The organism is Halomonas sp. WWR20, from assembly GCF_054602495.1.
Window position 1 is genome coordinate 54,148 of sequence record NZ_JBTRHR010000003.1, and the last position, 57,671, is coordinate 111,818.

The window sequence follows — 57,671 nt, forward strand, 5'->3', positions numbered from 1 at the left end:
ATGAAAACCAGCGTGTCGCCGAACAGGCCTTCCAGAAAACGCGCCAGATTGGGCATCAGCACCATCAGCAGGATCAACCCCACCAGCAGCGTCATGGGGAAGCCTACCGAGAAGATCGACAGCTGCGGCGAGGCGCGGTTGAGTATGCCCAGCGAGAGGTTGATGGTCAGCAGCGAAGCGACCAGCGGGATAGCCAGTAGCAGGCCGGAAGAAAATATCGTACCGCCCCAGCGGGCCAGGGTTTCAGCGAATGAGGCGTCCAGTGGCGTATTGCCGATCGGCAGTGTCTCGAAGGTTGCCGCCAGAATCTCGATAGCCATCAGGTGGCCATTGAAGGCCAGATACATCAACAATGTCAGCATCTGCAACAGGCGCGACAGCACCATGGTATTGCCGACATCCGGGGCGAAAAACGTGGCAAAGGCCAGGCCCATCTGTAAGCCGATGTACTCGCCGGCCGCCTGTACCGTGGCAATCATTATGCGCAGTACGAGGCCCATGGCGGTGCCGATCAATAATTGTTGAACCAGGATGCCGAAACTCTCGATCGAAAACAGCGGAACCTCGGGCAAGGCCGGCAGGCTCGGGGCGATAACCAGCGCCAGTACGGCGGCCAGGCCGATTTGAACCTGGCGTGGAACGCTATTGCCTCCCCATAGCGGCGAGGCGGCAATAAACGCCATGATCCGGACGAAGGGCCACAAAAATAGCAGTAACCATCCCTGCAATTGATCAAAAGTGATATCGATCACGATGCGTCAGTTGACCAGGTAGGGAATGTTGTGAAATAGCTCGCGAGTGAAGTCGACGATGAGCTGTATCATCCAGGGGCCGGCCAGGATCAGCCCGGCGAACACACCCAGAATCTTGGGAATGAAGGACAGCGTCATTTCGTTGATCTGAGTGGCCGCCTGGAACAGGCTGACCAGCAAGCCGATCAGCAGAGCCGTCAACAGTAGCGGCCCCGCCAGCAGGAGGGTGACCTTCATGCCTTGGTAGGCCATGCTCATCACGGTTTCGGGCGTCATCGTCAATCTCCGGCCTCGAAGGCCATGTTGTCGCAGGTGTCGGCGAAGAATCTCGAGGGTGGTATCGAAGCGTTGTTTGAACGGGTGCGGGGCGGCGATTGCCCACGCTACATATAGAAGCTTTCCGCCAGCGAGCCGATCAGCAGCTGCCAGCCATCCACCAGCACGAAGAGCATGAGCTTGAAGGGCAGCGAAATCGTCGAAGGAGGAACCATCATCATCCCCAGCGCCATGAGTACGCTGGCTACAACGAGGTCGATGATCAGAAACGGAATGAAAATGGTGAAGCCGATCTGGAATGCCGTTTTCAGTTCGCTGGTGACGAAGGAGGGCAACAGCACTCGCATCGGTACATCTTCGGGACCTTGCATTTCGCCCACGTTGGCGAGCCGGGCAAACAGGGCTAGATCCGTCTCGCGGGTCTGGGCGAACATGAATTCGCGAAAAGGCTGCTGACCGATTTCAAACGCCTGGTCGAGGCTGATCTGGTCGGTGCTGAAAGGCTGCCAGGCCTGCTCATAGACTTGGTTGAGTACCGGTGACATGACGAAGAAGGTCAGAAACAGCGCAAGGCCGAGCAGTACCTGATTGGGTGGCGCAGACTGGGTGCCCATGGCGGTGCGCAGCAGGCCCAGCACGATGATGATGCGGGTAAAGCTGGTCATCATCAGCAACACGGCCGGCAAGAAGGCCAGCGAACTGAGCAGAAGCAGCGTCTGCAGGCTCAGCGACCATTGTTGGCCGCCGCCAGCGGTAGGCTGGCTGATCACGCCGGTGATTTCCTGCGCGCCGGCCGAGGTCGGCAGTAGCGCGCCCAGAATGAGCAGGCACAGCGTGCTGATGGGTAGCCACAATCGAGGCATCACTCGCGTCCCTCCGCTGAGGGCGGATGCTCATCGCTTGACGGTTTTTTTCGGCCGCTCGCCAGCGTCAGGCCGGCATTGCTCTTGAGTGCCTGGGCGAAGCGCTGCGCGAAGCTCGAATTGGCTGCGGAAGGCGATGTCGCTTCGCGTTCGGCAGACGGGGGAGTCTCGAGACGATGCAGCGTATTGACCTGACCGCCGCCGACACCCAGCACGAGCCAGCTGCCTTCCACCTCGACGATGACCACACGCTCGCGCTGGCCGACCGCGGTGCTTGCCACGACGCGCAGATGACGATTGCCGTGCATGCGTCCCGGACCGATGCGCTTGAGCAACCAGGCGCACAACAGGATCACGCCGATGATCAGCAGCAGCGACAGGGCGGTCTTGCCGAATACGGCCAGCCCCAACAGGGAGTCGCCTTGCGACGCGTTCAGTGCGGCGCTGTTCAGCGTATCACCGGCCTGGCTGGCGGAGTTGGCGAAGCTCATCGGTTGAGTTTCTGCACGCGTTCTGACGGCGTGATGATTTCCGTGATACGGATACCATACTTGTCGTCGACGACCACGACTTCACCTTGGGCGATCAAGTAGCCGTTGATCAGAATATCCATCGGCTCGCCGGCCAGTCCTTCGAGTTCGATGACCGAGCCCTGGGCCAGCTCCAGCAGTTCCTTGATGGTGATCCGTGTGCGGCCAAGCTCGACGGTCAGCTTGACCGGGATATCCATGATCATTTCGAGATCGCGCACTTGATGTTCGCTGACGCCTCTTTCCAGGGGTTTGAAGACACGGTCTCCCGCGGCTTCGGCCTTGCTTGGTGCCGGTGCGGGCTCGCCTGCCTCCTGCTCGGCAAAGGCGTCCGCCCAAGGGTCGTCAGCGCCACCGCCAGCTTCTGCACTGGCCTGCTCGGCCATGGCCTCCGCCCAGGGATCGGCCTCATCGGCGGCTGGCGTCTCGGCGCCTTCCTGCTCGGCCATGGCGTTAGCCCAATCGTCCTCGGCATTTTTCTGATCGGGTTTGTTGGGGTCTGTCATTTGAGAGGATCCTTCGCTACAGGAAACGAACCGTGTTCGATGAGTTGTTTGACCCGCAGGGCACGCTGGCCCTTCTGGCTACCGTAGTCGCACGTCATCACCGGAACGCCATCGACCCGTGTGGTGATCGTCTCCGGCAGTTCGATGGGCAGGATGTCGCCGACGCTGAGTGACATGACACGAGCGATACTCGACGGGATGTGCATGAAATCGGCGATCAGTTCGACTTCGGAGTGCTTGATCTCACCGGCCATGCGCGCTTCCCACTGCCGGTCCTCGTCGGGATGGCTGTCATGAGTCGGGCTGGCGAGCAAGTCGCGTATCGGCTCGATCATCGAGTAGGGCATGCAGATATTGAAGTCGCTGGAAAGATTGCCGACCTCGACATGGAAGGTGCTGTTGACCACGATCTCGTTGGGAGAGTTGGTGATGTGGGCAAACTTGATCTGCATTTCCGAACGCAGGTACTCGATATCCAGCGGATAGATGGCTTTCCAGGCGTCGCCGTAGGCATTAAGCGCCAGGTCGAGGATGCGCTGGATGATGCGCTGCTCGGTGCGTGTGAATTCGCGTCCTTCCGATTTGGTCAAAAAGCGCCCGTCGCCACCGAACAGGTTGTCGACGATCATGAACACCAGGCTGGGCGGGAACACCATCAGTGTGGTACCGCGCAAAGGCTTCATGCCGATCAGGTTGAGGTTGGTGGGCACGGGCAGGTTGCGCGAAAACTCGCTGTAACTCTGAAAGCGTACACTGCCCACGGTGATGTCCGCACTGCGCCGGAGAAGATTGAACAGCGCCATGCGGAACTGACGAGCGAAACGCTCGTTGATGATATCCAGGGCATTGAGGCGCTCGCGGATCACCCGGTGTTGAGTCGCAGGATCGTAAGGGCGAATACGTGAGCTGCGCGAGGAATCCTCGCTGGCGCTGTCGTCGTCGCCGCTGACCCCTTTCAACAGGGCATCGATCTCTTCCTGCGAGAGCAGATCATCTTGAGACATGGTGACCTATTGCACGATGAAATCGGAAAACAGGACGTCGTTAACCGCCAGGGGAGGCTGGGGTTCGGACATCGGCGTATCGAAGATGGCCAGAATCTGCCGGGTCAATTGCTGCTTGCCCTCGGCGGTGACCAGTTCTTCGGCCTGCTGGTTGGAAAGCAGCAGTAGCAAGCGGCTGCGGACTTCCGGCATATGCTCCATCAGGAACTCACGTGTCGATTCATCGCCAACGCGCAGCGACAGCCCTACGTAGAGCAGCCGGTGATCGTAATCGCTTTGCAGATTGACCGTAAACGGATTGACGGTCACGAATACCGGCACGGGCGGTTGCACCGGCGCTTCGGGTTCTTGCACTTCGCTGTCGGCCATGCTCTGCGAACTCATGAAGAAGTACACGCCGAGCGAGGAACCGACCGATAGAAGGACGATCAACAGGCCGATGAGCCACCAGGGTTTACGACGTTTATCCGCCGCGGTTTGTGATTTGGCCATTGCTTCCGCCGTAAGCTGTCTGTCGAAATACTGGAAGTGAGTATGGCGATTGCCCGCGAGATCGATTGCTCGAAAAAGCTGTTTCAATCATGCCAACTTCACGCTTTAGGGGTTGATGAGAAGCCGGGGCCGGGTTTTCCCGAGCACCCGAAAGCGCACACGGCGACTGCCGTGTGCGCGGACGCTGCGTTGCCAATGATCCCCTCTGTCTTGTTATCGGCAGAAAGGCTTAGGCATAAAGGTTGATGGCGCCCAAGGCGCTGATATCTCTCGCCGCCATGCCCTGCGCGACGGTATCGCCGTCGCCCGGCAGGCCGGCGTCGGCCATGGGGGACTGTCCCGTTCCGCGTTGCTGGCCGGATTGGTCCTGAGAGAACGGATTCTGGGCGAACTGGCCTTGGTCGCTGACCATGGCCTCTCCGAGAGAGATGCCGCTATCGGCCAGCGCTTCGCGCAGCTGCGGAATCGCGCCTTCCACCGCGGCACGCACTGAGGCGTGGGCCGAGGAAAAGTGCAGCTGAGCCTGCTGCTCGCCCATCTTCAGGCTGACGCTGAGCGGGCCCAGCTCGGCGGGGTTGAGGTGCAGTTCGACGCGTTGATCGCCGCGCTGCTGGATACGTACCAGTTGCTGGGAGAGCGAGGCGCCCCACTCGGGCGAAGCCAGGGGGGTGTTCAGGGCGGCCGTGATCGGGGGCGAGGAGGCGGATGGCGTACCGTTTGCGGGGCTTGCCGTAGCCTGAGCGCCTGGTGCCGAAGCCGTCGTCAGGATTGAGTGGGGCGATGGGCCACTCTGTTCGGTACCCTCCATCTCGGCACCCGACAGCAGCGTCTGGCCGGCCTTCGTCAAGCTGGCGTCCAGTGCCGTGGCATCGCCGGCCTGGGGGGCGGCCGCTTGTAACTTGGCCGCAGCCAGATCAAACGTCGGGTTGGCATCGGGGCCCGAGAGCGTCGCTTGCGTTGTCGGCATGGCTGCCTGGCCGGTGGTCAGTGTCTGGAGTGCCGGCATGCCCGGGTGATGGGCGGCAGGCAGGGCGGCGTTGGTCGCCGACTCCAGGGACTGTCCTGCCTGTTGAATAGCCGCCATCCGCTCGCGCACTTCTGCCAGGGCCTGAGGCAGTGTCATGGAGATCAGCTGTCCATCTGCATCATCCTGGCGGGACTCCGCTTCGCGCTGGAGCTTTTGCCAGGCGCTCTTGGCGTCGGCACTGAGGGGGGCTTGGCTGCCAGGCAGGCCGTCGCCATTCGCCAGTGCGATATTGCGTGCCAGTGGCGAAAGTGCCAGCTCTGGTGTTGCGTCGGGGTGGGCTTCCGGGTCGCTGGCAGCCTTGTGGCGGTCGTCGGTTGCAAGAATCGCCTCACTCAGTGTCGAGGCGGTGTCCGAAGCGTCCGCTGCAGTGGCCGGCATTGCGCTCTGATCCAGCTTCGCCGATTCCGAGGCGCCGGGCAAAGGGCTTGACGCGGGCTCGCCTTGTGTAGCCTCGCCCTGGTGCTTGCCGCCGGATGACGCTTGGGCATGTGGCGCTGTTGCATTAGCTGCGCTGGTGCGTGCCTTGTCGTATTCGGCTGCGAACGGGGAAGAGGAATCGGCCTGCCCTGAGGCGCCATTACGGGACCCCGGGCGTGAGTCGCTGCCTTTGGCAGGCGTGAGCAACGCGATATCCATACGTAATGGCCTCGTTAATGCGATGAGTCGTTGTTGGTTTCGTTCTGTCGCCGGGCCGATCGGGCGGCGATTTCGTCGAACTGGCGTTGCTCGAGCCGCGTGGCATGACGTTGGGACGCCTGCTCGCGCCGCTCGGCAAGGATGTCATAAGCGTTGAGCTTGCGTTGCTGACCCTGCCAGTTCCCCAAGCCATGATCGACGCGGCGCGCCTGATCGCCAAGTTGCTGGCGCTGCCGGTCTATGGCCTGGTCTAGCGAGACCAGAAATTGCTGGTAATTATGCCAGCTGGCGGGATCGATACCGCCTTGCATGCTGTGCTGCAGTTTTTGCCGATATTCATGACGGTATTGCTGCAACTGCTCCAGGCGTGCCTGGGCTTCCTGATGCGCGCGGCGCAGGCGTCCCAGCTCCTGCGTGGCCTGGTCGCGGGCCTCGCGGGTCAGATCTCTCAACGTATCCAGCGGGGCGGTGTGTGCCATGAGATCTCCTTGTCGTTACGGGATGGAACGCCTGGGGCGCGGGAGACAAGCATCGGCTCGCCGCTACCGGGACGGAACAGGATGATTTTGCCTGACCGTTTCACGTCTTGACCTCGGGCAGTAGCGTTCCCAGTGCGGACTGGGTTGCGGCTACGTCGGCACGTTCGTCGATACGCTGTTGCAAAAAGCCCTCGAGTCGCGGATACAGGGCCACGGCGCGATCGAGCTGGGGATCGTGGCCGGGCGCATAGGCCCCCACACTGATCAGATCGCGGTTGCGCTGATAACGGGAAATCATTTGTTTGAAGCGCTGGGCACGCATCTGATGCGTAGTATCGACGATGGCGGTCATGGCTCGACTGATCGAAGCCTCGATATCGATTGCCGGATAATGTCCGCTTTCAGCGAGCTGGCGCGACAGTACGATATGGCCATCGAGAATCGCGCGTGCCGAGTCGGCGATCGGATCCTGCTGATCGTCGCCTTCGGTGAGCACGGTGTAGAAGGCGGTAATCGAGCCGCCGCCTTGGGTGCCGTTGCCATCCACGACGCGACCCAGCAGCGTCGCGCCAATGGGAAAGCGTCGTGCGCTGGCTCCATCAAGACGGCTGGTGCCCAGCGCAAAGACCCGGGCGCCCGGCAGCAGGCCGCTGATTTCGCCCAGCGGCATCAGAAACAGCTTTTCTCCCGCAAATCCCACCACCTCGGCTTCGGCATATCGCTGCGCTTTGGCGCGACCCGGCTCACCGGCGGCCTTGTCGTGGGCAAAAAGCTCGATCTGGCAGGCGCTGCCCAGCGGCAGGCGCAAGCCGACGGCTTCGAGGACCATACCGGTGGCGCGGGTGATTCGCCCGTGGGACTGATAGGGGGGCAGCGCATCGATACGCTGGTTGACCTTGCCCAGCACGTGTTTCCAGTGCCGGGAGTGTTCCAGTGCGGCATTCTCCGGCGAGACGGGCGTTTCACTCATGGCTGTCGTCCCGGGCCACACTGTCGGGAGCCGGTGTCCGTTGGCGACGCTGGTCGATAATCGCGGCCCAGCGGGCCTCGATACTGGCATCGAAGCCACCGGAAGCGCTGCTGGCACGGCAGCCGCCGCGCGTCAGTGATTCATCGGGCAGGGCCTGCCAACCCTGGGCATCGAGCTCGGCGCCCAGATGGGCCTTGACCAGTGTCAGGTCGGCGGGGTGCAGCCACAGGCGTGGTTTGCCGCTCAAGGCGGGTTCGGCATGCAGCAGTTCGCGCACCAGATTCACGACATGCTCCGGATGGGCTTCGAGCGTTTCGAGCGCCAGTTGGCGGCCTACCGTCAGGGCCAGCTCGGTCAAGTGGTCGGCCAGTTGATCGTCGAGCTGGGCCAGTGCCTCACGAAAATGGCCGGCGAGCTCGGCGAGAGGGGCGAGCGCCTGGGCCATCTGTCGGGTGGTTTCCGCTTCGCCGGCGGCACGGCCTTCCGCCAGTCCCTTTTCGTAGCCGGCCGTATGTCCCTCGGCGTGTCCGGCGTCGTAGCCTTCCTGCCGACCGGTATCGAAAGCCTGGCGCTGCTGGGCTTCGAGTTCCGCGCTACGCTTGGCGGCCAGGCGCCGGCGAGCGTCGATGGCCTCCTGCATGTCGCGCTTGTTCTCAGAGGGGGTGCCCAGCGTGTCCATTTCCCAACGCTGCCAGTTTGACGTGGAAAAAGGCGTGACCGGACGTTCGCTACGACGCTCAGACATAGGTGTCGTCTCCACCGCCCAGGACTATCTCGCCGCTGTCCGCCAGGCGACGCACCACCTGGAGGATGGTTTTCTGTTCGGCCTCGACCTGGGAGACACGGATCGGCCCGCGGGCTTCGAGGTCTTCCTGCAGTAGAGCCGCGGCACGCTGCGACATGTTGCGCATGAACTTCTCGACCAGAGCATCCTGGGCACCCTTGAGCGCCACCACCAGCGAGTTGGTGTCGATTTCCTTGAGTACCATCTGAATGCCGCGATCGTCGATATCGAGCAGGTTCTCGAACAGGAACATCTCGTCGATGATGCGCTGCGCCAGATCTTCGTTGTGGGCGCGTACCGTTTCGATGACCTGCTCTTCCTGGGAAGAATTCATCAGGTTGAGAATCTCGGCCGCGGTACGTACACCGCCCATCTTGCTGCGCTTGAGGTTCTGACCGTCGAGCATGCCACCCAATACCTCGGTGAGTTCTTGAAGGGCTGCAGGTTGCACGCCGCTGAAGGTGGCGATACGCAGCACCACGTCATTGCGCAGCTTGTCGTCGAACTGTTCGAGGAGTCCCGCTGCTTGATGACGATCAAGGTGAATGAGAATCGTGGCGATGATCTGCGGATGCTCGTCGCGGATCAGGTCCGCCGCCATCGACGCTTCCATCAGGTTGAGTGCATCGATGCCCGACGAGGCGCCGGAGCTTTCGAGGATATCCTCGATCAGGCTGGAGGCGCGTTCGCTGCCCAGCGCCTTGGTCAGCACCGAGCGGATATGGTCGCTGGAGTGCAGGTTGATGGCGGTGAATTGCTCGGCTTCATCATGAAACTCACGAAGCACCTCGGCCATTTCCTCGTGCGAGACTTGGTCGAGCGCGGCCATTTCGATACTGATCTGCTGGATTTCCGCCGGCGAAAGGAACTTGAACACTTCCGCCGCACTGTCCTCGTCCAGCGATAGCAGCAGGATTGCGCCGCGACGGGCGCCGCTCATATCAGTCATGTTTGCTTACCCAGCCTCTGACGATCATGGCCACGAGACGCGGGTCTTCCTGAGCCATCTCGCGGGCGTCCTTGAGATTCTGTTCGTAGCTTGCCGACTTGTTACGCTTGCGCTTCGGTTCGCCACGGTCGTACAGGTCGGTTGCTGCTGCGTTTTCATCCGCGACTTCTCGAATATCCGGTGCCGGGGTGAAGACCGGGGTCGCCGGCGCCGGGGCGCGGGTATGGCGCTGCACCAGCGGACGTACGATCTTGAACCACAGGAACAGGGCGACCAGTGCGACCAGCAGGTAACGGCCCAGTGTCATTGCCATCTCGATGGCCTGCGGCGTTTTCCACCAATCGACATTGGCGTCGTCGGATTGCGGTTCGGTGAACTGACTGTTGACCACCGCGATGGCATCGCCTCGCGCTTCGGAATAGCCCATGGCCTGACGCACCAGTTGCTCGACCTGGGCCAGTTCTGCATCGCTAAGCGGTTTGCGGACCGGCTGGCCCTCGTCATCCAGCGTGGTGCGGTAGTTGACGACGACGGCAACCGACAACCTTTCGATGTTGCCGCTGCGCTGCTGCACATGCTCAACGGTACGGTCGACTTCATAGTTGATGGTGTTTTCGCGACGCAACTGGCCAAGGTTCTGGGCATCGGCAGTGGTGGCTTCGGTATCCGCTTCGCCCTCGGCGTCTCCGTCGCCGTCCTCCTCCTCGGGAGCAACGCCATTGTCGATGGGCGAGGGTGCAACCCCTGGGGCTTGATTGCTGAGCGCGCCGGGTACGCCCATGGCGGTGTCGGCACGGCTCTGGAATGCCTCGCTGTTCTGCTGGCTGCGTATGGCTGCCGCGGCGGGCGCCTGGTTGGGGTTGTAGCGTTCGGCAGTCTGCTCGCGGTGCGAAAAATCGATCTGCGCGGCGACCTGCGCCTTGATGTTCTGCGCGCCCATGATCGGGGCCAGAATAGCCTCGATGCGCCGCTGGTAGGAGCGCTCGACTTCGGTGATATAGCTCAGCTGTGTGCCGTTGAGCTGTAGGCCGTCGCCGCTGGGGCGGGAAAGCAGGCGGCCGGTCTGGTCGACGACCGTGACATCCTCGGCGGCAAGCTCAGGCACGCTGCTCGACACCATGTGAACGATGGCGTTGACCTGGCCATCGCCCATGACGCGACCGGGTTGCAGTTCGAGCATGACCGAAGCGCTGGCGGGTTGGCGCTCACGCACGAAAACCGAAGGCTTGGCCATGGCCAGATGTACGCGCGCTTTCTGTACCGGTCCCAGGGTCTCGACGGAGCGTGCCAGCTCGCCTTCCAGCGCACGCTGGTAGTTGATGTGTTCGGCGAATTGGCTGATGCCGAACGCTTGGCTGTCCATGAGTTCGAAGCCGACGCCGCCGGCTTGGGGAAGTCCCTGCTCGGCAAGCTTCAGACGCAGGGAGTGTACCTGGTCGGCGGGCACCAGCAGGGCCTGGCCGCTATCACTGAACTGATAGGGCACGCCGAGGCTGTCGAGCTCGGCGATGATCTGGCCGCCGTCCGCATCGGTCAGTGTCGAATAGAGCACGCGGTAATCGGGGCTGCGCGCCCACATCAGCAAGGCAATGACAATGGCCACTGCGGCGGCGCCTGCAATTATCAGCGGCAGGCGAGAATTGTTGCGCAGCTGTGTCAGCCACTGGTTGGCGCCTCCCTGGGTAGGGCTTGCGGCAGCCTGCGTAGCCTGGCCCTGAGAGGTGTCATTGGCAGAAGCAGCTGTACTCATGCGGTTCTCCGCCTGCGCCAAGTGTGGCGCGGTGTCGGTCCAGAATGCATTGCGATGTCCGGCTCCAGAATCCGTTGCATCCGATCAGCCAAGCTTCGAGCTGTGTGGGCGGGGGCCCACCACCCGGCCGAAGACTCGGGGCGTATGTGTGATGGCGGCTATTATGTGGTGGGGTGAAAAGCGTAAAGGTCCGAAAAGCCGATATTTTGTTATCCATTTGTAAGCATGATGATGGCCGAGGCCCTGCTAGGCTTGCTGCACTCTAGGGTAGGTGCGGCATGCCTGCCTTTATTGCAGGTCTGTCCGACAGGAGTGAGTCCATGAGTTCTCCCGCCATAGCTGCAGCCCTACAGCAGATGCAGGCATTGGCCACCCAGGCTGCCGGCCAGGCATCGCAGGGCACGCACATCGCGACTGCCGTGGGCCAGGGCGGTTTCGCCAACGAGCTGCAGGCTTCCATTTCGCGTATCAATCAGTTGCAGAAATCCGCCGACGCCAAGGCCAAGGCATTTGAAGCCGGTGAGCCCGACGTGGCGCTGAACGACGTCATGGTCGATATGCAGAAAGCGAGCGTCGCCTTCCAGATGGGCCTTCAGGTACGTAACCGCCTGGTAACGGCTTACAAGGATGTCATGAACATGCAGGTGTAGGCAGCGTATCCGCTGGAATGGGGTGTGCCGGGCTGGGGCGATGGTGCTGCTACCGTGCCGCTCAGGCGCGGTAGCGGCGCAGGAAGCGCTCGTCGATGTGATGTTTCGCAATCAGGCTGAGACGCCCCGGCCACCAGTATTTGCCGCGTAGCGCCAGGCCATAGCCGTCTCCCAGGTCGAGAATCTGCAGCGCCTGTGATGCCGGTCGGTAGCGGTGCATGGGGTTTCCTCTTAGCGATGCCAACAGGTTTTCCAGCAGGAGAGGAGCCTGGCGTACGCCGTGCACCCCCAGCTTGGGCAGGGGCAGGTTGCGGATGGCGGCGCAATCGCCTGCGGCGAAGACATGTGCGTCACCGGTCGATTGCAGGGTCTCGTTCACGCAGAGCCCTTCACGACATACCGGTAGCGAGGAGGGCGCATACGAAAGGGAGGGCGTCAATCCCGTGGCCAGCACGACATCATCGACCGGCAATGACCAGTTTCGACCACCGATCGTATGCCGGTCGAGCGTCGTGACTTTCCGGTCTAGCAGTACCTGCACGCCACGTTTGGCGAGGTGCCGCTGTATCCAGCATGAGGCTCCCGCTGGAGCCTGTGGCAGGAGTCGTGGCTGCCGTCCTATCAGCATGATCGGGCAGGTTTTGCCGAGCCTGCGGCAGAGGGCGTCAAGGTTGGCGGCGATTTCGATGCCGGTTGCACCGCCGCCGATCACGGCTAGACGTGGGACTTCACCACGGACAAGACGCTGTGTCAGTGCTTGATGCAGTGTCAGAAGGTTGTCGATGGGCTTGACGGGCCAGAGGCGTATGGCGGTTTTTTCGGCTGAGTCAAAAGGCGGTGCAAGGCTGATGCGGCTACCGGTATTCAGCGAAAGCCGGTGGTAGGGGAGCTGGCTGCCATCGCTTAACGTCACGTAGCGCTGATGGGGATGTATCTGCGACAAGGCGGTGCTGTGGTGCGCGACATTGTGTGCTTGCGCCAGGCGTGCGGTGTCGATACGGCCTCGTGGGGCGTCATAGCTCCCGCCCAGCATGGCACTGGCCCGACCTGAATACCAGAAATCTCCCGGGTCAATGAGCGTCAGGCGCACATGCTGGGTATTCAGCATCGCTGCGTTGGCGACAAGATGAAGATGTGCATGCCCAGCGCCTGCCAGCACGATGTGGAAGGTGGAGGGCATGTTTTCTTGCATGTCGGCCATGTCGCCAGGAGTCGTCATGGAGAGGTTATTTACAGCCTGAGGCTAAAGTATGCCCGTTAAAAGGCGATAGATAAGAAAAGCATATTTCTTTAGGTGTTTTTTAGATACTGAATGTAAAGTTTCGTGCTCGATTCGGCTGGCTGGCGTAAATACTTTGAATCTATCAGAAGAAGCTCACGAGTTGCTAACGCTCTCCACATCATGCGCGCCTGACCGGCAAAAGTTCAAGGGTGATCGAAATGCCGGGGAGATAAGTCAATGTTCAAAAGGATGATGACGCCCGATGCCTGGCTGCATGAGGGGCTGCTCGGTGAGTCGGTTGTCCAGCAATTGGCGTGGCCTATATTGGAAGAAGATATCCGCGCCGCAAGTACCTTTCATTCGGGTATGCTGCTGCGCCTGCTCATGGTGCATCCGAATGAAAGCTCCCGCTCTGAGATTCTGGAAAGCAATATTATCCAGACATATACCCTGCGTGTCGCCAAGGTATTCCACGCCTATGGCGTGGAGGGCAGCAACCCCGATGTGTCGGCGTTGGCGGGAGGGGATTTCGAGCATTGGGTTTATGACTATTCCGCTTTTGTCATGTTGGCGCGCCTTGCATCCGAGCATTTCCACGCCATCGATTCCTGCCGTTTGGAGCATCTGCTGGGGCTGGTGGCCATTCGATATAAACTGGAAAACTATATTCGAAGGCAGTGTCCGACCTGTCGCGGTGAAGAGCTGTTATGGGGCAATATCCCGGCCAGGGGCGTGCCGATAGGCCGGCCCGACATGCTGAGCATCAAGGAGATTGCCGCCGTTTCCGGGCTTAAGTTGGCCACGGTGCGTAATGCCATTTCTCGCCGGGAAATGCCTTATCAGCGTCCTGAGGGGGTACCCTGCAAGGACGCCATGGATTGGCTGATGCAGCGTAGTGGATTCCGCTTCACGCAGGCAGGCATGTTATGCACGCATCAGCGTACCAATGGCAAGATTGCCAGTGAATGGTTGGGCAATTGCAATACGGTGGAACGCGTCGCCTTCATCAGCCGACTACGGTTGGAGGTATGGCGTGTTCGACGTAGCGGAAAGATGTTCGCCGTCAATGCCCATGGCGTGCGTCATTGCATTGTCACTTTGCCGGAAACCCCCTCTCCAGCCTTGCTGGAATTGGCCCTCGAGCAGCTCCAGGACCGTAGCGAAGAGCCGGCCGCACGACTGTACCGGGAGGCTTTCGTGAGTGATGGTAATGTGGAGGCGCTGTGGCAGTTTCAAGTTCCCAGCCTGGACGTACTCAAGGCCATCATCGTGATTCTGGATGCCCTGGAACCTCAAAACACATGCCGGCCTTCTGAGCAACAGGAATTGTCGAACGGTTGCCATTATGTGCTTGGCAGCGCGTGAATGGCAGGTATACGTGCTGGCCGATCAGCGCGCTGGCGCTTTTCGCTCACGTGAATTCCAGGCGGAAAACGAGTAAAGCGCTAGGCCGATCCAGATCAGCACGAAGGTCATGAGTTGGATCGCGGCCAGAGGCTCCTTGAAGATCACGAGCGCGATGACGAATTGCAGCGTGGGGTTGATGTACATCAGAAAGCCCACGGTGGATAGTTTGAGGCGTCGCGCGGCGCCGGCAAACGCCAGCAAGGGGAGTGCCGTAATGGCGCCACTGGCGATGAGCAGCGCTGTGGTCATGGCATTGGCGCCGAAGTGGGAGATGCCGGACTGCGATAGCCAAATGAGTGCAATCAAGCCGAGCGGAAAAAGCGCCAGTGTTTCCACGAATAGGCCCGATAGCCCGTCCAGAGGCACTTGCTTGCGCAGCAGACCGTAAGTGCCGAAGGTGATTGCCAGCGTCAGGCTGATCCAGGGGAGCTCCCCCATTACCGCCAGCTGGACTGCGATGGCGGTACAGGCCAGGACCACGGCAGTACCTTGTAGACGGGTGATGCGCTCACGCAGCACCAACATGCCCAGCGCCACATTGACCAACGGGGTCATAAAGTATCCCAGGCTTGCCTGTAGCACTTCATGCTGCTCGACGGCATAAATATACAGCCCCCAGTTCACTCCGATCAGAATCGCGCAGGCCAGCACGCGCCCCAGGCGTCGGGGCTTGGCCAATGCCGCCGTGATCGGCTGCCAGCGTTTCAGGGCGGAAACCACCAGTACCAGGAAAAGGCAGGCCCAGAGCACTCGGTGAATCAGAATTTCCCAGGCGGGCACTCCTTCGAACAGGGCAAAGAAAAGCGGAAAACAGCCCCACATGGTATAGGCCGCCAGGCCAAACGCGATGCCCTTGCTTCCTTCATGGCCCGGCTTTTGGGGAGTCACGTCATCATTGGCAGGATGGCTTGTCGACATAAACGCTCATAAGCAGAAGTCACGTAACGGGTGACGGGTCAGGGATGCGCTAATTTAGCATGAGAAGTATACGCTTGCCGCATCGGTTCTTCAGCGTTCAGACTGGCGCGCAAGGCCATGTACAATGTTGCCGTGTTTTCATGCCTTACTCATGAGGGTCTCGCTATGAGCCAACTACGGACCACGCTGGTACAAGCCGACCTGTGCTGGGAGGATCCCGACGCCAACTGTCGTGCGCTGGAGACCCTGCTGGCTGGGCTCGGTAGCGAGCAGACCGACCTGATCGTGCTGCCGGAAATGTTCGCGACAGGTTTCACCATGAATTCACGCGAAATGGCCGAGCCGATGGAGAATAGCGCCCGTGTCGCGTGGATGCGTGAGCAAGCCGTGACCCGGGGCTGCGCGATGACGGGGAGCATCGCCGTGCACGACGGCGATCTCTGTTTCAATCGAATGCTGTGGGCCACGCCCGAGGGCGAGGTGAGGTATTACGACAAGCGCCACCTCTTTCGCATGGCCGGTGAGCATGAGCGTTATGGCATGGGGCATGAGCGGGTTGTGGTGGAACTCAAGGGAGTTCGCTTGCTGCTCTCGGTCTGCTACGACCTGCGTTTTCCGGTATGGCTGCGTCAACAAGCCGCCTCCGGTGAGCACTTCGAATACGACGCCCTGATTTGTGTGGCCAATTGGCCCGCACCACGCCGCCATCCCTGGCGGACACTACTCCAGGCCCGGGCGATAGAGAATCTCTGTTACGTCGTGGGCGTCAATCGTGTTGGCGAGGATGCCAAAGGTCTTGCCTATGCCGGCGACTCGATGCTGGTTGATTTCAAGGGCGAAGCATTGATCGACGAAGCGCCGGATAGATCATTCGTCAAGACGGGTGTTCTCGATCGCGAGGCACTGGCGCAGTTCCGGGAAAAATTTCCGGCGTGGATGGACGCAGACCGCTTTACCCTGGAGCATTGACATGCGGTTAGACAAGTTTCTTAGCGATACCACCGAGTTGACACGCACGCTAGCCAAGAAGGCTCTGCACCGTGAAGAGGTCACGGTGGATGGCAGCGTGACCAAAAACCCTGCCACTCAGGTGAATGAGTGCAGCGAAGTCGTCTGGCTGGGGGAGCGTCTGGCGCTGGTCGGCCTGCGTTACATCATGCTCAACAAGCCACAAGGCTATGAGTGTACGGCACGCCGAGGACTGCATCCCACCGTGCTGGAGTTATTGGATATTCCCAAGGCCGAGCGGCTGCACGCAGTGGGGCGGCTCGATGTCGACACGACCGGGCTGGTGCTGCTGACAGACGACGGGCAATGGTCGCACCGGATTACCTCGCCGAAGCATCGCTGCGCCAAGATCTATCATGCCGCGTTGGCAGAGCCGGTGGCATCCTCCGCTGTCGAGGACTTTGCTCAGGGAATCATGCTCGACGGCGAAGAGCTGCCCACCGCGCCTGCCGCACTAGAAGTTATCGACCCGCATACCGTGCGTCTGAGTATCACGGAAGGTAAATATCACCAGATCAAGCGGATGTTTGGGGCTTTAGGGAACCGTGTCGTCAGTCTGCATCGCGAGCGGATCGGGAATATCGTACTTGACCCGGAACTAGCGCCGGGAGAATGGCGTGATTTGATCGCCGAGGAGAGAGATTCGGTATAGTTATACCGTTATCTATAAAATATAACAAACCCGAAAATCGAACCAAGAAGCGCTCGTAAATCGAGCGCTTCTTGGTGAGTATGGATCAGTTTTTTCGAGCCGCTAATGGTCTACGCAGCCGTTGCCAGATCTCGAGAAGTCAGAGCCGAAGTGGCTGGAACATGGTGTTTTTATACCGTTATCTTATTATGTAAATAATGACTCAATAAGAAAAAAACTATAATTATGCATCAACTAAAGGGGAATGGCCGCCATGTATCGACTGGCATACGAAGTTAGGTAAGGTATAAGCGTCACCACACGATATTCATAAAAGCATAACAACCGTCTGGAGGTCGTCCATGTCTCTGCCGATCCGAATTGCCGCTGTCGGTGTCATTCTGCTTTCAGCCAATGCTCATGCCGATCGTTCCGAGTGGCCCACGAGCTTCACTGTCGGGACCGCCAGTCAGGGAGGAACCTATTTCGCCTACGGTTCAGGCTGGGCCAACATGGTGGGGGAGGCGCTGGGCATCTCCGGCGGTGGTGAAGTGACGGGAGGACCCAACCAGAATCTGGCCCTGGTGCAAACGGGAGACCTGGCTTTCGGCATGACGACCATGGGACCTGCCCGGGAAGCCCTCGAAGGTAGCAGCCCGTTGGCGCCGGGAGTCAAGTTCGACAATGTCTGCGCCATGTTTCCCATGTACCAAACGCCTTTTTCCGTCACTACGCTAGCAAGCTCGGGCATCGAATCGATCGAGGATATTCCCGACGGTGCCTCGATCGGCTTCGGTCCGGCCGGTTCAACGTCGGATTCCTATTTTCCCGCCATGATGGACACTCTGGGCGTGGATTACGAGCGCCGTAACGGGGGATGGGGAGACTTGGCGGGGCAGATGCAGGATGGCTTGGTGGATGTCATCGCCTTTGCCGCCGGTATTCCCATTCCCGCCGTCAGCCAGCTCGAAGTCCAGACCGACATCAACATCATCGAATTTACCCAAGAAGAGCAGGCCAAGATCATGGAGGCCTTTCCGGTCTCGGCGTTCACCATTCCGGCGAGCACGTATACCACGCTGGAAGAAGATGCCCGGGCGGTATCGATGTGGAATTTTGCGATTGCCGGCTGCGATCTTCCCGAGGATTTCGTATATGAAGTCACCAAGACGGTCATGGGAAACCATGACCAGATGGTACAGATCCACAAGGCCGCTCAAAGTACGGTACCTGAGAACTACGACAAGAATACCGTCATTCCCTTCCATCCCGGCGCGGCGCGTTGGTTCAACGAAAACGGCTATGACATCCCCGATGATTTAATGATGTGAGGGACGTATCTACCTTCGGTGTCGGAAATACCGGTCGTCCTGCGGCCGGTATTTTTATGTTGCCCGCTTCCATGCGTAGGATGAATCATTCATGAGCAACCATGCCAAAGATGATGAGCATCGGCCCCAAGCATCAGGCCATTTCGAGGAGTATGGCGGTAACGAAGTGGCGGTCGCGGATAATCGTATCAAGGTGGAAGGGGTCGATGAAGAACCTGTCGAGGCCAATCGGCGCCTTTTTACCGGCTGGAAGTGGCTGGCCTGTACGGCATTTGCCATCTTGTTTTCGGGCTTTCATCTTGTTTCGCTGAATGTCATACCGCTGGAAACCTGGACGTTTCGCCTGCTGCACGTTTGCGGTACGCTTATCCTGGGCTTTGCACTGTACTCGGGGGCGGCATTCGTTTCCGAGTCAGTGCATTCGCGTCCGCGCTGGCTTAGCTACGTGAGCTACGTGCTGCTGATTCCTGCCGTTTATACCCTCGTCCAGGTTTTTCTCATGTCGCAGGCCTTTGCTGAAGGCGCGATGCGGATCGCGCCCGACATCGAGACCTATCACTTCGGCCTACCACTGTTGGTGACAACCGGCTGCGCGATTGTATTGTCATGGTTCTCCCGTGGGCAACGGAACCAGTTCAGCCCGGCAGATGGCGTCATGATAGTGTGCGCCGTGGCCAGCAGCGCCTATTTGATCGTTACCTACGGCACATCGCTGCGCATGTCTACCGGCACGCCCTTCGCCCCGGTGGGCATCTCCTTTGCCGCGGTGGCGGGTGCCGCCCTGATCATGGAACTGACCCGTCGTGTCGCTGGTCTGGCCCTGGTCGTCATCACACTGATATTTCTGGTGTATGTCTTTGCCGGACCCGCGTTGCCCGGGTTTCTCGGGTATCCGGGGCTGTCGGCGGAGCGTTTCTTCAGCCAGGTCTATACCGACGCCGGAATCCTGGGACCTACCACGGCCGTATCGTCGACCTACATTATCCTGTTCATTATCTTTGCCGCTTTTCTGCAGGCTTCAAAGGTCGGCGACTACTTCGTCAATTTCGCCTTTGCCTGTGCCGGGCGTGCCCGAGGGGGGCCGGCCAAGGTCGCAATTTTCGCTTCCGGGCTCATGGGTATGATCAACGGCACCAGTGCCGGTAACGTCGTATCCACCGGCTCCTTGACGATCCCGCTGATGAAACGGGTGGGCTATAGCAAGCAGAGCGCCGGCGCCATCGAAGCTGCTGCATCCACGGGCGGGCAGATCATGCCGCCCATCATGGGGGCCGGGGCCTTTATCATGGCGGAGATCACCGGTATCCCTTATACCGAAATCGCCATTGCCGCGGTGATCCCTGCGATTCTCTATTTTGCCTCCGTGTATTTCATGGTGGATTTCGAAGCGGCCAAGAAGGGCATGCAGGGAATGCCCGACAATGAAATTCCGCTGTTCTCGAACCTGATCAAGCAGGTCTATCTTTTTGCGCCGATCATCATTCTTATCGTGGCGCTGTACATGGGGTATTCGGTGATTCGCGCGGGCACGCTGGCGACGGTGTCAGCCGCCGTCGTCAGCTGGTTTTCACCGCATAAGATGGGCCCCGTATCCATGCTGCGGGCGCTGGCGCTGGCCAGTACCATGTCGGTCCAGATCATCGCCGTGTGCGCTTGCGCGGGGATCATCGTCGGGGTGATCTCGCTGACCGGCGTGGGGGCGCGTTTTTCCTCGCTGCTGCTCGGCCTGGCCGAGGCCAGTCAGCTGCTGGCGCTGGTCTTCGCGATGATCATTTCGATCCTGCTGGGGATGGGCATGCCGACCACGGCGGCCTATGCGGTTGCTGCCTCGGTCGTCGCGCCCGGGCTGATCAATATCGGCATCGCGCCGCTGACGGCCCACTTCTTCGTCTTTTACTTCGCCGTCGTCTCGGCCATCACACCACCGGTGGCCTTGGCATCCTATGCCGCCGCGGGCATTTCCGGTGCCAATGCCATGCAAACCTCGGTGGCCTCGTTCAAGATCGGGCTGGCGGCATTCATCGTGCCGTTCATGTTCTTCTATAACGATGCCCTGCTGATGGAGGCTTCCGGCCTGAAAATCGCCCAAGCGCTAGTTACCGCTTGCATCGGCGTGTTTCTGCTCTCGGCCGGTGTGCAGGGGTGGTTCTTCGGAGCGCGCGCGAACGGGCTGGTCCGGGTCGCTCTGGTGATTGCCGCGTTGTTCATGATTGCCGGGGGACTGATCACCGATGCGCTGGGCATTGCTCTGGCGGGAGGGCTCTTGTTGTTCCAGAAGATGTTGCTGTCCAGAAAGCGCCCGGCGGGTTCGTAAGTCGCCCGATCGGCAGGGGCGAGATTGGCATGCGAGGCATTACGGCATCCGGCGTCATCGCCGGATGCCGGCTACTCGTGTCTCAACGGGTGATGTAACCCTGCCGCCTCGACCAGCGCCCGGGTATAGTCGCTGCGAGGGCGCTCGAGTACTTCCTGACAGGAGCCCTGTTCGATGATGGCGCCTTCCTTGAGCACCATGACCCGGTGGGCCATGGCGCGTACCACCGCCAGATCGTGGCTGATGAACAGATAGCTGAGACCACGTCGCGTCTGAAGATCGCGCAGCAGAACCACGAGCTGTTTCTGCACGGTACGATCCAGGGCCGAGGTGGGTTCGTCGAGCACGAGAAGTTCCGGTTCGAGAATGATGGCCCGCGCTACGGCGATGCGTTGGCGCTGCCCGCCGGAAAACTCATGCGGATAGCGAGCGCTGCACTCTTCCGGCAGGCCGACCTCCTTCAGCGTAGTCGCGACCCGGCGTGATATCTCCGCCTGGCTGAGGTGGGGGAAATGGAAGCGCAGCCCCTCGCTAACGATATCGAACACCGGCAGGCGCGGGGAGAGCGAGCCATAGGGGTCCTGAAATACCACTTGGAACCGCTTGCGTCGGGGCCGTATGGCACGCTGAGAAAGAGTGTCGAGACGTTCACCATCGAAGCGGATCTCACCCTGCGACGCCGTGAGGCGTAACAGCGCCATGGCCAGGGTCGTTTTGCCGGAGCCGGATTCTCCCACGATGCCTAATGTCTCCCCTCTGGCCAATGTGAGATCGAGAGGCTGAACCGCGACGAAGGCTGGCGGACGGCGTGCCAATAGGCGCTTGGGGCGTGTAAAACTGACGCCGATGTCTTTGGCTTCCAGCAGTGGCGAGCTGGCTTGCAGCGGTGCCGGGCGGCCTTCGGGTTCGGCATTCAGCAGCGCGCGGGTATAGTCGCTCTGCGGTCGAGTGAAGACACTCTTCACCGTGCCGGTCTCCTGGACTCGGCCCCGGTACAGCACGCATACCCGATCGGCATGCCGACGCACTAGATTGAGATCATGAGTGATAAACAGCATCGCCATGCCATGCCGATCGCGCAGTTCCGCGAGCAGCGCCAGGATCTCCTGCTGCACGGTGACATCCAGGGCGGTGGTCGGTTCGTCGGCGATCAGCAGCACCGGGTCGTTGGCGATGGCCATGGCGATCATGACGCGTTGGCGCTGTCCCCCGGACAGCTGGTGCGGCCAGGCGTCGAGCATTTCGTCGGCCCGCGGCAGCTTGACCCGCGTCAGCAGTTCCCTTGCCCGCTCCCGGGCGGCGCGGCCGGTCAGCCCTTGGTGCAGGCGCAGCGTCTCGCCGAGCTGCTTGCCAACGGTATGCAGCGGGTTGAGAGAGGTCATGGGCTCCTGGAACACGAAGCCGACCCGCCCGCCACGCACGTCGTTCCACTGACGTTTGGAGAGTCGGGAAAGATCCTTGCCTTCCAGCTTTCGTTGCCCCTGGACCTGAGCATTGCCGGGAAGCAGCTCCAGGGCTGCCAGAGCGCTGACCGATTTGCCGGAGCCGGACTCGCCGACCAGCGCCAGAGTCTCGCCGCGGGCTATTTCCAGGCAAAGATCGTCGACGACCGGCTGATCGCCGAATCGGATCGAGAAGCCTTGGAGTTCGAAGATAGTCTCAGACGCCATGACCCAACTCCTCGCGTGCGGTGACCGGCGTCGGGGTACCGGCGGGTTTTGCCGCGGTGAGAATATGGCGCGGATCGAAGGCATCGCGCAGGCCTTCGCCGATGAATACCAACAGCGTCAATAGAATGCCCAGACTGAAGAAGGCGGTGATACCCAGCCACGGCGCCTGAAGGTTGTTCTTGCCCTGGGCTACCAGTTCTCCCAGCGAGGGCGACCCAGGCGGCAAGCCGAAGCCCAGGAAGTCCAGAGCCGTCAGGGTGGTGATGCCCCCGGTGAATAGAAAGGGAATGAACGTCAGCGTGGCGACCATGGCGTTGGGCAGCACGTGGCGCCACATGATCAGATGCGACGGTAGCCCCATGGCGCGGGCGGCGCGCACGTACTCCAGATTGCGCGCGCGCAGGAATTCGGCGCGCACGATATCGACCAATCCCAGCCAGGAGAACAGCAGCATGATGCCGAGTAGCCACCACAGGTTGGGTTGGACAAGGCTGGCGAGAATGATCAGCAGGAACAGTACGGGCAGTCCCGACCAGATTTCGATCAGGCGTTGCCCGACCAGATCGACCTTGCCGCCGAAATAGCCCTGCACACCGCCGATGAACACCCCGAGTATCAGGGAACCGACGGTCAGCACCAGGGCGAAGACCACCGACAGGCGCAGACCGTAGATGACCCGGGCCAGCACGTCCCGCCCCTGATCATCGGTACCTAGCCAGTGGCGCAGACTCGGCGGTGACGGCGCCGGCTGGTCCAGTCCCTCATCGAGCGTCTGGTAGGAGAAGGGGATCGGTGGCCACAGCATCCAGCCGTGAGCCTCGATCTCCTCGCGCACAAAGGGGTCGCGATAGACGGTTTCGGTGGGCAGGAAACCGCCAAAGGTGGTTTCGGGATAATCGACCAGCAGCGGGGTATACCATTGATCCTGATAGCGAACCACGAGAGGTTGATCGTTGGCGATTAGCTCGGCGCCAAGGCTCAGAACGAATATCAGCGAAAACAGCCACAGCGAAACCCAGGCACGACGGTTGTGGCGAAAGACTTCCAGGCGCCGGCGCGTAATGGGGGAGAGAGTGCGTGAGCGAAACGTAAGGCGTGGCATCAACCCTCCCGGCTTTCAAAATCGATACGTGGGTCGACCCAGACATAGGTCAGGTCGGACACCAGCTTCAGCACCAACCCGATCAGCGTGTACAGATACAGGGTGCCGAAGATGACCGGATAGTCGCGTTGCATGACCGCCTCGAAGCCCAGCAGGCCGAGTCCATCGAGCGAGAAGATCACCTCTATCAGCAGCGAGCCGGTGAAGAAGATGCCGACCAGGGCCGCCGGCAAGCCGGCAATGATGATCAGCATGGCGTTGCGGAAGACATGACCGTACAGCACGCGGCGTTCGCTGGCGCCCTTGGCGCGGGCGGTCAGCACGTACTGCTTGTGGATTTCGTCGAGGAAGCTGTTCTTGGTCAGCATGGTCAGGGTGGCGAAACTGCCGACGGCCGAGGCGATGACCGGCAAGGTGATGTGCCAGACATAATCCTGAATCTTTCCCCACCAGGACAACTCGCTGAAGTTCGGCGATGTCAGGCCGCGCAAGGGGAAAACGTCGAAATAGCTGCCACCGGCGAACAACACGATCAGCAGGATGGCGAGCAGGAAGCCCGGTACGGCGAAACCGACGATCACCAGGCCGGAGCTCCAGACATCAAAGCGCGAGCCATGGCGTAGCGCCTTGCGTATCCCCAGCGGAATCGACACCAGATAGACCAGCAGCGTGGTCCATAGCCCCAGGGAAATGGACACGGGCAATCGCTCGAGCATCAGATCGAGGACCGGCCGGCCACGGAAGAAACTCTCGCCGAAATCGAACGTGGCGTAATCCCCGAGCATGCCGAGAAAGCGCTGATAGGCAGGCTGGTCGAAGCCGAACTGCTTCTCCAGGTCCGCAACGAGACGTTCATCGACACCTCGGGCGCCTCGCGACTCGCCACCGGTGCGGTCGCCTCCGCCACTGTCGAGCCGCGTGCTGGCGCTGCTGTCGAGCCCCTCGAAGCGCGCCAGCATCTGGTCGATGGGGCCACCGGGGGCCGCTTGGACGATGATGAAATTGAGCAGCATGATCCCCAGCAAGGTGGGCACCATCAGCAGAAGCCGGCGTAAGACGTAACGGGCCATCATCGGACCTCAGCGCTGGCCGCGCTGGCGCGCTTCAATGACCGTGGCCCGCTCGGGATCCACCCACCAACTGGAAAAGTCGAGCTGGTAGGTCGGGAATGGCTGCGGATAGCCGAACTTGTCCCACATGGCGACACGAGTGCCATCCATGTGCCACTGGGGGATCACATAGAAACCCCAGCGCAGCACACGATCCAAGGCCCTGGCCGTGGTGTCCAACTGCTCGCGGGAATCGGCATTGATCAACTCTTCGACGAGGGCATCGACCGCGGGATTCTTGATCCCGGCCAGGTTGCGGCTCTGCGGTCGCTCGGCGTAATCGGTCGTCCAGTATTCGCGCTGCTCGTTGCCGGGATTGGCCGATTGCGGGAACCCGCCAACGACGATATCGAAGTCGAAATTGCGCAGGCGGTTCAAGTATTGATTGACGTCGACGACACGGATCTTGCCCTGGATGCCGATGCGCTCGAGGTTGCGCAGCAACGGCTGGACGACGCGCTCGAACTGGGTGTCATAAAGGAGGAATTCCAGTGTCAGCGGCTGTCCGCTCTCGCGGTTGACCAGCACGCCCTTCTGAACTTCGTAACCGGCATCGCGCAGCAGTCCCAGCGCCTTGCGCAGTCTGGGGCGCAGATCGGCGGGCTCTTCGATGGGCAGCGGTTGTTCGAAGACCGTGGCGGGCAACTGGTCGCGATGGGGCTCGAGCAGTGCCAGTTCGTCACCTTTAGGCAGGCCATTTGCCTCCATGTCGGAGCTTTCAAAGTAGCTGTCGGTCTGGGTGTAGGCGCCATAGAAGAGATGTTCATTGAGCCAGTCGAAATCGAACGCCAGGCTCAACGCCTCGCGAACACGCGGATCCGAGAGCTTGTCGCGGCGGGTGTTCATGACATAGCCCTGCATACCGGCAGGCTGCTTGTCGGGAATGACCAAGCGTTCGATATAGCCCTGCTCGACGGCGGGAATATCGTAAGCGGTGGCCCAGTTCTTGGCGCTGCTTTCGAGACGCAGATCAAGATTGCCTGCCTTGAAGGCCTCCAGCGCGACGGTCTGGTCGCGATAATAGTCGTAGACCAGTCGCTCGATGTTGTGCCGGCCGCGATTCACCGGAAGATCCTGGCCCCAATAGTTCTCGGCTTTTTGATACACGATGCGACGCCCGGGATCGACGCTGGCGATTTCATAGGGGCCGGAACCTAACGGAGCGTCGAGAGTCGGCTTGGCGAAATCGCGATTTTTCCAGTAATGCTCGGGCAGGACCGGCAGTTGGCCCAGAATCAATGGAAGCTCACGGGAGTTGTCCGCGGCAAAGTCGAAACGCACCGTGTCCTCATCGACGGCCTGGATCGATTCGACGTCGGCATAATAGGCCCGATAGAAGGGCTGACCCTCGTCGCGCAGCAGGCGGAAGCTGAACGCGACATCTTCCGCGGTCACCTTCGAGCCATCGTGAAAGCGGGCCTCGGGGTTGAGGTCGACTTCCAGCCAGCGGCGGTCCGGGTCCAGACGAATTCCCTCGGCGAGCAGGCCATACATGGTGAAGGGCTCATCGGCGCTGGTGACCATCAGCGTGTCGTAGATCTCGCTCAGACCGTCGGCCGGCGTGCCCTGGATGATGAACGGATTGGTGGAATCGAAGCTGCCCTGGGCGGCTCGCACCAGGCTTCCGCCCTGTGGGGCGTCCGCGTTGGCATAAGGGAAATGCGTGAAGCCGGCGGGTAGGGCCGGCTCGTCGTAAAGTGAGATACCGTGGACGGTCGGGACATCCTCGGGAGCGGCCGCGATGGCCAGTGAGGGAACCATGGTGACGCTGATGGCAAACCATACGGCGCGGGCAAAAAAAGTCATCGGCAACTGCTTCCTGATGCGTCTCTCCCGGCGCTATGCGGAAGAGCTAGAGCGAAACACGTACTTTCTCATGACAACAAGACAGAATGTTAATTCCATAAAGCCTCGCCCAGAATATAGGAAGCGTCTTTATGGGGATAGTCTTGGCCGCCATCCTTGCGCGTGCCGTTTGCATGCTGAGCGATTTCCACAAATCCTACTCTTTCGGCTGGCAGGAATAAGCCTTACACCTTTTTTATTTGCAGTTTAAAGGCGGGCTCCAGTTAGAAAGTTGGATAAAGGGGCTTAGTGGATGCTTCCTTGTTTTTAATAAAAAACATGTTGGTAAAAAAGGACGATATTTGTGGCTTTTTTTGTATTTAAAAAAGCATGTATTTTCACGTTGGTCTGTCGGGCTACGCTTGGCTATTGTGATTGAAGCCAAATAGGGGCCAAGTTGGGAAAGTCTCTCCCCCTGCTGAATCGAGTATAAGAGGTCTTGACATCCATAGTGTGTGATATGGCTGGTTTTGTGTGCCTCGAAAGATAAAAACTCAAGCATGTAACAAGCTCATAGAGATCAATCATGGTTACCAATAACTTTTCCAAAAGCAGCCTGGACCTTAACGGCAAGGTCTCTCTTAACATGCCGACGGCACTCGACTGGGGAGAGGATGGCCGCCTTTATGTCACCGAAGTGAGTGGGGAAGTGAAGGTATTGACGGTGGCATTCGGCGATTCGGATCCTAACGATGGTGACAGCACGGCTAGCTTTTATGTCACCGAAGCCGAAACCATCTCGTCGATAAAGAATATCCCCAACCATAATGACGATGGCTCGAGTAGTGGCTCGAATAGCCGCGAAGTCACCGGGATCGACGTAACCCCGCAGTACGATGAGAACGGGGCGCCGGTCCTTATCAACGGCAAGCCGGCGGTCACGGTCTATGTCACCTCGAGCGATAGCCGCATCGGGGCGGGCAATGGCGGTGAAGATACCGGGTTGGACACGAATTCGGGAATCATCACCCGCCTGACCCAGACAGCGGACGGCTGGGAGGTGGTGGATCTTGTCCGCGGGCTGGCCCGCTCCGAGGAAAATCATGCCCTCAATGGACTGGAGGTTATCCAGGAACTCGACGATAACGGTCAGCTGGTAAGCGAGCGGATCATTGTGGCAAACGGTGGCAACGCCAATGCGGGCGCACCGTCGAATAACTTCTCGGGCCAGCAGGAGACCGCCTACAGCGGCGCGATTCTCGAAGTCGATCTCGATCAGCTCAAGACGATGGCGATCAAGTCGGATAATGGCCGTGACTATATCTATGATGTGCCGACGCTCGATGACCCCTCGCGTGCCGGAGTGGGGGACAACAACGATCCTTTCGGCGGCAATGACGGATTCAATGCTGGCAAGCTCGATCCCGACGGTCCGGTGCAGATCTATTCACCGGGGTATCGCAACGCCTATGACGTGGAAGTCACCGAGGACGGGCGTGTCTGGACTTACGACAACGGGGCCAACAACAGCTGGGGTGGCCGTCCTATTGGCGAAGCGGGGGATAACGGCGGCACCGTCGACTATGCGCAGGATGCTGGTTACATCCCCACCAACCTGAACAATGGCGATGGCAACAGCAGTGACACCCTCAATCTCGAGAGCGGCTGGAATCCCAAGAATTACGACCAATTCCATGAAATCACGCGCTCCGACGATCTCGCCGGGCGTATCCTCTCCGCAGGACAGGGCGGTGCTGCAACCTACACCATGACGCACCCGGATTTCGATGAGCCGCTGACGCTGGTTTACGGGGGGCATCCCAATCCGACCCGTGCCAGCGGGGGCGAAGCCGGTTTGCTGTTCACCCCCAAGAGCGGGGTCGAGGATGCCTTCCTGCTGGTAGCCGAAGCGCATTACGACTCGGTCATCGACTGGTTCACCGATGTCGAGAACCAGTCCGGCGGGGTCGGTTCCGGTGCACTGACGAGCCGCGTGATCGGTGTCGTCCCAGGAGAGCTGTATTACATCACCGAGGATGGCAGTGCCTACCTGGTCGATGAGAATCCCGGTAACCCGTCGAGTATCCAAGGCTCGACGGTGCTGGGAAAGAGCGGTATCCCCTCGGACCTCGATGAGGTCGTGGCCACGCTCAATCCCATCGAAGGCAACTATCTGGAAGGCGGGTATACCGATGGCGCTATCGATTCCGGGCTCGGATCGATCAACGGCCTGACCGAGTACACCTCGACCGTGTTTGACACCAATGGCGTCAAGATGTCGGGAGCGATCCTGGCATCGCAGTACAACGGCGGCGATCTGATCGTGATGGGCCGGGACGAGAACGGCGTGATGCAGACCGTTAACGGCTCCGGCGCGACGAAGGCGGCCGACCGAATCACGCTGGAGCTGACCGGCAGCCCTTTGGGCCTGACCTCGATCGGTGATGATCTGTCCGCCTGGGACAACCAAGCGGCCTTCCGTGGTTCGGTCTGGGCCTCCGTCTACAGCGGCAGCGGTACCAAGATCGAGATCCTGCAGCCGAACAACGGCGCCGTGCCGTTGGCCGGTTCGGAAGTCAGCGATCCGAGCGATCACGATCTCGATGGCGTGGACAATATCCACGACCCCTTCGAGTACAGCGCCACGAATGGTCTCGAACTCACGCCTGACAAGGCGATCGTCCTGAACTTTCAGCCGACCGAGGCGCCTTATCCGGGAACGCTCTCGGACACTGGCCTGATGGGCGCGGCGCTCGATGGTTCAACGCCCAACCAGGATGCCAACCCTGCCCAAGGCACGCCGGGGCTTTTTGACAACGGCGGCAACATCATTCCCGGTGCCAACGCTCCCATCTTCCAGATCAAGAATGTGGTGCCCGGCAGCGTGGTCGGCGCGGAAAATGGGGTTCGTGACGCCATGCATGTGGGCGTCAATCCCAGCGATGACGTGCAGCGGCTGGTCGCGACCACGCAGGTGCAGAACTGGATACCCACGGCAGGCGGCGTAGAGGACGGACAACTGACCGGCATCATGTTCGGTGACGGCACGCAAGCCAACTTCGTGCGCCTCGTATTCGGCGAAGTGAATGGCCAGCCGGGCTTCGAGGTCGGCTACGAGATTGATGACAGCAATTATCAGGCCTTGGCGCAGGTAGCTTTGCCGGCGCTGGCCGATAACGGGACTACCGAAGTCGAGTTACGCCTTGAGATCTATATGGCGAACGGCTTTGCCCTCGGCGCGAGTTATCGCCTCACGGGGCAGAGCGAATTTACTCAACTGCCACTGAACGGCTTCAGCCTGCCGGATGGGGTGTTGCAGAATGTGCTGACCGGTGCGCACACCATCAGCGATGGCGATACCCAGCTATCATCGGGAGCGGCTTTCGGTTTTCTTGCCGAAACCAGCGAGGGTGCGCCGCTGGCGCCGGTCAACTTCAACAATCTCAATATCCAGGGATTCGGTAACGAGATCGGTGCCAGCACGGCAGAGAGTGTCGGCGCCGTGGGCTCCGGTGGCGTGGATACGATTCTTTATACGGGAACGGATGCCCAACTGGCGCCGCTCGACGGCAGCGTCGAGAACTTCGATGGTTCCGGCTCCTCGGCGGATTTCCATGCCACCGGCAACAGTGGTGCCAACGTGATGATCGCCGGGAGCGGCGATAACACGTTTACCGGCGGTGGCGGCGCCGATCGTTTCCAGGGCACGCTGGAAACCCTCGACGGCACGGAGATTACCGACTTCTCTGCCGATGATGAAATCATGGTCCAGGGCGCTTCATTCGACGCCAGCGACGTGACCTATCAAGCCGGGTCGGCGATCATCACGATCAATGGCGAGACGGCGATCACCTTCAGCGGTGAGGGTTTCGCCGATTTCGATCCTGATTCCGGCGCGTCCTTATTCATGTTCACCTCTACTGCCAACGGCACGCGCATTACGACTACGCCAGCGTTGACGCCGGTCGCCGCGATCAGCTCGGGAGGCCCCGACATTACCGGCGTCACCGTGCGCGACCAGCAGGTCGATTTTCTCTCCGACATGACCAACGCCGAGGTCAATGGTTGGGTCAGCGGTGTCGCCTCCAAGAATTACGTCAACATGGTCGATGTCGATGCCAGCGTACCCGATGCGCTGCATCAGTCCGAGCGCTCGGCAGTGGACAGCGGCGAGTGGGGCTACTCGATCCCGGTCGAGAACGGTGACTACCTGATCGACCTGTATTTCGCCGAAATCTTCCATGGCGTGGAAAACGGCAAGGGAACCGGCGCACGCGTCTTTGACATCAGCGTCGAAGACACGCTGGTGGAGGATGACTACGACATCATTGGTGATGTCGGCAGCGCAGCCGCCGAAGTGATCAAGACCTATGCCGTTACCGTCACCGACGGCGTCCTCGACATCGGTTTCGATGCCTCGGTCAACCAGGCCAAGATCAGCGGCTTGTCGGTATGGAAGGTGGAGGGCACCTACGTGCCCTCCGAGGATGCGACACCCCCGGAAGTCGTCTCGATCACGCTCGATCAGCCGCTCGACAACGACAGCGCCATCCTGGCCACGGTCATGGTGACCGACAATGCAGGCATCGACGTATCATCCATCACCGGCAATGAACTGATCTTTACCGGGTATGAGCCGGGCAATGTCTCGCTGGCAACCGGCAGCGACGCAATTACGCTCAGTAGCGATGGCAAGACGGCCACTATCCAGTATCTGCTTTCTCCGCCATCGGACAGTAATGCCTGGAGCAGTGGTACTTTCCAGGTAGGCGTTGCCGCCGGTAGCTATACCGATACGGCGGGACTCGGCGTTGCCGCCTACGAAACCGACGCCTTCATCGTCACGAACCTGGACAGTCTGGTAAAAGGCGCGCTGCAACGTGCCATCAATGTCGGTCCCACCAGCGACTCTGTCGATAACGGCCTCGAGGGCGACGACAAGCGCACCTATGGCGGCGCGATCGCCGACGACCCGATTCTAGGCATCGATCTCGAAGCGGACGATCCCAGCTACTATTCTCCGGCGACCAAGGCCGGCAGCAACATCGACGGCAAGGCGGGAACGACCGGTAGCAACAGCGGGGGGATCGATCTCGACGGTTCGGCTTACCACACCTATCGTGACTCTTCCGCCGGCTCGTATACCGCCACCTATGAAGTGCCCAACGGCGTCTATGTCGTCGAGCTGCACTTCGCCGAGCTTTACCAGTCCCAGGCGGGGCAGCGTCAAGGCGACTATACGATCCAGGGCGAAGCTCTTGCCGAGAACTTCGACGCCTTCACCCAGGCGGGCGGTGCCGACAAGCCGGTCGTGCTGACCAAGAACGTCGTCGTCACCGACGGCAAGATCGTGATTGGCGTCAGTGCGGATACCGGCCAGCCGGGTTTCAACGCCATTGCCATCTATCGAGCCGTCGATGGAGACATGCCGGTCGCCAGCATTCTGTCGATCGACACACCGGAATCGAGCGATGGGCAAGTGGTCGTCACCGTTAGATATACTGACGATGAGGAGATTGCACAGGCACAGATCGATGCCAGTGACGTGACGGTATCATCCGCGGCCAGTGGCGCACCGGTGTCTCCCTCACTGGTGGCTTACGATAGCGCCAGTGGTATTGCCACCTATGCCTTCGATGCACCGGACGGCGGTTGGCAGACCGGGACCATCACCGCCACGGTCGCCGCCAATGCGGTGCTCGATGGCGACGACAATGGCAACGGTGCGACGGCCAGCTCGGTCTACGCCAACTTCTCGAGCGATGGCGTCATTCTCGAGCTTGATTTCGAGAATCCGGGGTCGCCGCTCGAGGAGGGCGGCTTCGACGGCACGCTGGGGAGTGTCTCGGATGACTCTGTCGTGACGAGTATCGAGAATGGCGAGCTGGTCGTTTGGACGTCCAACGGCGATATCTCCCAGGCGGCTAATCCCAGCGCCAATGATTTTGTCAAGCACGTGGCGCTGGGCAACGAGTCCCTGAACGAGATCAATATCTCGTCGCGATTCGACAATCCCTTTCCCGAGGCGCTCGCGGCGCAAGAATTGGATACCAGTACCATCCCCAACTGGGCGCAACAGGGCATTGTTTTCGGCTTGGGCAGCCAGAACAGCGACGAACTGGTCAAGCTAGTTTTCGGCGGCAACGGCGGCACGGCCGTACAGATCTGGTCGAAGGGCAGCATCAATACGGTTTTTGATCTCGAGGAGCTGTTGAGCGATGCCTCGACAGGCTTGACCGATATCGCTGCGGTGGAACTCACCCTTTCCATCGACAAGGCAGCGGGTACGGTGACGCCCATTGTGACGTTCCTCGCCGCCAATGATGCCGTTCTGGGCGGGCTGCGGGCCGAACCGACCGAGGGTTTTGCAACGGCTGCTGCAGAAACCCTGCCGGCTGCGGTGTTGGCCAACCTGACGGATCCCAGCGGGCAAACGGCCGTCGGGGTGACCTCGACCGATTACATCAATCCGGTAGGGTCTTTCAAGGCCAGTTGGGAGTATCTCAACGTGACCTCGCCGGACCTGGCGGAGTCGCCTGATCCGCAGATCACGATTGCCATCGCCGATGCCGAGCCGGTCGTCGAGAGCGGCGACAACGGCTCGACTGCGCTGAGCTTTGGCCTGACCGCCTCGGATAACTTCAGCGGCGAGGTCAACCTGGAGCTGACCCTCGACGGTACCGCCGAGACGCGTGCGGTGAGTTTCAGCGAAGGCGTCGGGACGCTGACGGTCGAGGTACCCAACGACGATCAGGCCAACGGCCCGGATAATGTCTCGGTCATCCTGACCGGGGTAAGCGACACCGCCTTTGCCATCGATGCCGAGGCGGACACGGCAACCGGCAGCGTCACCGAGGACGATGATGTGGCTTCCACGACGAACGACCTTGAGTTCAATGATGGTGATACCCTTGCTGCGCTCTTCGATGGCGTGACCGACGGTTCGGGAACCGATGCTGAAGAGACCGGCACGGCCACGATTGCTGGCGGCAATCTGGTCATCGAGGTCACCGACGGTGATGCCGGAGGCGGCAACGACGCCAACGACAATTACTACACTAACGTGTCCGGGGGAGGCGGTTTCAGCGCCTCGCTGAAGTTCGGCAACCCTTTCCCGACCTTGCCGGCGCAGTATTCGCAGCTCGGCATGAACGTCAGCCTCAGCCAGAACGAGTATCTGAAGGTCACCTTCGGCAATGCCGGCGGTGGCCAGCAGATCGAGTACTCCTACGAGAATGGCGGGGTGCAGACCAAGCAGACCTTTGCGCTGCCCAGCGGGGTCAGCTTCGCGCAGATCGCCGATGTGGTCATTGCCCTGAAAGCCAATGTCGACGACGACACGGCAAGCTTCTCGGGCAGCATGACCTTCCTCGACGCCTCGGGGAAAGCGCTGGGCTCGACCTCTCTCCCGGCGCTTGACCTGCCGGACGGGCCGCTCAATACGGCCATCACCACCGAAGGGGCAACGTTCGGCGTGGGCGTGACCCAGACCTCTTTCGGTAGCGGCCCGAGTTTCGATGCCAGCTATGATTACCTGCGCATTCAGCAAAGCGGTGGGGAGGCACCGGAGGATCCTGCCTCGGAAGACGATATCGATGGGGATGGCATCGCCAACCAGAATGACGACGACATCGACGGTGATGGAATCACTAACGGGGACGATGTTTTCGCCTATGACGCTGACGATGGCCAGCCTCTGACAGATGGTGAAACCCTGCGACTGGATTTCAATGTCGACGGCACGCCTTATCAGAACGGTTTCACTGGGGTAATGGCCAGTTCGAATCCGGCTTTCAAGGAGGAGGACACGGGGGCCGGCGTCGTCGAGAGCGGTCAGCTCAGGGTGACCACGACCAGCGGCGATACCGGCAGTGCCAATACGCCGCAAAATGACTACCAGTTGGGTATCGTGCGCGACGGCGGCTTCAAGCTGGAGACGGTGGTGGATAATCCCTTCACTACGGCGCCGGGCAGCTATTCGCAACTGGGCATTGCCATCAGTGTCAACAGCAATGATTTCGCAAAACTGGTCTTCGGTAGTGTCGGTCAGGACATCGAGTTCTCGACGCGTGACAGCAATGTCGAGGCCAAGCTCGGTGCCGACTTCCCGGGCAGTTACGGCTTCACGGATTTTGCCAAGGCGAAGCTTGTCATGGACGTTGTCGTCGACAGTAGCGGCAATGCCACGGCCAATGCCACGATCACCTTGCTGAATGGCGATGGGGCGGCACTATCCAACGATGCCAGCGTGACGATCAATGGGCTTGATCTCACCGGTGTCCTCGAGGAAGCCATCATCGATCCGGCTGCCTCGGTGGGCGTTGGCGTCACCCATACCCATGGTACGGCAACGCCTTTCACTGCCGCCTATGACTATTTCGAGGTCACGGCGACGGAAGTCGACGACGATACGGCCACGCCACCGGTGCCTGCCACACAGATCGAGGAGATATTCGCCGCCGCCGATCTCGATCTCTCCGACACCTATGGGCAAGGAGACGTCGGCTCGGCCCTGGTCACGGTGACTGCGGACAATAATGATGTCCAGGAGTCGAATTATGGAAGTGACTCTTTCAAGGTCCAGAATACCGGCGACAAGAAGATTGCCGCGGTCTTCTTCGATGTGACGACGGCGCTCTACGGCGATAGCGTGTTCGATCCCGATGGTAAGGGAGGCGATACGGCATTCAAGGAGTGGGCGATCGACAGTGATGGAAATACCGGCGCCATTCAGCCCAGTGGCTACGAGCACTATTTCCTGCCAGGCACCGATCCCGACCCGGTCAATTCGGACAATAATGGCGGTTTCCGCGGCGCCCTGGTGAAATTCTCTGCCGATGCCGACGGTGGGTTCACCCATGGAGAAGTGGTCGGCTTCAGCGGCGACATGGATCCTAATTCCATTGCTGGCTTCGACAAGAGCGGTGCGGCGGGCGTCGATACGGGATCGGTCCCGGCGTGGGATGTCGGCGGCGTTTCCGGGGCGGAGCTCATCGGCTCCAATGTCTATATCAAGTTCACCGATGGCAGCACGGCTAGCGGGCAGCTGATGAGCGATGGCAGCCAGGCGGGAGCGCAGGTGAGGATCACCGAGGCGCCACAGAACCTGACGGCGGAATTGACCGTGAATGGTTTGGCTTCCGGCGCCGTGGGCTCTTACGGCGGGACTGTACCGTCAGTCGTCGTCAGCGGTCCGGCCGGTGAGTGGGTCAGGGTGGTGATGACCAAGGGCCACCAGCCGGTGGCCAATAATCAGAACGGTCTCGCCGAGACCGTCGAAGAGCGGCTGGCCGACAAGGATTTTCCGGCGAATAACGCCGCGGAATTTCAGATTGTCGATGTGCAGCTCGGGACCGACGGCAGCGCCGATATCTCCGGGGAATTTACCTATGACGAATTCCTCAACGGCACCGCCGGCTTTGCCGGGGACGATACGCTCCCGCTGGGCTTTGTGGCGGCGGTCATCGATAACCCCAACACCTCCGATGGCCTGGCGCGTGGGCCGGTTTCGCAACCGGTCTATCTGGTGTCGAACGGCGATACCGACCCCTTCGTAAACAATCCCATCGATGACCAAACCATCGAGGCCGGAGCCGAATTCTCTTTCACAGTGCCCGATGACGTCTTCACCGATCTCGACGGTGATGCGCTGACTTACGAGGCGCTGGATCTGCCTGCCGGGATCGCCTTCGACGCGGAGACCCGAACCTTCTCCGGCACGCCTGCTGCCGGCGTCGGCTCCTACCCTTTGCAGGTCCGTGTGACCGATGAGGACGGCGCCGCCGCAACGGCTACCTTCGACCTGGTGGTGGAGCCCGAGGCGGGCGATAGCGACGGAGCAACTTTCGTGGCTACGGTGCAGAACGCCAGTGGCGACATCGAGCAGGGCTCGAGCGTGACGAGCGCCGATCTCGAAATCGGCTCGTATGTGGCCGGCCTGCAGTTTACGGTGCCCGATGACATCGAGCTGGGCAGCGGGGCGACAATCGACAGCGCGATCGTCAGTTGGGTCTCCGACCGGACCCACTCAAGCAATGCCGCGCTGACCTTCTCCGTCGAGAATACGCTTGACGGTGCGGGGTTCGGTTCCGTGACGAGCCGTACTTACCTGGCCGAGCAGGAGATGTGGCAGACCTCGGGCACCTGGCAGGATGGCGAAACGATCACGGCCGGTGTCGATTTGGCGGATCAGCTCAACGCGCTCATCGCTCAGGGGGGGCTGGTGGCCGGGGACGTCATTACCGTCAAGGTCGAGGGGGCTGGAGGCACCCGCTATGTCGAGGCGGCCGGCGGGGGACGCACGGCGCCGTCACTGGCGATCAAGGTCGGCGATAGCGGTAACGGAGATGGAGGTAACGACGGGAACGACGATGGCCCCGCCGCCGATCTGCTGACCTTCGCGGTATTCGACGAGCAGACCGATGCGCAGCTCGATGGAGACCTGGAGGATGGCGATACGCTGGTCCTCTCCGACCCGGGCGAAGACCTGCGTTTCTCGGGAGCGTTAAACACCCCGAATAGCGCCTACTCGATCTCACTCCAGCTACTCGATGATAACGACCAGACGGTGGGCAGCCAGATTGAAAACATTGCACCGTATGACCTGATCTATACCGGTGAGGACCTCGTCCCCGGCGACTACACACTCAATGCCACCGTTTACGCGCAAAGTGGTGCGAGCGGCAGCGTCATCGGCACGCAGTCGATCGACTTCACGATCGGGAGCGATACTCCTGGCGACGGTGATGACGACCAGGACGGTACGCAGAGCGGCATTGCCACGGGAATCGTCACTGGCGAGGCATTCGATGCCGAACAAAAGCCGGGGGCTAGCATTCAGATCAATAGCTCCGATCTTGAAGTCACTTCAAGTGGAGGCGCACAAACCAACACCACCGGTGCGGTGTTTACCTTAGCCGATTCCATCGCGGCGAATGCCAGCGTGTCTGAGGCCAAATTGGTCTTCAGCGCCGATCCGAGGCCAATGTCTAACTTCGACACCGGGGCCATTACCGTGCAGATCGAGTCGACTGACGAGGCGGACTCCTACGCCGAAACCGGCACCTTGATCGGACGGGATTACTTGGCGCAAATGACCACGACACCGATCTTGAACGGGGAAAGCTTCGAAGTCGATGTAACGAGCCTGGTACAGCAGCTCATGGATCAGGTCGATCTGGACGCGGGGGATACGATCGGTTTCCGGCTTTCTTCGCAGGATGCCAGCTACTACTTCCAGGCGGCCGAAACCGGCAACCCGGCCGAGATTGCCATCGAGTGGTCGAGCCCCGCGAACGCAGATGTTGGTCTGGTGGGAGTTAACCTGGCCACCTTGGAGGGTGCCCTCTGATGAGGGCGCTTGCGTCAAGGCCATAAGCCAGACATAAGCGCCGTAAGCGTGGGCATGAAAACGGCCTGATCCGCTAGCGGATCAGGCCGTTTTCATTGCATGCGACGCTTGTCGGATGTTATCCGCTTGCCGCGCTAGTTTTTGACGTACAGCGTCAGTTGTTGCCCCGGGTGTAGAGACTTGTCGACGTCCAGCTTGTTCCAGCGCGCAATATCCTCGATCCGGACGCGGTGGCGTGCGGCAATGCGCGACAGACTGTCGCCGGCCCGTACCCGAATCGTCATGGCCCGGTGATCTTGTTGCGTACTGGCGAGCTGAGAGGGTTGGACAGGGATCAACAACGCTTGACCGACACGCAGCATATCGCCGCTCAGGCGATTTTGCCGGCGTAGCAGCTGTATCGGCGTGTTGTGGTTTGCCGCGATGCCTGACAGGGTGTCCCCCGCCCGGACGACGTAACGATCCCACGTCAGCCGTTCATCGTCGGGGAGCTTGGCAAGATTGGCCATGAAGGCTTGCCGGCGGTCGGCCGGCACGAGCAGAGGCGGGTCGTTTTGCGGGCGGGTCGCCCAGCGCCGGAAGCCAGGATTGAGCTCGCGTAACGTTTCCAGGCTGACATCGGCAAGATCGGCGGCCAGGGCCAGGTCCATTTGTCCCCCCGTCTCGACCTTGGCAAAAACGGGAGCATCGGCAATCTCAGGCAAGGTGATACCGTAATGCTCGGGGTCGGCGATGACGGCGGCCAGCGCAAGCAGTTTGGGCACGTAGTCCATGGTCTGCGCAGGCAGAGCCAAGTGCCAGTAATCAATCGGATCGCCACGCTTGGCGGCGAGCTGACGAGCACGATTCACGGTGCCGGCTCCAGCGTTATAGGCTGCCAGGGAAAGCTCGATATCCCCTTCATACCACTGATCGCCCTGCTGCTGCAGGTAGTCGAGCGCGGCTTCGGTAGCGGCGATCACGTCACGTCGGCCGTCATACCACCAAGTGCGGGACAGGCCGAGGGCATCCCCCGTCCCTGGCATGAATTGCCATAATCCGGTCGCACCGCCGGGATGACTGGCGTGAGGGTCATAAGCGCTTTCGATGAAGGGTAGCAGCGCGATCTCGGTCGGCATGCCACGTGCTTCGAGCCGGCGGACTACCCAGCGGAGCCATGGGCGAGCTTGTTCGGCGATATCCTCGACGTGTTGAGGATGTGCCCGATACCAGTCGAGCCATTTTCTGACACGGGGATGCTGAACATCATGGGGCAGGGTGAAGCCGCTTTTCAGCCGAGTCCAAACATCGGGATAGGCCGCCACCTGAACGTCCAGCGCCGACCAGAACGACTTGAACGATTGAGGAGTTTCACTCAGATTAGGCCCGGCAGCACTGGGCAAGGAAAACAAGGCCAGCAATAAACCGCCCGCCAGGCTAGTCGCCTGGCGGTAAGTCGATCGAGGGAGCATCAAACCGATTCCTTATGAGGTGCCGGGGGAGGGCTGGACGCCATCATCATGGGTTAGAAATTATCCTTCCAGGCACGTAGCGTGGTGAACGTGGCGAGATCGTTTTCGGTATTGCCCTGCTGAGAGACGGCGGCTTTCACTCCGGGCTGGTCGACACGCAGGAATGGGTTGATCTGTCGCTCGCGTCCGATGGTACTCGGCAGGGTGGGACGGCCCAGCGCCCGAGCCTTGTCGCATTCCCGGCGGTAGGCGTCGCGTGTTGCGTTGTCGGGCTCCGCCGCCGCAGCGAACGCCAGATTGGCCTGGGTGTATTCGTGTCCTGGGAATACCAGCGTTTCGCTGGGCAGTGTGGCCAGGCGCGACAGGGCCGTTTGCATCTGCTCCGGCGTGCCTTCGAAAAGCCGGCCGCACCCGCCGGAAAACAAAGAATCGCCACAAAACAGCAAGGGCGGCGTACCCGGCGCGAAAAAGGCGATATGATCCAGGGTATGTCCAGGGACGGCGTACACTTCGATGCGGCGCCCCAGGACTTGGCATTCGTCGCCATCAGAGACGCGCTCAGTGACTTGCGCAATGGCGGGGTTATTCGGGCCGATCACTCTAGGCTCGTAGCGCTTGACGAGAGCCCCGATGCCCCCAGTATGGTCTTTATGGTGATGAGTGATCAGAATGGCTCCCAGCGTCAGCCGTTCTCGCTCTAGGTAGTCGATGACGGGCTGAGCGTCGCCGGGGTCCACTACGATGACTTGAGAGGTGGTGTCCTGCCGGAGCAACCAAATATAATTATCCTGGAATGCAGGAATAGGTATCACGGTCAACATGATCAGGTTTCCTCGACGGTGCAGTCTGGTCTCCGATAATGCCAACGTATAAGCGTAACGAGAGACTTGCCGCAAAATGCGTCAACGATGGAGGGAACGATCCCCAGTGTCAAATCCAGATGATACGATGAGCTTGGCACAAGCGGTACAGGAAGGCCGGCGATTCTGGGCATCGGCGGCCGGGCAGGCGTTATGGCAAGCGGAGCGTGCCTGCCTGGGGCCGGTCTGTGAAGCGCTGTTCGGGCAGCACAGCCTGCAGTTGGGTATGGCGCCGCGGCTCACCGATATGTGTCCTATTCGCCACGCCTTGGCCTGGGCGCCGACACGTGACCTGGCCGAGGATTCGTCGAGTCTGGTCTGTATGCCGGACAGCTTGCCGCTGCCCGACGATAGCCTGGATCTGGTGGTGATTCATCATCTTCTGGAGACCGTACCCGAAGCGCATCATGTCATCCGCGAGGCGACTCGGGTGATTCATGATGATGGTCGACTCGTCATCCTCGGCTGGCACCCCTTCGGCATCGAGGGCTTATCCCGAATGTGGCCGGCGCGTCGGCGCCAAAATCCGTGGCGTGGTCAATGGCGCAGCAGTGCGCGTCTGCGCGACTGGCTGACATTTGTGGATTTCGAGATCGAACGAGTAGACTACTGCGGTTTTCGCATGCCCGGAGGGGCTACCCGCAACCAGCATTTGGAAACGTTGGGTAGACGCTACAATCTTCCCCTGGGCGGCACCTATCTGATCGTTGCCCGACGCAAGACGATCCGGGTGCAACCGATTCGCCCCGAGTTTTCGTCTCGTCCGCTGCTGGCAGGCTCCTGGCTGGGACACTCACCCCTGCATAGTTGCGAAAGGCCATCGGCCCCGCGCCCGTATCAACAGCACCGAACCATCCACAAGCACAGGATTCTCGAGGTTGACTGACAAGCCCCACCCCCACGTAATCATCTATACCGACGGTGCTTGCCGTGGCAATCCCGGTCCTGGCGGCTGGGGCGCCGTGCTCCGGGCGGGAGAACACGAAAAGGCGCTGAATGGCGCCGAGGCAGTGACGACCAACAATCGCATGGAACTGATGGCCGCCATTATGGCGCTGCGCGAACTGAACCAGCCTTGCCGCGTCGAGTTGTGGACCGATTCGCAGTACCTGCGCAAGGGCATTACCGAATGGATTCACAATTGGCAAAAGCGTGGCTGGAAAACGGCGGCCAAACAGCCGGTCAAGAATGCCGAACTCTGGCAGGAACTGCTGGGCGAAACCGCTCGACATACCATCGAGTGGCATTGGGTCAAGGGGCATAGCGGTCATCCCGGCAACGAGCGTGCCGATGCCCTGGCCAACGAAGCGATTGATGAGATGCAGGCTGTTGTGGCCCTGAACATGCAAGGAGATTCTTGATGCGCCAGATCGTGCTGGATACCGAGACGACGGGGATCGACCCGAAACAGGGCCACCGCCTGGTCGAGATAGGGGCTGTGGAATTGATCAATCGTCGCTTCACGGGCAACACCTATCATCAATACATCAACCCTCAGCGCGCCATCGACCCTGAGGCTATTGCAGTGCATGGCATCACCGACGAGAGAGTCGCCAGCGAACCGGTTTTCGCCGACGTTGCCGATGCTTTCTGGGAGTTCATCAAAGGTGCCGAGCTGGTGATCCATAATGCCGCGTTCGATGTCGGTTTCATCGATCATGAGTTCGGCATGCTCAATGCCTCGCGTAGCGCTTCCAAGCTAGGGCCGGTCAGCGATCATTGCGGTATTCTCGATACGTTGAAGCTGGCGCGAGACCGGCATCCGGGACAACGCAACAACTTGGACGCGCTTTGTAAGCGCTACGCGATCGACAACGGTCACCGTGTATTGCACGGCGCGCTGCTGGATGCCGAGATTCTTGCCGACGTCTATCTGACCATGACGGGCGGACAGACGGCCTTGCTGCTGGGCGGAAGTGACGAGAGTCGCAATGGGGATTCGCAAGGTGCCAGCGGCATTCGGCGTATCGACCGCAAGGGGATGCGGCTCGCCGTGACCCCGCCGACGCACGCCGAGCTGCAGGCGCATCGTGCCAAGCTCGACCAGATTCGCCAGGCAGCGGGCAGTTGTCATTGGGATGCTCTGGAAGGGAGCGCCGAAGGGACAGGACAAGATGCCACACCGGAGCCGGCGTAATGTTTCTGCGTGAACTTCCCAGGCCCGAGGAGTCCCGCGGTGGCTATCTGATCCGCGTCGGAGCTCAGGGGATTGCACCGGCACGCGATGGCGGTTTTATGGAGTGGGCCGATAGCTGGCCGCAAGAAGCCTTTGCCATGGGGCGCTGGCAGGGCGAGCCGGTGGCGGTGGTGGAGTTGCCGGGGGAGGCGGACTGGCCTGCACCACGAGATTGGTTGGGCCAATTGCCGGAGCAGCAATTCAGCCTGCTGGCGACGGCACTACAAGTGTTGGCCTGGGCGCGCGATCATCGCTTCTGCGGGCGCTGCGGGAGTATCCCACGCCGGATCGAGCATGAATTTGCCATGCATTGCGATAATTGCGGGTTGCGCAACTACCCGCGCATTTCGCCCTGTATCATCACCCTGGTGACCTATGGCAAGGAGCTGTTGCTGGCGCGTAGCCCACGGTTTCCGGTACGGCGCTATTCCACGCTGGCAGGCTTTATCGAGCCTGGAGAAACCGCCGAGCAGGCCGTACGGCGTGAAGTGGCAGAAGAAGTCGGCGTACAGGTCGGGCGGGTGAGCTTTTTCAAGAGCCAATCATGGCCATTCCCCCATTCGCTCATGCTGGGGTTCTTCGCCGAAGCGGCGAGTCGCAGGATCCGTATCGATGGCGTGGAAATCGCCGATGCGGCCTGGTTTACTCCGGACAACCTACCCGGTTTGCCGCCCGCCTACTCGATATCGCGTGAGCTGATCGATACTCACGTCAGGGCAGTTGCAACCTGCTGAGCCAGGCTCAGCAGGAACGTGCAGGATCAGTTGGGAAACAGGCTGGTCAGTTTGGTGGCCAGCATGATATTGCCCGTGGCCTTGAGTTTGCCGCTCATGAATGCCTGCATGCCGTCGATGTCGCCGTCCATGATGCCTTTTAGCGTGTCGCTATCCATGGAAAGGGTGACGGAGGGATCGTCATGGTCGCCCTGCTGAACGTCCAGGTTGCCATCATTGATATGCAGATAGTAATTTTCCGCATCACTCAGGTTGAACTGGAAAACCTCATCCATGCCCTGGGCGGCGTTGGGATCGAAGCGGCTCTGAAGCTTGTCAATGACGGCTTGTGCGTCGGCCATGAGAATATTCCTGTGGTCGGGACAAAAGGGTAGCAGGTTGTGTCTGAATGCCGGCGCTTGGCGTCGCTTTCAGGCAAAATCTGAATAACGAGAATATTTAAAACGTGTGTTTGATACAAGGGGGGTATCACCTTTGCAATCATTGGATACCCAGAATCGGACCGCGGTATCCATTTTCAGCTTATGCTATCAAGTTTCCTTTATTGAATGAGACAGGAGTCAATGTGATCGAGTGGCTTTCCGACTATGTGGCGTTCCTGGCCAAGGCCGCCACCCTGGTGGTGGCGGTGGGCGCCGTTGTCGTGCTGTTGCTGCGTGCGCGTGGTGGCGTAAAAAATGACGAGTCGCAGTTGAAGGTCATCGATCTCAACGAGCGTTTTCGCAAACGTCAGAGCCAGTTGCATCTGGCGGGCATGCCACCGACCAAGCGTCAGCATGCCGATAAGGTCATGCGCAAGGCGGAAAAAGCCCGCCGTAAGGGCAAGGGTCGAGGCAAGCAGGATGAGGACGCTGGGGGCTCGCGGGTCTGGGTGCTGGATTTCGAGGGTGACCTGAAGGCATCGGCGACCCCGGCGCTGGCAACCCAGATCTCGCTGCTGCTGGGAGAGTTGCGCGAAGGCGATGAAGTCGTGCTGCGTCTCATGTCAGGTGGGGGGCTGGTGCATAGCTATGGTCTCGCGGCAGCGCAGTTGGACCGGCTGCGGGATGCGGGGGCGCGTTTGACGGTATGCGTCGACAAGGTGGCCGCCAGCGGGGGATACATGATGGCATGTTGCGCGCATCAACTGATTGCCGCGCCGTTCGCCGTCATCGGCTCTATCGGCGTGGTCGCCCAGGTACCCAACATCCACCGGCTGCTCAAGAAGCACGACATCGATGTGGAGCTGTTGACGGCAGGTCGGCACAAACGCACCTTGACCGTGCTGGGTGAGAATACCGACGAGGGACGGGCCAAGTTCATCGATGACTTGCAGAGTACGCATGATCTCTTCAAGCAGTACGTTGGGGAGCGGCGTCCTGGCTTACCTATCGAAGAGGTGGCCAGTGGCGAAATCTGGTATGGCCGCCAGGCGTTGGATAAGGGGCTGGTCGATGCTCTGGGCACCAGCGAGGCCTATCTGACATCCCGCATGGCGGAGGCTCGCGTACTGATGGTGATGCTGGAGCAGCATAAACCGATCATGCAGCGTTTGGGGATTGGTCTGTCGCTGGGCATTGAACAGACGACGGAGCGCGTACTCGAGCGTCTCGAAAACGCCCCTTGGCAGCGCCGCTAACCTCCGCTTTGCCGTGACTCCTAAGGTTGCTGATAGCGCTGAGCCTACGCTCAGCGCCCTGCGTGCTGTGGTGACCAACGTTCTCGAGGCTTAAGGCTGGATGGCGTAGAGCGTTTCCAGTGCACTGACGACGGTCCGGGTTTCTTCCCCTTTCAGTGAGTAATAAATAGTCTGCGAGGCGCGCCGCGTTGTCACGAGTCCTTCTCGCCGCAAGATTGCCAGATGTTGCGAAAGAGCGGATTGGCTCAGATTCAGCTTGCCATTCAATTCGGTAACCGACAGCTCACTGTCATCGAGCAGGCAGAGAATGCGCAGCCGGTTTTCGTTGGCCATGGCCTTGAGCAGGGAGGTGGCGCGGCGAAGCGAATGCTCTCCGGCTTCGTGCAGGGGCGTGGCTGACTGGTGGGAACTCATGGTTTTCTCCTGGGGCTTCGCCGGGGGGCGGTCATGGCGGGAAATGTGACTCAGCAGATCGCTGACAGACACTTCCTTTCATGGCGGTATGTTTCTTCTTGTCGCATCCCGTGTCGCCCATAAGTGACATCATGTCTAAGTGAGGGTGTGTTTAACAGGTTTACCGTCGGGTCAGGAATTTCTCGGTTGGGCCCGGTGGCGCATGCACTACCATCTTCTGATTTAGTGAGTCTTCAATAACTTCGCCAACCCTGTCCAAACATCTATTTAACGATAATTCATCGATAAGGGACTTGCGGAGATTTCCTGGGTCAACAGTACGGGGGAAATATTCACCATAGACACCTTGCGGATGTCGTCTCGGCGCTGCGCGCTTAGCCAATGGTATGAAGGTAAAATCGTGGAAATTCCCTAAAGTTGTCAACAACCATCGCTAATTTTCAGGGTCTCGCTTTCTATCGCTCCCCGTTTCGAATAACCAGCCAGGTGCCGCATGAGTCTGTACGATACTGAATACCAGCGCTCCATTAACGAGCCTGAAACCTTCTGGCGCGATCAGGCCAAGCGGATACCCTGGTTTCGGGAGCCGACACGTATCCTGACCTTCGATAACCAAGGCCATGCCGGCTGGTATGCCGACGGCATGCTCAATACCTGTCATGTCGCGCTCGATCACCACGTCGACCAGGGGAGGGGTGAGCAACCGGCGCTGATCTGGGACTCGCCGGTAACCGGCAGCAAGCGAATCCTGACCTATCGTGAAATGCGCGATGAGGTGGCACGGCTTGCCGGGGCGCTGGCGGCACTTGGCGTCGCTCGGGGAGACCGGGTCATCATCTATATGCCCATGGTGCCCGAGGCAGTAATGGCCATGTATGCCTGCGCCCGACTCGGCGCTGTGCACTCAATGGTCTTCGGGGGTTTCGCGCCGCATGAGCTGGCGGTGCGTATCGACGATGCCGAGCCCAAGGTCGTCCTGGCCGCCTCCTGCGGGGTTGAAGTGGATAAGGTCATTCCCTACAAGCCCTATCTGGATGAGGCGCTACGCCAATGCCACCATCGTCCCCAGGCCTGCGTCATCTTCCAGCGTCCCCAGCAGACGGCCGAACTGGGACCGCAGGAATACGACTGGACGACGCTGGTCGCCCAGGCCGAGCCGGCCGAGTGTGTCCCGGTCATGGCCTGCGATCCGCTATATATCCTGTACACCTCGGGAACGACCGGTAAACCCAAGGGGGTCATCAGAGACAATGGCGGGCATGCCGTGGCGCTGCATTATTCCATGCAGAACGTTTACGGTATGGCGCCTGGCGAAGTGTTCTTCTCGGCGTCGGACGTCGGCTGGGTGGTGGGACACTCCTATATCGTCTACGCGCCGTTGATGTATGGCTGCACTACGGTCGTTTATGAGGGCAAGCCGGTGCGCACGCCGGATGCCGGCGCCTTCTGGAGGGTGATCGAAGAGTACCAGGTCAGGGCCTTCTTTACCGCCCCGACCGCCTTTCGCGCGATCAAGAAGGAGGACCCCGAGGGGCTGCATCTGCAGCACCATGATATCTCCTGCCTGAGAACCCTGTTTCTGGCCGGAGAGCGACTCGATCCGCCGACCTTTCACTGGCTTGAAGATCTGCTCAGTATCTCGGTCATCGATCATTGGTGGCAGACCGAGACAGGGTGGCCCATTGCCGCCAACCTGCAGGGGCTTGAACCGCGTCGGGTCAAGGCCGGATCGGCGACGTTCCCGGTGCCGGGGTTCAACGTCAGGGTGTTGGAAGGCGATGGTCGGCCGGCGCGACCGGGAGAGCAGGGCAGCGTGGTAATCCGCGAGCCCATGCCACCGGGGTGCCTGAGCGGAATCTGGCACGATCCACAGCGCTTCCATCGCGCCTATATGGCGGCCTTTCCGGGATACTACCTGACCGGGGACGGCGGGTATTTCGATGAGGAGGGATATCTGTTCATCATGGGGCGTACCGACGACGTGATCAACGTCGCGGGGCATCGTCTGTCGACAGGGGAGATGGAAGAGGTCCTTGGCATGCATCCCGCGGTGGCGGAGTGTGCGGTCATCGGCATCCATGATGCTCTGAAGGGGCAGGTGCCCATTGGCCTGGTGATTCCCAAGGATGGCTTCGATGGCGACGAAACGCGACTCGAAGAAGAACTGATAGCCGAAATGCGTCGCCAGATTGGTGCCGTGGCCTGTTTTCGACAGGTCCTGGTCGTCAACCGCCTGCCCAAGACGCGGTCGGGCAAGATCCTGCGTAAGCTATTGCGGACTATCGCCGATGGCAAGGAATACGCTCTTCCTTCGACCATCGACGATCCGGCGAGCATCCAGGATGTGCACGAGGCCATGATCGACCGGGAGGTAGGCACCTCTCACGAGGCTCGTCGCCTATAACCCAAGGCATATCGAACGGCTGTTGCGGCGAGTGATGCAGGTGCATACTGGCCGGTTTTGCATGCTTGAGAGTGGGTGGCTATAATACGCGCCCTTCGTCTGGCTGGTTGGTCCGCCAGGCATTGGCTGCCATGAGGGTTCCCTCACCCCTCAGCTACTCAAGCGACGCAAAAAGGCCATTTCATGCTCATGCTCGATTCACGACAGTTTCGCTTGGCACTGGCGATCCTGGTCGGCTTTCATATCGCGGTGATTACCGCCAGCAACTATCTCGTCCAGCTGCCTTTCACTCTGTTCGGCTTGCATACGACCTGGGGGGCGTTCAGTTTCCCGTTCATCTTTCTGGCGACCGACCTGACCGTGCGCCTGTTCGGCAAGCAACCGGCACGCGCGATCATTGCCAAAGTCATGCTGCCTGCTCTGGTCGTGTCGTATGGTGTGTCGGTATTGTTTCAGGAGGGGCGCTTTCAGGGACTGGATGCCCTGGCCGACTGGAATCTGTTTGTCGGACGTATCGCGCTGGCCAGTTTCATGGCTTATGTGCTGGGTCAGCTACTCGATATCCATGTCTTCGATCGGATGCGCCGGTTACGGGCTTGGTGGGTGGCGCCTGCCGTGTCTACCGTCTTCGGCAATCTGGCGGATACTTTCGCCTTCTTTTCGATTGCCTTCTGGAAGGGGCCCAGTGCGTTCATGAGCGAGCATTGGGTGGAAATCGCCTGGGTCGACTATGCCATCAAGCTGAGTATCAGCTTGCTGTTCTTCCTGCCGCTGTATGGCCTTCTGCTGAGCTGGCTGTCGCGCCGCCTGGTCGCTTTCACCGCTGAATCCGGCGGTGCCCGCAGTGCCTGAGCGGGCCAGTCTGTTAGGATAGGCACTTCGATTCCAGGGAGCGCTGATATGAGTCTCGAACTGCATTATATCGATACGGGAGGCGACTCCCGGCCGCTGATTGTCCTTCATGGCCTGTTGGGTAGTGCCGATAACTGGCGCTCACATGTCAAGCAATGGCAGCAACAGCGCCGTGTCATTGCCGTGGATCTACGCAATCATGGCCGTTCCCCGCATGTCCAGGGCATGCGATACGACCAAATGGCGGAAGATGTCATGGCGCTGCTGGAGCGCCTGGAGATCGACAACTGCGACCTGCTCGGTCACTCCATGGGCGGCAAGGTCGCAATGACGCTGGCACGTCAATCGCCCCAGCGGATTGCGAGCCTGATCGTGGCCGATATCGCTCCGGTCGCTTATGAACATGGTCACGAGGCGATCTTCACGGCGATGCGCCGCGTCGCCAATGCACGCCCGGAAAGTCGCAAGACTGCAGACGCGTTGATGGCGGAAACCGTCGAGACGCCTGCCATACGGCTGTTTCTGGCCACCAACCTGGTGCGTGATGAGGATGGCTGCATGGTCTGGCGTGTCGGCCTCGACGAGATAGAGGCCGACTATGCTTCTATCGTCGCCGAACCCGGCGGGCAAGGCGCCTATGAAGGCCCGGCATTGGTGCTGCGCGGCTCGCGCTCCGATTATGTTGGCGATGCGGTGTTGCCCCAGGTGCGGGAAGTATTGCCCTACGCGGCGATCGAAACCCTGGATGCCGGGCATTGGCTGCATGCGGAGCAGCCCGAGGCCTTCCAGGCCGCGGTCAATAAATTCTTGTCGGCCCGCTAGGCTGAGCACGTCCTCGAGCCGCGAAAACCGCTTCAGTCGAGGGGGATGGGTTGGATATTCTGGCGCTGATCGGCCAGGAAACGATTGAGTATCTTGTAGGTATCCACGTCGAATGCCGCGCCACCCATCGGCAGCGAACTGACCTCATCGAGGTGAGTCACGCTGCCGTAATAATGCCAGTGATCGACCAGATGGAACGCCACGACGCCCTCCGGCCCCGCTTCGCGAAAGGCCACGCGTCCTGGCCATGGCCAGTGCTGGATTCGTATGCGCTCCAAGGCTTCTTGAGCGCGGCGGGTATGGGTCGCAAGGGTTTCCTTGCCGCAGCAGGCGCCTCGGCAACGTCCCAACTGGTGAGCAAAGCAACGCCCGACCCCCTTCTCCAGCCCCAATATTCGCGGGCATAAACGTTCTTGCTCGGCAATCGCCAAGAGGGCTTTCTGGGCGTCGCGACGATTGCGAAACAGCCCATAAAGGGCATCGTGCTGACTACGTGAGTGCGCTTGCTCAAGTAATTGCGGCGTCGTCTCGCCCTCACGCCATAACCAGCTGATCAGTCGGCCACGACGGCGCAGTTGGCGGTTGTGGATCGGCATCAATTCCTTGACCAGGCGAGCCTCGAGTAACTGCGCCCCCAGGTCACCGGCCGTTTCATGCCATTCGAGACCTTGTAGCTGGGCTTTAAGACGCATCTCACGATCATCGCGGTGGTCGTTACTGAAATGGCTGAGCACTCGTGAGCGTAGATTGACACTCTTGCCAACGTAAAGCGGCAGCCGGTTATAGCCGTAGAACAGGTAGACGCCGGGGCGCTGGGGCAGGCCGTCTAGAGCGCCTGGGTCCAGGTGAGCCGGCCAGCTTTCCCGACGTAGCTGCTCGGCAACAGCGGTCTCGATAGCGGCGGGGTCATGCTCAACGTGCCAGCGCTTCCACAAGGCCAGTAGGGCCTCGGCATCGCCCAGCGCCCGGTGGCGCGACGCATTGGTCAGGTCATGGCGGAGCAGGAGAGCGTCGAGATTATGCTGCGCTTCCTGGGGCGTCAGACGGCGAGAGAGCTTTAACGTGCAGACGACCTTGGCTTGGTACTCCAAACCGGCGCGCTTGAATTCGTTACGCAGGAAACCGTAATCGAAGCGTGCGTTATGGGCTACCAGCCGGCCATCGCCGAGCCAGACAAACAACTCATTGGCTACCTCTTCGAAGGTTGGCTGACCGTTCACCATGGCATCGGTAATGCCAGTAATGTTGCGGATAGGCTCGGGAATGGAAACCCCGGGGTCCACCAGAGTGGTATAGCGCGAAACCACCTCGCCACCGACGAGCTTGAGGGCGGCGATTTCGGTGATACGATCGCGGGTAGTGCGGGTGCCGGTGGTTTCCAGATCGAGAAAGATCAAAGCACTGTCAGTCATACGCTCCGTTTTGCATGCAATGCACAATCATCATGGGTCGCTACAGGAGAAGTTCCGAGTGCGACGGGGCGGGGCTGGCAGAACCCGCCACCGCAGTGGCGGGTCACGCATCGCGTGACGTGGAAACTACGGCGTATGCAAGTCTACGGCCAGCCGTGAAACGGGACTTTGTACCTTGATCTGACCGCGCTGCAGCAGGAAAGATTCAAACGCTTGATATCGCCGGGCGTCGAGAGCGGCGGGGCGTAGCGCAAATCGAGGTAAAGTCGCATACCAGGCTTTTTCGTTGATTGGCGTGTCGAGTGCCGGGTCCGAACTCTTGAAGATTTCCCAGCCTTCCTCGGGGTGGTTGATGATCCATGAGGTGGCTTCCTCAATAGCCTGCATGAAGCGTGAATAGGCGTCGCGATTGATATCGAGCGTATCGCGGTTGGCGACGAATATCAGTTCATCGTAGATCGGTACGCCTTCTTCCTCGATGAAGAAGGCGCGACCGGGAACGCCTTCCTGGGCCATCTGGGCCAGCTCGTAATTGCGAAAGGCACCGGTAACCGCGTCTACCTGCTCGCTGATCAGAGCCGGTGTCAGGGAAAAATTGACGTTAACCAGTTCGACATCGTCAAGGCTCAGGCCGTTATGCTCAAGCATGGCTGCAAGTAGCACTTCCTCGACGCCGCCAACGGAATAGCCGACCTTCTTTCCTTTGAGCTGATCCATCGAGTCGATGCCGCTGTCCTGGCGGACCACGGTAATATTGAGCGGTGTGGCCACCAGCGTTCCGACCCGAACCAACGGTAGCCCTTGATCGACCTGCAGGTGCAGCTGTGGCTGATAGCTAATGGCCAAGTCGATACGGTTGGCAGCGACCAGCTTGGGAGGCACGCTGGGATCGGCGGGAGAAATCAGTTCCACGTCCAGCCCCAGCTGTTCGAAAAAACCCTTCTCCTGAGCGATGACCAGCGGGCCGTGCACCGGATTGACATACCAGTCGAGCATGACTTTCAGTGAGCGCAACGGCGGTAGAATGAGCGGCTCGGGCGCCGCCGCCGCATTGCCAGCCGCCTGCTGTGCCGCGCTGATCGCGGTCCCGGCAAGTGGTGGATTGGGGGATGACGTTTGTGCCTGTACCGTCAACGATGACAACAGTCCTAGCCATATCAAGCCCGTCGCCAAGCGGCGTAACAGTTTCGTCATTTCTTTATCTCCATATAACACGCCATTCGACAGGGCGGGTGCGATGTCGAAGATGGCGATATTGACCAAGTCATGGCCGTTTCCACCCGATATTGCCTGAGTGTTCTGTTATCAGTTCTGGGAGCCGGTTCGATCATCATGCCAAGGCATCAGGCGTCGCATCAGCGCATCGACGCCGAAATACAGCGCCACGGCGAAGGTAACGAGCACCGCCAGGGCGGCAAACATCAGATCCACCTGCAGACGGGCATTGGCATTGAGCATCAAATAGCCGAGCCCTTGGCTGGAGCCGATCCATTCGCCGATCACGGCCCCGATGGGGGCCGCGCTGGCCGCCATGCGCATGCCCGATGCCAGGGCGGGCAGTGCGGCCGGAAGCTGGATGCGCAGCAGCCGCCGCCTGCGGCTGGCCCCCAAGGTCTGGGCCAGATCCAGCCAACCCTGTGGCGTTTGGCGCAGGCCGTCATAGCAGGTCGACGCCACGGGAAAATAGATGATCAATGTCGCCATGAGGATTTTCGAGGCCATGCCATAACCGAACCACAGCATCAGAATCGGTGCCAAGGCAAACAGCGGGATGGCCTGGCTGATGAGCAACAGAGGCAGCAGGGTGCGCCGCAGGCCACGAAAGCGCGCCAGGGACAGCGCGGTCACGATGCCACACAGGCTACCGATGAAAAGTCCTGCGAGGATCTCGAAAGCGGTGATGCCAGCATGGTGCAGCAGCAGGCCGCGATGTGTAGCCAGCGCCTGAACGACGGCAAGCGGTGAGGGCAGTACGTAACGCGGTACTCCGGTCAGCACGACCACGCTCTGCCAGAGCGCTACGAGGACCACCAGTCCCAGCAGCGGCGGGACCAAACGTCCCAGAAGGCCATTGCGTTGCGTCATGGCGTGCCTCCACTCAGCTTCGCCACCAGGCGCACTTGCAGCTGTTGCAGTTGCACGTCATCCAACGGGCGTGGCCGTTGTCCGGCGGGGGCCTGAAGGTACTCGAGTCGGGCCGGGTCGCCACCCAGAATCAGCAACTGGTCTCCCAGGCGCAGGGCTTCGAGCGGATCGTGGGTGACGAGCACTACCGTACGTCCCTGCAGCAAACGTGCCGTCATTCCATGAAGTTCGAGCCGGGTGATGGCATCGAGAGCCGAAAAAGGTTCGTCCATCAATATCAGCGGGGCATCTTCGAACAGCGTGCGCGCCAGCGCGACCCGCTGGCGTTGGCCGCCGGAAAGCGCTGCGGGCCATTGGTGCGCCTTGCGGGCAAGCCCGACTTCATGCAGTAGAGCGTAGGCCCGTTGGCGATCTTTCTCCCGGATACGCCCACGCAGCGCCGGACCGGCCAGAACATTGTCCACTACCCGACGCCATGGCAGCAGCAGGTCCTGTTGCGCCATCCAGGCAATGCGCCCAGTCAAGGGGAGGCCATCAGAGGTGGTCAACTCCAGCGTATGCGGTTCCGGCAGGGGCAGTCCGGCGATCATGCGCAAAAGCGAACTCTTGCCGCTGCCGCTGCGCCCCAATAGGCAGGTCCAACTGGCAGGGGGCAGCTCGCAGGAAATATCGTTAAACAGCGTCTGGCCATTAAAGGCCAAGCCGGCGCGGCGCAATGACAGCCCAAGAGGTGGCATCAGGACTCCGTGGCGAGGCGAAGGCGTGCGCTCGGCACGGTCTGGCATTTCCTCCGCCGGGATTAACCGGATCAGGTTCCGGGGTTGTGACTGGCACTCTCAGCCACTGCGATACATGCAGAGGCACCCCCATCCAGAAGCTTTATTGTATCCTGTGTCGGGCCGACATGCCCAGTGCACCAAGGGCATGCAAGATATCGAGGATTGATCCTGCCAGGAAGGGAGCCTGAATGTACCCCGATGTTGAGCTGACACATCGCGTTATGGCGTACACGGGACACTGTTTGTCCCCGGTCGCACTGGACTGGCCCGACAGTGCCAACTGGCTATGGAAAACCCGTGGCGTCGCTCCACAGTTGCTCAAGCTGGCGCGTACTTCGCCGCCTGGAGATCCTTTCTGGAAAGGTATCCATGACCTCTTCGGGTTCGACCGTTGGGAGCATCCCGAGTCGTTAACGCGCCTGGGAGGCGCCCTGCCAGCGGACCTGGCCATGCCTCCGCTACCGTTGACCTTTCTCGGCCGGCTGCAGGGGGCCCCTATATGGAGCCTGCCGTGGCGGCAGGCATGTAAGCCCAGCATGACGGCCACCTTTGCCGAACTGCTGGGCGAGCAACTGGGGCGTTTGCACCGTGAGCATGTCTCCGGCTGGGGACATCCGCTGACCGCGACACATGCGCTCTCGGAATGGCCGCAACGTGCCCGGGCGTTTATCGAGCGGCATCCACGCTACGGTGAGATCGACATGCCGCTAACCATGGCGGTACCGACCCGGGCAGTATGGAGCCTTCCCGATCTGCGTCCCGATCAGTTCTTGTGCGGTGCTACTGGATGGCATTGGTGCGACTGGGAGGCGCTGGTATGGGCACCGTGGGAGCTTGATATGTGCCTGATGGAGATGCAGTGTCAAACCCGCGCTCAGTATGCTGCATTCCTGGCGTGTTATACCCGCCATCAACCGCTTCCCGAACTGCAGGCGTTTCGCACAGGGATGCGTGCCGTGCTGTGGGCGATGAATGTGTTCGGTGACGTGGATTGGCAATGGGTGAAGACTCGGCCTGTCTGGTAATGTCATGCTTCAGCGTAGATGCCTTAGGTCTTGTCTGAAAAATCGACGAGCGAAGCCCAGACAAGACAAAAATCGGCGAAAGAACGGACTGGGCTCGCACGCGAGTTTACGCGGTGTAAATGAGCACCTTGAGCAGATTTTTAACGTAGTGTGGTCGAGCGCAGACATTTTTCAGACAGACCGTAGATCAGGGTAAATAGATATTCAAAGGAAGGTAGTGCGTGGAGTCGATCAATAGTCTTTTTCTGGTTTGCGGTTTTCTGATCGCCTTGAGTATCGTGGGTAGCCGTGTTTCTTCACGCATCGGCGTGCCACTATTGGTGCTATTTCTCGGCCTGGGTATGCTCGCCGGGGAAGATGGGCTGCTGGGAATACAATTCAACGACTATTATCGAGCCTTCTTGATCGGGCAGTTGGCGCTGGCGATGATTCTGTTGGATGGGGGCCTGAGAACACGTTTCAAGACGTTCCGCGTGGGCTTGAAACCGGCCTTGTCGCTGTCGACGTTTGGGGTTTTCGTGACCAGCGGCATTGTCGGGTTGGCGGCCATGTGGATCTTCGGTTTGAGTCCTATCGAAGGGTTACTGGTGGGCGCTATTGTCGGGTCCACGGATGCCGCGGCGGTCTTCTCCATGCTCAGCGGACAGGGCGTGAATCTCAACGAGCGGGTTGGGGCCACGTTGGAAATCGAGTCCGGCACCAATGATCCGATGGCGATCTTCCTGACCATTACCCTGGCGGAAATGTTGATCGGCCAAACCACGGGTGTAGTCGGTACGCTTATACGCTTCGTTTCACAGTTCGGCATAGGTCTGTTGGTCGGCGTCGGCGGTGGCTGGCTGGTGGCAAAACTGCTGCGCTGGCTGGACTTGGCGCCCGGACTCTACTCATTGTTGGCTTTGGCGATGGGGTTTTTCATTTTCGGTCTAACCGGGTTGATCGGTGGCAGCGGGTTTCTGGCCATATACTTGGCAGGGTTAATGATTGGCAACCAGCCTGGACGTCACCTCGAGTTTATCTTGCCGGTTCACGATGGCCTGGCCTGGTTGAGCCAGATTGGCTTGTTTTTGGTGCTGGGGCTGCTGGTGACACCCAGCGAAATGATCGATTACGCCCTGCCAGGCGTCATATTGGCATTAATTCTGATTTTTATTGCACGTCCCTTGGCAGTACTGCTGTTCCTCAAGCCTTTCTTCAAATTTCGCTGGCGCGAGTCGCTTTTCATCTCCTGGGTTGGGTTGCGTGGTGCGGTCCCTATCGTCCTTGCTATATTTCCCGTCATCACAGGTGTCGAAAACGCGGCGTTGTACTTTAACGTGGCATTCTTCGTCGTGTTGTTTTCGCTGCTATTGCAAGGCTCGACACTTGCGCCCATGGCGCGTTGGTTGCGCGTCGAGATCCCCCCCAGGACGACTCCTGAGCGGCGTGGGCTGCTAGGCATATTGCCTGAGAATGACTATGAGATGTTTGTCTATACGGTGGAAAATGACGCCCTTGAAAATGTGCCGATCCGCCTTCTGCGTTTTCCATCCGGCGCGTTGATTTCCGCAATGTTTCGTCAGCATGCGATGCTGCACCCCAAAGGAAGCACCCAATTACGTCTCAATGATGTTATATGCGTTATTGGACGTGGCGGCGATTTACCGGCGCTCAATCGGCTTTTCAATGGCGAGGCGAAGCTCAAGCGTGAGCGCGCCTTTTTCGGGACTTTTACCCTCGAGGGCGAAGCATTGCTGTGCGATGTTGCCGATGCCTATGGATTGACATTGAGCCCCGGAGAGCAGGGTATGACGTTGGGGGCGTTTGTGGCATTGCGAGTCGGAGGGCACCCCGTGGTGGGAGATGATATCGATTGGCACGGCTTTCATTGGGTTATCAGCGAGATGGACGGTGGCCGTGTGACGCGTGTGGGGCTGCGCCTCTATGAGTAAGCTCTCATAAGCAGCATACCAGTAATCACCATGGTGCTGCCGGTCAACGGGTTGAGGATAACGGTTTTAGAGTACAGCCATGTGCCCAACATGAGCGCTGTCGATCTCTCCATGCGATAAAAACGCGCCATACGTTACAGCGCCGGTGGCATCCATTAAGGGTCAGGCCACGCCTGGCCATTGATGCAACGAAATTATTTGCGGAAAGAGTGAAGCAGGTTTAGCCCTTTTTCAACAACAATACTGCCCGAGAAGATGTCGGACACGAGTAATAAAAAATAGGTGCAAAAGGGGCTTTGCTAGTATCAGTAGTATTATTAATTTCATCATCAAAGGGATAAAAAACAATATATTTCCTATTAATTGTTTGGTTTATGTTCCAGCTTAAACATGAGGTATTTCATCTTATAATTTAGCATATTGATATGGCATGCTCCTACGGTAGTCGTTAAATTTATTACTTGTCGTAACAAAACATTTTGATTTTGTTCTTGGAGCAAATATGCCAGGCGCCAAAAAAGGCCTTTACCGTTGCCGAAATTGCAATATTGAAGTTTTTATCAGCCATCCGCCCATGACAAAGCCACCTTGCCCGAATTGCTCCATGACTGACTATGAATTCCTTGGCGTCGCCTTGACCAGGCCTCCCGATAACGTTTTGGAGCGTTTACTGGAATCTGATCCTGATGGGCGGTTTTGACAGTGCTTATGCTGTTAAAGAAAAATCTTAATAATATTTTACTCAATATGCCGCGATTGCGTTAGCGGCTACGCTAGAAGCTCAGCATATTGCCGTATCACTTACTTGGGCTCTGTATCCTCTTGACGTATAGACACAGCCGTATTGGTCGGGGCACCGCCTTTACGACGGTCATGAAGGCTCCTGATGGTTAGATATGATGACCTGTTCTTTTCGAAATTTTTCTTTTAAATTAAACTGTTACCAAACCTTATTAGCTTTTGTCCTTGATCTGGGTTAGATTTCTCATCATTGTGTTGCATTAAAAGCTTGCATAAATGTGATTTCGGCATTAGTTTCCTGCTGTTCACGGCACTTACGTACTGTTTACGCAAAGTAGCCTACCAAGCTTTTATCTGCAGATGTCGCTATCTGTCAGAGCAGTGCAACGGAACCTTAAGATGCTCTTCTGGCTCGGAATCTTCCTGCTTTTTGTCTTGTTTGGTACCTATACAGCCTTGGCGCTGGTAAGAAGCGATAAGTAGCCCTCTTGTCAATGAGGCGCACGGCTCAGACGAGACCAGGCTTTATGCCTGGTCTCGTTGCGTGATTCTCCTCGTGGGATGATGCTATGCCCGAAAAGTCAGGAATACTGCTCGAATTCTTCAGCTGCCTTGATGGCTTCAGCTTGGGTTTCATGCTCCGAGACGACGGTTTCGTTTTCGGGCTGGCTTACATCGATAACCAGCCAGCCGGTGACCGTGGGGTTAAGATCATCGGCTTCAAAAACGGGCTCGATACGTGCTTGCTTTGGCATTATGGCCTCCCTATATAGAAATGTAGCCTAGCTATATATAGTCCAAAATCTCGGGATAAGCGGTACGGGAGGGAGCAGTAGCAGGAAACCCAGTAAG

General features: G+C 59.7%; 45 protein-coding genes (1 of these 45 running past the window's edge). 17 read left to right on the plus strand and 28 right to left on the minus strand.

The genetic code is table 11. From position 1 onward, the window contains the following. From fliR to fliF, 13 genes are all read right to left on the minus strand, one after another. Positions 1–752 carry the 5' portion of a flagellar biosynthetic protein FliR gene (gene fliR, locus ACW4DH_RS06675; protein WP_459635594.1) on the minus strand. It extends 40 nt beyond the left edge of the window, so 752 of the gene's 792 nt are visible here — the first part of the coding sequence; it begins with the start codon at positions 750–752; the stop codon falls past the left edge of the window. 6 nt (positions 753–758) lie between these two features. Then, positions 759–1,028 (minus strand): flagellar biosynthesis protein FliQ, encoded by a 270-nt coding sequence (gene fliQ / locus ACW4DH_RS06680; RefSeq protein WP_459635595.1) that lies wholly within the window; start codon positions 1,026–1,028, stop codon positions 759–761. Between the two features lie 107 nt (positions 1,029–1,135). Continuing rightward, the gene (fliP, locus tag ACW4DH_RS06685) at positions 1,136–1,891 is read right to left on the minus strand and encodes a flagellar type III secretion system pore protein FliP (protein ID WP_459635955.1); all 756 of its coding nucleotides are present in this window, start codon (positions 1,889–1,891) and stop codon (positions 1,136–1,138) included. Beyond that, the gene (gene fliO / locus ACW4DH_RS06690; RefSeq protein ID WP_459635596.1) at positions 1,891–2,382 is read right to left on the minus strand and encodes a flagellar biosynthetic protein FliO; all 492 of its coding nucleotides are present in this window, start codon (positions 2,380–2,382) and stop codon (positions 1,891–1,893) included. The genes fliP and fliO overlap by 1 nt, the downstream gene beginning before the upstream one ends. Next, positions 2,379–2,927, minus strand: a complete 549-nt coding sequence (gene fliN / locus ACW4DH_RS06695) for a flagellar motor switch protein FliN (RefSeq protein WP_459635597.1) — start codon at positions 2,925–2,927, stop codon at positions 2,379–2,381. Before fliN ends, fliO begins: the two co-directional genes overlap by 4 nt. Then, a complete protein-coding gene (fliM, locus tag ACW4DH_RS06700; protein ID WP_459635598.1) occupies positions 2,924–3,931 on the minus strand; it encodes a flagellar motor switch protein FliM in 1,008 nt (335 codons plus the stop codon). Before fliM ends, fliN begins: the two co-directional genes overlap by 4 nt. 6 nt (positions 3,932–3,937) lie before the next feature. Further along, positions 3,938–4,423, minus strand: a complete 486-nt coding sequence (gene fliL / locus ACW4DH_RS06705) for a flagellar basal body-associated protein FliL (RefSeq protein ID WP_459635599.1) — start codon at positions 4,421–4,423, stop codon at positions 3,938–3,940. A 229-nt stretch (positions 4,424–4,652) separates the two neighbouring features. Next, positions 4,653–6,086, minus strand: coding sequence for a flagellar hook-length control protein FliK (locus ACW4DH_RS06710; protein WP_459635600.1), 1,434 nt, complete (start codon positions 6,084–6,086; stop codon positions 4,653–4,655). A 14-nt stretch (positions 6,087–6,100) separates the two neighbouring features. After that, positions 6,101–6,565 (minus strand): flagellar export protein FliJ, encoded by a 465-nt coding sequence (gene fliJ / locus ACW4DH_RS06715; RefSeq protein ID WP_459635601.1) that lies wholly within the window; start codon positions 6,563–6,565, stop codon positions 6,101–6,103. 100 nt (positions 6,566–6,665) lie between these two features. Then, positions 6,666–7,535 (minus strand): hypothetical protein, encoded by an 870-nt coding sequence (locus ACW4DH_RS06720; RefSeq protein ID WP_459635602.1) that lies wholly within the window; start codon positions 7,533–7,535, stop codon positions 6,666–6,668. Continuing rightward, positions 7,528–8,280 (minus strand): flagellar assembly protein FliH, encoded by a 753-nt coding sequence (fliH, locus tag ACW4DH_RS06725; RefSeq protein ID WP_459635603.1) that lies wholly within the window; start codon positions 8,278–8,280, stop codon positions 7,528–7,530. The genes ACW4DH_RS06720 and fliH overlap by 8 nt, the downstream gene beginning before the upstream one ends. Beyond that, the gene (gene fliG, locus ACW4DH_RS06730; protein WP_459635604.1) at positions 8,273–9,268 is read right to left on the minus strand and encodes a flagellar motor switch protein FliG; all 996 of its coding nucleotides are present in this window, start codon (positions 9,266–9,268) and stop codon (positions 8,273–8,275) included. Before fliG ends, fliH begins: the two co-directional genes overlap by 8 nt. After that, positions 9,261–11,018 carry a flagellar basal-body MS-ring/collar protein FliF gene (fliF, locus tag ACW4DH_RS06735; RefSeq protein ID WP_459635605.1) on the minus strand — a complete coding sequence of 586 codons (1,758 nt, stop codon included), beginning with the start codon at positions 11,016–11,018 and terminating at the stop codon, positions 9,261–9,263. The genes fliG and fliF overlap by 8 nt, the downstream gene beginning before the upstream one ends. A 320-nt stretch (positions 11,019–11,338) precedes the next feature. On the opposite strand from fliF, the gene fliE reads away from it, so the two are divergent. Then, a complete protein-coding gene (fliE, locus tag ACW4DH_RS06740; protein WP_459635606.1) occupies positions 11,339–11,668 on the plus strand; it encodes a flagellar hook-basal body complex protein FliE in 330 nt (109 codons plus the stop codon). Positions 11,669–11,729: 61 nt separating this feature from the next. Here fliE and ACW4DH_RS06745 read toward each other — a convergent pair whose 3' ends face one another. Continuing rightward, positions 11,730–12,869, minus strand: coding sequence for an NAD(P)/FAD-dependent oxidoreductase (locus tag ACW4DH_RS06745; protein ID WP_459635607.1), 1,140 nt, complete (start codon positions 12,867–12,869; stop codon positions 11,730–11,732). 258 nt (positions 12,870–13,127) lie between these two features. Here ACW4DH_RS06745 and ACW4DH_RS06750 point away from each other — a divergent pair, with 258 nt between their 5' ends. Further along, on the plus strand, positions 13,128–14,255 hold the full coding sequence (locus ACW4DH_RS06750) for a hypothetical protein (RefSeq protein ID WP_459635608.1): 1,128 nt from the start codon (positions 13,128–13,130) through the stop codon (positions 14,253–14,255). A 24-nt stretch (positions 14,256–14,279) separates the two neighbouring features. Here the strand turns inward: ACW4DH_RS06750 and rarD are convergent, their stop codons facing one another. Then, entirely contained in the window at positions 14,280–15,215 is a 936-nt protein-coding gene (rarD, locus tag ACW4DH_RS06755) for an EamA family transporter RarD (protein ID WP_459635609.1), read from the minus strand. A gap of 165 nt (positions 15,216–15,380) precedes the next feature. Here rarD and ACW4DH_RS06760 point away from each other — a divergent pair, with 165 nt between their 5' ends. The 4 genes from ACW4DH_RS06760 to ACW4DH_RS06775 all read left to right on the plus strand — a co-directional run bounded on the left by ACW4DH_RS06760 (position 15,381) and on the right by ACW4DH_RS06775 (position 20,499). Then, a complete protein-coding gene (locus ACW4DH_RS06760) occupies positions 15,381–16,184 on the plus strand; it encodes an amidohydrolase (protein ID WP_459635610.1) in 804 nt (267 codons plus the stop codon). A 1-nt stretch (position 16,185) separates the two neighbouring features. After that, positions 16,186–16,875, plus strand: coding sequence for a 16S rRNA pseudouridine(516) synthase RsuA (rsuA, locus tag ACW4DH_RS06765; RefSeq protein ID WP_459635611.1), 690 nt, complete (start codon positions 16,186–16,188; stop codon positions 16,873–16,875). 341 nt (positions 16,876–17,216) lie between these two features. After that, positions 17,217–18,185: a TAXI family TRAP transporter solute-binding subunit gene (locus ACW4DH_RS06770; protein ID WP_459635612.1), complete on the plus strand. Its 969-nt coding sequence runs from the start codon at positions 17,217–17,219 to the stop codon at positions 18,183–18,185. Between the two features lie 91 nt (positions 18,186–18,276). Beyond that, the gene (locus ACW4DH_RS06775; protein WP_459635613.1) at positions 18,277–20,499 is read left to right on the plus strand and encodes a TRAP transporter permease; all 2,223 of its coding nucleotides are present in this window, start codon (positions 18,277–18,279) and stop codon (positions 20,497–20,499) included. Between the two features lie 71 nt (positions 20,500–20,570). Here the strand turns inward: ACW4DH_RS06775 and ACW4DH_RS06780 are convergent, their stop codons facing one another. From ACW4DH_RS06780 to ACW4DH_RS06795, 4 genes are read right to left on the minus strand one after another with little or no spacing between them, the layout of a single operon-like run. After that, a complete protein-coding gene (locus ACW4DH_RS06780; RefSeq protein WP_459635614.1) occupies positions 20,571–22,169 on the minus strand; it encodes an ABC transporter ATP-binding protein in 1,599 nt (532 codons plus the stop codon). Beyond that, complete coding sequence (locus tag ACW4DH_RS06785) at positions 22,159–23,271, minus strand: ABC transporter permease (protein WP_459635615.1); 1,113 nt, start codon at positions 23,269–23,271, stop codon at positions 22,159–22,161. Before ACW4DH_RS06785 ends, ACW4DH_RS06780 begins: the two co-directional genes overlap by 11 nt. Next, the gene (locus ACW4DH_RS06790; protein WP_459635956.1) at positions 23,271–24,341 is read right to left on the minus strand and encodes a microcin C ABC transporter permease YejB; all 1,071 of its coding nucleotides are present in this window, start codon (positions 24,339–24,341) and stop codon (positions 23,271–23,273) included. Before ACW4DH_RS06790 ends, ACW4DH_RS06785 begins: the two co-directional genes overlap by 1 nt. Positions 24,342–24,350: 9 nt before the next feature. Continuing rightward, a complete protein-coding gene (locus ACW4DH_RS06795) occupies positions 24,351–26,186 on the minus strand; it encodes an extracellular solute-binding protein (RefSeq protein WP_459635616.1) in 1,836 nt (611 codons plus the stop codon). Between the two features lie 565 nt (positions 26,187–26,751). On the opposite strand from ACW4DH_RS06795, the gene ACW4DH_RS06800 reads away from it, so the two are divergent. Next, a complete protein-coding gene (locus tag ACW4DH_RS06800) occupies positions 26,752–37,515 on the plus strand; it encodes a malectin domain-containing carbohydrate-binding protein (RefSeq protein ID WP_459635617.1) in 10,764 nt (3,587 codons plus the stop codon). A 134-nt stretch (positions 37,516–37,649) separates the two neighbouring features. Here ACW4DH_RS06800 and ACW4DH_RS06805 read toward each other — a convergent pair whose 3' ends face one another. Continuing rightward, entirely contained in the window at positions 37,650–38,966 is a 1,317-nt protein-coding gene (locus ACW4DH_RS06805; protein WP_459635618.1) for a LysM peptidoglycan-binding domain-containing protein, read from the minus strand. A gap of 53 nt (positions 38,967–39,019) precedes the next feature. Continuing rightward, a complete protein-coding gene (gloB, locus tag ACW4DH_RS06810; protein ID WP_459635619.1) occupies positions 39,020–39,787 on the minus strand; it encodes a hydroxyacylglutathione hydrolase in 768 nt (255 codons plus the stop codon). 127 nt (positions 39,788–39,914) lie between these two features. Here gloB and ACW4DH_RS06815 point away from each other — a divergent pair, with 127 nt between their 5' ends. The 4 genes from ACW4DH_RS06815 to nudC are packed head-to-tail and all read left to right on the plus strand — an operon-like array spanning position 39,915 to position 42,736. Then, positions 39,915–40,712: a methyltransferase domain-containing protein gene (locus tag ACW4DH_RS06815; protein ID WP_459635620.1), complete on the plus strand. Its 798-nt coding sequence runs from the start codon at positions 39,915–39,917 to the stop codon at positions 40,710–40,712. Further along, entirely contained in the window at positions 40,705–41,187 is a 483-nt protein-coding gene (rnhA, locus tag ACW4DH_RS06820; RefSeq protein ID WP_459635621.1) for a ribonuclease HI, read from the plus strand. Before ACW4DH_RS06815 ends, rnhA begins: the two co-directional genes overlap by 8 nt. Next, on the plus strand, positions 41,187–41,963 hold the full coding sequence (dnaQ, locus tag ACW4DH_RS06825; protein ID WP_459635622.1) for a DNA polymerase III subunit epsilon: 777 nt from the start codon (positions 41,187–41,189) through the stop codon (positions 41,961–41,963). The genes rnhA and dnaQ overlap by 1 nt, the downstream gene beginning before the upstream one ends. Continuing rightward, complete coding sequence (gene nudC, locus ACW4DH_RS06830; RefSeq protein ID WP_459635623.1) at positions 41,963–42,736, plus strand: NAD(+) diphosphatase; 774 nt, start codon at positions 41,963–41,965, stop codon at positions 42,734–42,736. The genes dnaQ and nudC overlap by 1 nt, the downstream gene beginning before the upstream one ends. A gap of 26 nt (positions 42,737–42,762) precedes the next feature. Here the strand turns inward: nudC and ACW4DH_RS06835 are convergent, their stop codons facing one another. Continuing rightward, a complete protein-coding gene (locus ACW4DH_RS06835; RefSeq protein WP_459635624.1) occupies positions 42,763–43,077 on the minus strand; it encodes an SCP2 sterol-binding domain-containing protein in 315 nt (104 codons plus the stop codon). A gap of 224 nt (positions 43,078–43,301) precedes the next feature. Between ACW4DH_RS06835 and sohB the strand changes: the two genes are divergently transcribed. Then, positions 43,302–44,354 carry a protease SohB gene (sohB, locus tag ACW4DH_RS06840; RefSeq protein ID WP_459635625.1) on the plus strand — a complete coding sequence of 351 codons (1,053 nt, stop codon included), beginning with the start codon at positions 43,302–43,304 and terminating at the stop codon, positions 44,352–44,354. Between the two features lie 90 nt (positions 44,355–44,444). Here sohB and ACW4DH_RS06845 read toward each other — a convergent pair whose 3' ends face one another. Further along, a complete protein-coding gene (locus ACW4DH_RS06845; RefSeq protein ID WP_459635626.1) occupies positions 44,445–44,768 on the minus strand; it encodes an ArsR/SmtB family transcription factor in 324 nt (107 codons plus the stop codon). Between the two features lie 493 nt (positions 44,769–45,261). Between ACW4DH_RS06845 and ACW4DH_RS06850 the strand changes: the two genes are divergently transcribed. The 3 genes from ACW4DH_RS06850 to ACW4DH_RS06860 all read left to right on the plus strand — a co-directional run bounded on the left by ACW4DH_RS06850 (position 45,262) and on the right by ACW4DH_RS06860 (position 48,846). Next, positions 45,262–47,172 (plus strand): propionyl-CoA synthetase, encoded by a 1,911-nt coding sequence (locus ACW4DH_RS06850; RefSeq protein WP_459635627.1) that lies wholly within the window; start codon positions 45,262–45,264, stop codon positions 47,170–47,172. Positions 47,173–47,355: 183 nt separating this feature from the next. Beyond that, positions 47,356–48,024, plus strand: coding sequence for a 7-cyano-7-deazaguanine/7-aminomethyl-7-deazaguanine transporter (locus tag ACW4DH_RS06855; RefSeq protein ID WP_459635628.1), 669 nt, complete (start codon positions 47,356–47,358; stop codon positions 48,022–48,024). Between the two features lie 48 nt (positions 48,025–48,072). Then, a complete protein-coding gene (locus ACW4DH_RS06860) occupies positions 48,073–48,846 on the plus strand; it encodes an alpha/beta fold hydrolase (RefSeq protein WP_459635629.1) in 774 nt (257 codons plus the stop codon). Between the two features lie 32 nt (positions 48,847–48,878). Here ACW4DH_RS06860 and ACW4DH_RS06865 read toward each other — a convergent pair whose 3' ends face one another. The 4 genes from ACW4DH_RS06865 to ACW4DH_RS06880 form a co-directional block, all read right to left on the minus strand. Beyond that, a complete protein-coding gene (locus tag ACW4DH_RS06865) occupies positions 48,879–50,258 on the minus strand; it encodes an exonuclease domain-containing protein (protein ID WP_459635630.1) in 1,380 nt (459 codons plus the stop codon). Positions 50,259–50,384: 126 nt separating this feature from the next. Then, positions 50,385–51,452, minus strand: coding sequence for an ABC transporter substrate-binding protein (locus ACW4DH_RS06870; RefSeq protein WP_459635631.1), 1,068 nt, complete (start codon positions 51,450–51,452; stop codon positions 50,385–50,387). A gap of 111 nt (positions 51,453–51,563) precedes the next feature. Next, positions 51,564–52,343 (minus strand): ABC transporter permease, encoded by a 780-nt coding sequence (locus ACW4DH_RS06875; protein ID WP_459635632.1) that lies wholly within the window; start codon positions 52,341–52,343, stop codon positions 51,564–51,566. After that, on the minus strand, positions 52,340–53,080 hold the full coding sequence (locus tag ACW4DH_RS06880; protein WP_459635633.1) for an ABC transporter ATP-binding protein: 741 nt from the start codon (positions 53,078–53,080) through the stop codon (positions 52,340–52,342). The genes ACW4DH_RS06875 and ACW4DH_RS06880 overlap by 4 nt, the downstream gene beginning before the upstream one ends. A gap of 284 nt (positions 53,081–53,364) precedes the next feature. Between ACW4DH_RS06880 and ACW4DH_RS06885 the strand changes: the two genes are divergently transcribed. Then, complete coding sequence (locus tag ACW4DH_RS06885) at positions 53,365–54,147, plus strand: aminoglycoside phosphotransferase/kinase family protein (protein WP_459635634.1); 783 nt, start codon at positions 53,365–53,367, stop codon at positions 54,145–54,147. 221 nt (positions 54,148–54,368) lie between these two features. Further along, positions 54,369–56,078, plus strand: coding sequence for a potassium/proton antiporter (locus tag ACW4DH_RS06890; RefSeq protein WP_459635635.1), 1,710 nt, complete (start codon positions 54,369–54,371; stop codon positions 56,076–56,078). A 1,322-nt stretch (positions 56,079–57,400) separates the two neighbouring features. Here the strand turns inward: ACW4DH_RS06890 and ACW4DH_RS06895 are convergent. Next, positions 57,401–57,574: a hypothetical protein gene (locus ACW4DH_RS06895; protein ID WP_459635636.1), complete on the minus strand. Its 174-nt coding sequence runs from the start codon at positions 57,572–57,574 to the stop codon at positions 57,401–57,403. Between the last annotated feature and the right edge of the window lie 97 nt (positions 57,575–57,671).

Coding starts and splice junctions, on each gene's coding strand:
- gloB (WP_459635619.1), bottom strand. CDS start 39,787: ATGTTGACCGTGATACCTATTCCTGCATTCCAGGATAATTATATTTGG.
- fliO (WP_459635596.1), bottom strand. CDS start 2,382: ATGAGCTTCGCCAACTCCGCCAGCCAGGCCGGTGATACGCTGAACAGC.
- ACW4DH_RS06710 (WP_459635600.1), bottom strand. CDS start 6,086: ATGGATATCGCGTTGCTCACGCCTGCCAAAGGCAGCGACTCACGCCCG.
- fliF (WP_459635605.1), bottom strand. CDS start 11,018: ATGAGTACAGCTGCTTCTGCCAATGACACCTCTCAGGGCCAGGCTACG.
- rarD (WP_459635609.1), bottom strand. CDS start 15,215: ATGTCGACAAGCCATCCTGCCAATGATGACGTGACTCCCCAAAAGCCG.
- rsuA (WP_459635611.1), top strand. CDS start 16,186: ATGCGGTTAGACAAGTTTCTTAGCGATACCACCGAGTTGACACGCACG.
- fliH (WP_459635603.1), bottom strand. CDS start 8,280: ATGTCTGAGCGTCGTAGCGAACGTCCGGTCACGCCTTTTTCCACGTCA.
- fliE (WP_459635606.1), top strand. CDS start 11,339: ATGAGTTCTCCCGCCATAGCTGCAGCCCTACAGCAGATGCAGGCATTG.
- ACW4DH_RS06800 (WP_459635617.1), top strand. CDS start 26,752: ATGGTTACCAATAACTTTTCCAAAAGCAGCCTGGACCTTAACGGCAAG.
- ACW4DH_RS06870 (WP_459635631.1), bottom strand. CDS start 51,452: ATGACGAAACTGTTACGCCGCTTGGCGACGGGCTTGATATGGCTAGGA.
- ACW4DH_RS06750 (WP_459635608.1), top strand. CDS start 13,128: ATGTTCAAAAGGATGATGACGCCCGATGCCTGGCTGCATGAGGGGCTG.
- ACW4DH_RS06775 (WP_459635613.1), top strand. CDS start 18,277: ATGAGCAACCATGCCAAAGATGATGAGCATCGGCCCCAAGCATCAGGC.
- ACW4DH_RS06895 (WP_459635636.1), bottom strand. CDS start 57,574: ATGCCAAAGCAAGCACGTATCGAGCCCGTTTTTGAAGCCGATGATCTT.
- ACW4DH_RS06805 (WP_459635618.1), bottom strand. CDS start 38,966: ATGCTCCCTCGATCGACTTACCGCCAGGCGACTAGCCTGGCGGGCGGT.
- ACW4DH_RS06815 (WP_459635620.1), top strand. CDS start 39,915: ATGAGCTTGGCACAAGCGGTACAGGAAGGCCGGCGATTCTGGGCATCG.
- ACW4DH_RS06860 (WP_459635629.1), top strand. CDS start 48,073: ATGAGTCTCGAACTGCATTATATCGATACGGGAGGCGACTCCCGGCCG.
- fliQ (WP_459635595.1), bottom strand. CDS start 1,028: ATGACGCCCGAAACCGTGATGAGCATGGCCTACCAAGGCATGAAGGTC.
- ACW4DH_RS06845 (WP_459635626.1), bottom strand. CDS start 44,768: ATGAGTTCCCACCAGTCAGCCACGCCCCTGCACGAAGCCGGAGAGCAT.
- fliM (WP_459635598.1), bottom strand. CDS start 3,931: ATGTCTCAAGATGATCTGCTCTCGCAGGAAGAGATCGATGCCCTGTTG.
- fliL (WP_459635599.1), bottom strand. CDS start 4,423: ATGGCCAAATCACAAACCGCGGCGGATAAACGTCGTAAACCCTGGTGG.
- ACW4DH_RS06720 (WP_459635602.1), bottom strand. CDS start 7,535: ATGAGTGAAACGCCCGTCTCGCCGGAGAATGCCGCACTGGAACACTCC.
- ACW4DH_RS06795 (WP_459635616.1), bottom strand. CDS start 26,186: ATGACTTTTTTTGCCCGCGCCGTATGGTTTGCCATCAGCGTCACCATG.
- ACW4DH_RS06855 (WP_459635628.1), top strand. CDS start 47,356: ATGCTCATGCTCGATTCACGACAGTTTCGCTTGGCACTGGCGATCCTG.
- nudC (WP_459635623.1), top strand. CDS start 41,963: ATGTTTCTGCGTGAACTTCCCAGGCCCGAGGAGTCCCGCGGTGGCTAT.
- ACW4DH_RS06850 (WP_459635627.1), top strand. CDS start 45,262: ATGAGTCTGTACGATACTGAATACCAGCGCTCCATTAACGAGCCTGAA.
- ACW4DH_RS06865 (WP_459635630.1), bottom strand. CDS start 50,258: ATGACTGACAGTGCTTTGATCTTTCTCGATCTGGAAACCACCGGCACC.
- fliN (WP_459635597.1), bottom strand. CDS start 2,927: ATGACAGACCCCAACAAACCCGATCAGAAAAATGCCGAGGACGATTGG.
- ACW4DH_RS06760 (WP_459635610.1), top strand. CDS start 15,381: ATGAGCCAACTACGGACCACGCTGGTACAAGCCGACCTGTGCTGGGAG.
- fliG (WP_459635604.1), bottom strand. CDS start 9,268: ATGACTGATATGAGCGGCGCCCGTCGCGGCGCAATCCTGCTGCTATCG.
- fliP (WP_459635955.1), bottom strand. CDS start 1,891: ATGCCTCGATTGTGGCTACCCATCAGCACGCTGTGCCTGCTCATTCTG.
- dnaQ (WP_459635622.1), top strand. CDS start 41,187: ATGCGCCAGATCGTGCTGGATACCGAGACGACGGGGATCGACCCGAAA.
- fliJ (WP_459635601.1), bottom strand. CDS start 6,565: ATGGCACACACCGCCCCGCTGGATACGTTGAGAGATCTGACCCGCGAG.
- ACW4DH_RS06785 (WP_459635615.1), bottom strand. CDS start 23,271: ATGCCACGCCTTACGTTTCGCTCACGCACTCTCTCCCCCATTACGCGC.
- ACW4DH_RS06880 (WP_459635633.1), bottom strand. CDS start 53,080: ATGCCACCTCTTGGGCTGTCATTGCGCCGCGCCGGCTTGGCCTTTAAT.
- ACW4DH_RS06780 (WP_459635614.1), bottom strand. CDS start 22,169: ATGGCGTCTGAGACTATCTTCGAACTCCAAGGCTTCTCGATCCGATTC.
- ACW4DH_RS06875 (WP_459635632.1), bottom strand. CDS start 52,343: ATGACGCAACGCAATGGCCTTCTGGGACGTTTGGTCCCGCCGCTGCTG.
- ACW4DH_RS06770 (WP_459635612.1), top strand. CDS start 17,217: ATGTCTCTGCCGATCCGAATTGCCGCTGTCGGTGTCATTCTGCTTTCA.
- ACW4DH_RS06790 (WP_459635956.1), bottom strand. CDS start 24,341: ATGGCCCGTTACGTCTTACGCCGGCTTCTGCTGATGGTGCCCACCTTG.
- ACW4DH_RS06835 (WP_459635624.1), bottom strand. CDS start 43,077: ATGGCCGACGCACAAGCCGTCATTGACAAGCTTCAGAGCCGCTTCGAT.
- ACW4DH_RS06745 (WP_459635607.1), bottom strand. CDS start 12,869: ATGGCCGACATGCAAGAAAACATGCCCTCCACCTTCCACATCGTGCTG.